General features: G+C 63.1%; 56 protein-coding genes and 1 tRNA gene (2 of these 57 cut by a window edge). 30 read left to right on the forward strand and 27 right to left on the reverse strand.

Annotated features, from left to right (window positions below):
* Positions 1–196: the final stretch of a DUF485 domain-containing protein gene (locus NO876_RS12725; RefSeq protein ID WP_256422040.1), read on the forward strand. The gene continues 233 nt to the left of window position 1, outside the view; only the last 196 of its 429 coding nucleotides appear in the window; the start codon falls outside the window, past its left edge; the stop codon is at positions 194–196.
* Here NO876_RS12725 and NO876_RS12730 read toward each other — a convergent pair.
* From NO876_RS12730 to NO876_RS12740, 3 genes are all read right to left on the reverse strand, one after another.
* On the reverse strand, positions 98–1237 hold the full coding sequence (locus NO876_RS12730; RefSeq protein WP_256422041.1) for a site-2 protease family protein: 1140 nt from the start codon (positions 1235–1237) through the stop codon (positions 98–100). The genes NO876_RS12725 and NO876_RS12730 overlap by 99 nt on opposite strands.
* Positions 1238–1463: 226 nt before the next feature.
* Complete coding sequence (locus NO876_RS12735; protein ID WP_256422042.1) at positions 1464–1733, reverse strand: DUF7123 family protein; 270 nt, start codon at positions 1731–1733, stop codon at positions 1464–1466.
* 416 nt (positions 1734–2149) lie between these two features.
* Positions 2150–2962, reverse strand: a complete 813-nt coding sequence (locus NO876_RS12740) for a molybdopterin synthase (RefSeq protein ID WP_256422043.1) — start codon at positions 2960–2962, stop codon at positions 2150–2152.
* Between the two features lie 140 nt (positions 2963–3102).
* Between NO876_RS12740 and pyrH the strand changes: the two genes are divergently transcribed.
* The 5 genes from pyrH to NO876_RS12765 all read left to right on the forward strand — a co-directional run bounded on the left by pyrH (position 3103) and on the right by NO876_RS12765 (position 9527).
* Positions 3103–3822 (forward strand): UMP kinase, encoded by a 720-nt coding sequence (pyrH, locus tag NO876_RS12745; protein ID WP_256422044.1) that lies wholly within the window; start codon positions 3103–3105, stop codon positions 3820–3822.
* A 3-nt stretch (positions 3823–3825) separates the two neighbouring features.
* A complete protein-coding gene (gene lysS / locus NO876_RS12750; RefSeq protein WP_256422045.1) occupies positions 3826–5523 on the forward strand; it encodes a lysine--tRNA ligase in 1698 nt (565 codons plus the stop codon).
* A 214-nt stretch (positions 5524–5737) separates the two neighbouring features.
* Positions 5738–7558 carry a site-2 protease family protein gene (locus NO876_RS12755; protein ID WP_256422046.1) on the forward strand — a complete coding sequence of 607 codons (1821 nt, stop codon included), beginning with the start codon at positions 5738–5740 and terminating at the stop codon, positions 7556–7558.
* A 69-nt stretch (positions 7559–7627) separates the two neighbouring features.
* Positions 7628–7864 carry a hypothetical protein gene (locus tag NO876_RS12760; protein ID WP_256422047.1) on the forward strand — a complete coding sequence of 79 codons (237 nt, stop codon included), beginning with the start codon at positions 7628–7630 and terminating at the stop codon, positions 7862–7864.
* 100 nt (positions 7865–7964) lie between these two features.
* Complete coding sequence (locus NO876_RS12765; protein WP_256422048.1) at positions 7965–9527, forward strand: heme-binding protein; 1563 nt, start codon at positions 7965–7967, stop codon at positions 9525–9527.
* A gap of 98 nt (positions 9528–9625) precedes the next feature.
* On the opposite strand, the gene NO876_RS12770 is transcribed toward NO876_RS12765, so the two are convergent.
* From NO876_RS12770 to NO876_RS12805, 8 genes are all read right to left on the reverse strand, one after another.
* Positions 9626–9958, reverse strand: a complete 333-nt coding sequence (locus NO876_RS12770) for an SHOCT domain-containing protein (protein ID WP_256422049.1) — start codon at positions 9956–9958, stop codon at positions 9626–9628.
* Positions 9959–10161: 203 nt separating this feature from the next.
* Entirely contained in the window at positions 10162–10353 is a 192-nt protein-coding gene (locus NO876_RS12775) for a hypothetical protein (RefSeq protein ID WP_256422050.1), read from the reverse strand.
* Between the two features lies 1 nt (position 10354).
* Positions 10355–11437, reverse strand: coding sequence for an aldo/keto reductase (locus NO876_RS12780; RefSeq protein ID WP_256422051.1), 1083 nt, complete (start codon positions 11435–11437; stop codon positions 10355–10357).
* Positions 11438–11585: 148 nt separating this feature from the next.
* Complete coding sequence (locus NO876_RS12785; RefSeq protein ID WP_256422052.1) at positions 11586–12977, reverse strand: FAD-binding oxidoreductase; 1392 nt, start codon at positions 12975–12977, stop codon at positions 11586–11588.
* Between the two features lie 278 nt (positions 12978–13255).
* Complete coding sequence (gene pepF, locus NO876_RS12790) at positions 13256–15055, reverse strand: oligoendopeptidase F (RefSeq protein ID WP_256422053.1); 1800 nt, start codon at positions 15053–15055, stop codon at positions 13256–13258.
* A gap of 98 nt (positions 15056–15153) precedes the next feature.
* A complete protein-coding gene (locus NO876_RS12795) occupies positions 15154–15582 on the reverse strand; it encodes a DUF7112 family protein (protein ID WP_256422054.1) in 429 nt (142 codons plus the stop codon).
* A 6-nt stretch (positions 15583–15588) separates the two neighbouring features.
* Positions 15589–16023, reverse strand: coding sequence for a 30S ribosomal protein S6e (locus tag NO876_RS12800; protein ID WP_256422055.1), 435 nt, complete (start codon positions 16021–16023; stop codon positions 15589–15591).
* Positions 16024–16142: 119 nt separating this feature from the next.
* Entirely contained in the window at positions 16143–17246 is a 1104-nt protein-coding gene (locus NO876_RS12805; protein WP_256422056.1) for an aminopeptidase, read from the reverse strand.
* Positions 17247–17306: 60 nt separating this feature from the next.
* On the opposite strand from NO876_RS12805, the gene NO876_RS12810 reads away from it, so the two are divergent.
* From NO876_RS12810 to NO876_RS12830, 5 genes are all read left to right on the forward strand, one after another.
* Entirely contained in the window at positions 17307–18194 is an 888-nt protein-coding gene (locus NO876_RS12810; protein WP_256422057.1) for an ATP-grasp domain-containing protein, read from the forward strand.
* Between the two features lie 79 nt (positions 18195–18273).
* Positions 18274–19176 (forward strand): phosphogluconate dehydrogenase (NAD(+)-dependent, decarboxylating), encoded by a 903-nt coding sequence (gene gnd, locus NO876_RS12815; RefSeq protein ID WP_256422058.1) that lies wholly within the window; start codon positions 18274–18276, stop codon positions 19174–19176.
* A 254-nt stretch (positions 19177–19430) separates the two neighbouring features.
* The gene (locus NO876_RS12820; protein WP_256422059.1) at positions 19431–20018 is read left to right on the forward strand and encodes a 2Fe-2S iron-sulfur cluster-binding protein; all 588 of its coding nucleotides are present in this window, start codon (positions 19431–19433) and stop codon (positions 20016–20018) included.
* A 70-nt stretch (positions 20019–20088) separates the two neighbouring features.
* Positions 20089–20161, forward strand: a tRNA-Arg gene (locus tag NO876_RS12825).
* Between the two features lie 149 nt (positions 20162–20310).
* Positions 20311–20760, forward strand: coding sequence for a DUF6653 family protein (locus tag NO876_RS12830; RefSeq protein ID WP_256422060.1), 450 nt, complete (start codon positions 20311–20313; stop codon positions 20758–20760).
* A 7-nt stretch (positions 20761–20767) separates the two neighbouring features.
* Here the strand turns inward: NO876_RS12830 and NO876_RS12835 are convergent, their stop codons facing one another.
* The 5 genes from NO876_RS12835 to NO876_RS12855 form a co-directional block, all read right to left on the reverse strand.
* Positions 20768–23653, reverse strand: coding sequence for a PAS domain S-box protein (locus NO876_RS12835; RefSeq protein WP_256422061.1), 2886 nt, complete (start codon positions 23651–23653; stop codon positions 20768–20770).
* 141 nt (positions 23654–23794) lie between these two features.
* Entirely contained in the window at positions 23795–25408 is a 1614-nt protein-coding gene (locus tag NO876_RS12840; RefSeq protein WP_256422062.1) for a hypothetical protein, read from the reverse strand.
* Between the two features lie 106 nt (positions 25409–25514).
* Positions 25515–25727 (reverse strand): hypothetical protein, encoded by a 213-nt coding sequence (locus NO876_RS12845; protein WP_256422063.1) that lies wholly within the window; start codon positions 25725–25727, stop codon positions 25515–25517.
* A 110-nt stretch (positions 25728–25837) separates the two neighbouring features.
* Positions 25838–26677 (reverse strand): DUF8054 domain-containing protein, encoded by an 840-nt coding sequence (locus NO876_RS12850; protein ID WP_256422064.1) that lies wholly within the window; start codon positions 26675–26677, stop codon positions 25838–25840.
* 22 nt (positions 26678–26699) lie between these two features.
* Positions 26700–27371 carry an HAD hydrolase family protein gene (locus NO876_RS12855; RefSeq protein ID WP_256422065.1) on the reverse strand — a complete coding sequence of 224 codons (672 nt, stop codon included), beginning with the start codon at positions 27369–27371 and terminating at the stop codon, positions 26700–26702.
* A 505-nt stretch (positions 27372–27876) separates the two neighbouring features.
* Here NO876_RS12855 and phnD point away from each other — a divergent pair.
* The 9 genes from phnD (at position 27877) to NO876_RS12900 (ending at position 37855) form a co-directional block, all read left to right on the forward strand.
* Complete coding sequence (gene phnD / locus NO876_RS12860; RefSeq protein ID WP_345780756.1) at positions 27877–29094, forward strand: phosphate/phosphite/phosphonate ABC transporter substrate-binding protein; 1218 nt, start codon at positions 27877–27879, stop codon at positions 29092–29094.
* A gap of 50 nt (positions 29095–29144) precedes the next feature.
* Positions 29145–29975: a phosphonate ABC transporter ATP-binding protein gene (phnC, locus tag NO876_RS12865; protein ID WP_256422067.1), complete on the forward strand. Its 831-nt coding sequence runs from the start codon at positions 29145–29147 to the stop codon at positions 29973–29975.
* A 2-nt stretch (positions 29976–29977) separates the two neighbouring features.
* Positions 29978–30790: a phosphonate ABC transporter, permease protein PhnE gene (gene phnE / locus NO876_RS12870; RefSeq protein ID WP_256422068.1), complete on the forward strand. Its 813-nt coding sequence runs from the start codon at positions 29978–29980 to the stop codon at positions 30788–30790.
* Complete coding sequence (gene phnE / locus NO876_RS12875) at positions 30787–31578, forward strand: phosphonate ABC transporter, permease protein PhnE (RefSeq protein WP_256422069.1); 792 nt, start codon at positions 30787–30789, stop codon at positions 31576–31578. Before phnE (NO876_RS12870) ends, phnE (NO876_RS12875) begins: the two co-directional genes overlap by 4 nt.
* Before the next feature lie 1028 nt (positions 31579–32606).
* Entirely contained in the window at positions 32607–34028 is a 1422-nt protein-coding gene (locus tag NO876_RS12880; protein ID WP_390278818.1) for an ABC transporter substrate-binding protein, read from the forward strand.
* A gap of 22 nt (positions 34029–34050) precedes the next feature.
* A complete protein-coding gene (locus NO876_RS12885) occupies positions 34051–34941 on the forward strand; it encodes a carbohydrate ABC transporter permease (protein WP_256422071.1) in 891 nt (296 codons plus the stop codon).
* A gap of 100 nt (positions 34942–35041) precedes the next feature.
* Complete coding sequence (locus NO876_RS12890; protein WP_256422072.1) at positions 35042–35911, forward strand: carbohydrate ABC transporter permease; 870 nt, start codon at positions 35042–35044, stop codon at positions 35909–35911.
* A 6-nt stretch (positions 35912–35917) separates the two neighbouring features.
* Positions 35918–37057: an ABC transporter ATP-binding protein gene (locus tag NO876_RS12895; RefSeq protein WP_256422073.1), complete on the forward strand. Its 1140-nt coding sequence runs from the start codon at positions 35918–35920 to the stop codon at positions 37055–37057.
* Positions 37058–37156: 99 nt separating this feature from the next.
* Entirely contained in the window at positions 37157–37855 is a 699-nt protein-coding gene (locus tag NO876_RS12900; RefSeq protein WP_256422074.1) for a glycerophosphodiester phosphodiesterase, read from the forward strand.
* 30 nt (positions 37856–37885) lie between these two features.
* Here NO876_RS12900 and NO876_RS12905 read toward each other — a convergent pair whose 3' ends face one another.
* Complete coding sequence (locus NO876_RS12905) at positions 37886–39154, reverse strand: MgtC/SapB family protein (RefSeq protein ID WP_256422075.1); 1269 nt, start codon at positions 39152–39154, stop codon at positions 37886–37888.
* 172 nt (positions 39155–39326) lie between these two features.
* Between NO876_RS12905 and NO876_RS12910 the strand changes: the two genes are divergently transcribed.
* Positions 39327–40511, forward strand: a complete 1185-nt coding sequence (locus NO876_RS12910; protein WP_256422076.1) for an ABC transporter substrate-binding protein — start codon at positions 39327–39329, stop codon at positions 40509–40511.
* An 84-nt stretch (positions 40512–40595) separates the two neighbouring features.
* Positions 40596–40847: a DUF7542 family protein gene (locus tag NO876_RS12915; protein ID WP_256422077.1), complete on the forward strand. Its 252-nt coding sequence runs from the start codon at positions 40596–40598 to the stop codon at positions 40845–40847.
* A gap of 51 nt (positions 40848–40898) precedes the next feature.
* Here the strand turns inward: NO876_RS12915 and NO876_RS12920 are convergent, their stop codons facing one another.
* Complete coding sequence (locus NO876_RS12920; protein ID WP_256422078.1) at positions 40899–41690, reverse strand: DUF7260 family protein; 792 nt, start codon at positions 41688–41690, stop codon at positions 40899–40901.
* Positions 41691–41892: 202 nt separating this feature from the next.
* On the opposite strand from NO876_RS12920, the gene NO876_RS12925 reads away from it, so the two are divergent.
* The gene (locus NO876_RS12925; protein WP_256422079.1) at positions 41893–42930 is read left to right on the forward strand and encodes a zinc-dependent alcohol dehydrogenase family protein; all 1038 of its coding nucleotides are present in this window, start codon (positions 41893–41895) and stop codon (positions 42928–42930) included.
* A gap of 11 nt (positions 42931–42941) precedes the next feature.
* Here the strand turns inward: NO876_RS12925 and NO876_RS12930 are convergent, their stop codons facing one another.
* From NO876_RS12930 to NO876_RS12940, 3 genes are all read right to left on the reverse strand, one after another.
* Positions 42942–43556 (reverse strand): VOC family protein, encoded by a 615-nt coding sequence (locus NO876_RS12930; RefSeq protein WP_256422080.1) that lies wholly within the window; start codon positions 43554–43556, stop codon positions 42942–42944.
* A gap of 100 nt (positions 43557–43656) precedes the next feature.
* Positions 43657–43806, reverse strand: coding sequence for an HVO_2142 family zinc finger protein (locus NO876_RS12935; protein WP_256422081.1), 150 nt, complete (start codon positions 43804–43806; stop codon positions 43657–43659).
* Positions 43807–44048: 242 nt separating this feature from the next.
* Complete coding sequence (locus NO876_RS12940; RefSeq protein WP_256422082.1) at positions 44049–44855, reverse strand: hypothetical protein; 807 nt, start codon at positions 44853–44855, stop codon at positions 44049–44051.
* 222 nt (positions 44856–45077) lie between these two features.
* Between NO876_RS12940 and NO876_RS12945 the strand changes: the two genes are divergently transcribed.
* Together NO876_RS12945 and NO876_RS12950 are read left to right on the forward strand one after the other, a co-directional pair.
* Positions 45078–46046 carry a DUF5995 family protein gene (locus tag NO876_RS12945; RefSeq protein ID WP_390278826.1) on the forward strand — a complete coding sequence of 323 codons (969 nt, stop codon included), beginning with the start codon at positions 45078–45080 and terminating at the stop codon, positions 46044–46046.
* Positions 46047–46119: 73 nt separating this feature from the next.
* Positions 46120–47418, forward strand: coding sequence for a tyrosine-type recombinase/integrase (locus tag NO876_RS12950; protein ID WP_256422084.1), 1299 nt, complete (start codon positions 46120–46122; stop codon positions 47416–47418).
* A 781-nt stretch (positions 47419–48199) separates the two neighbouring features.
* Here NO876_RS12950 and NO876_RS12955 read toward each other — a convergent pair.
* The 6 genes from NO876_RS12955 to NO876_RS12980 all read right to left on the reverse strand — a co-directional run bounded on the left by NO876_RS12955 (position 48200) and on the right by NO876_RS12980 (position 53501).
* Complete coding sequence (locus tag NO876_RS12955; protein WP_256422085.1) at positions 48200–48922, reverse strand: hypothetical protein; 723 nt, start codon at positions 48920–48922, stop codon at positions 48200–48202.
* A gap of 4 nt (positions 48923–48926) precedes the next feature.
* Positions 48927–50078, reverse strand: a complete 1152-nt coding sequence (locus NO876_RS12960) for a hypothetical protein (RefSeq protein WP_256422086.1) — start codon at positions 50076–50078, stop codon at positions 48927–48929.
* 6 nt (positions 50079–50084) lie between these two features.
* Positions 50085–51191, reverse strand: coding sequence for a hypothetical protein (locus NO876_RS12965; protein ID WP_256422087.1), 1107 nt, complete (start codon positions 51189–51191; stop codon positions 50085–50087).
* Positions 51192–51577: 386 nt separating this feature from the next.
* On the reverse strand, positions 51578–52054 hold the full coding sequence (locus NO876_RS12970) for a toxin-antitoxin system TumE family protein (protein WP_256422088.1): 477 nt from the start codon (positions 52052–52054) through the stop codon (positions 51578–51580).
* Between the two features lie 3 nt (positions 52055–52057).
* Complete coding sequence (locus NO876_RS12975; protein ID WP_345780759.1) at positions 52058–52648, reverse strand: DUF7342 family protein; 591 nt, start codon at positions 52646–52648, stop codon at positions 52058–52060.
* A 130-nt stretch (positions 52649–52778) separates the two neighbouring features.
* Entirely contained in the window at positions 52779–53501 is a 723-nt protein-coding gene (locus NO876_RS12980) for a DUF8102 family protein (RefSeq protein ID WP_256422090.1), read from the reverse strand.
* 308 nt (positions 53502–53809) lie between these two features.
* Here NO876_RS12980 and NO876_RS12985 point away from each other — a divergent pair, with 308 nt between their 5' ends.
* From NO876_RS12985 to NO876_RS13005, 5 genes are all read left to right on the forward strand, one after another.
* Positions 53810–53995 (forward strand): hypothetical protein, encoded by a 186-nt coding sequence (locus tag NO876_RS12985; protein ID WP_256422091.1) that lies wholly within the window; start codon positions 53810–53812, stop codon positions 53993–53995.
* Positions 53996–54472: 477 nt separating this feature from the next.
* Positions 54473–55153: a tyrosine-type recombinase/integrase gene (locus tag NO876_RS12990; RefSeq protein ID WP_256422092.1), complete on the forward strand. Its 681-nt coding sequence runs from the start codon at positions 54473–54475 to the stop codon at positions 55151–55153.
* 527 nt (positions 55154–55680) lie between these two features.
* Entirely contained in the window at positions 55681–56058 is a 378-nt protein-coding gene (locus tag NO876_RS18065) for a MarR family transcriptional regulator (protein WP_345780757.1), read from the forward strand.
* A complete protein-coding gene (locus NO876_RS13000; RefSeq protein WP_256422093.1) occupies positions 56051–56578 on the forward strand; it encodes a hypothetical protein in 528 nt (175 codons plus the stop codon). The genes NO876_RS18065 and NO876_RS13000 overlap by 8 nt, the downstream gene beginning before the upstream one ends.
* Positions 56579–56795: 217 nt before the next feature.
* Positions 56796–57671, forward strand: the start of a protein-coding gene (locus tag NO876_RS13005) for a minichromosome maintenance protein MCM (protein ID WP_256422094.1). 1155 nt of this gene lie beyond the right edge of the window; the window shows 876 of its 2031 coding nt (coding positions 1–876); it begins with the start codon at positions 56796–56798; its stop codon lies beyond the right edge, outside the window.

A 57671-nucleotide genomic window follows, 5' to 3' on the forward strand; every position in this document is an offset into this window, starting at 1 on the left:
TCGCGGCATCGACATCGCCGGTGTGTCTCGACTGGACGGCGACAGCAGCGTCCCGCGGCGCAGTAGTGGCGAGCGCGAGCACCCGGACGAGCCCCGCTCAGACGGACATCACTTCGACCGGGACGAGCAGGAAACAGAGCGCGCCGAGCGCGAACGTCGCGATCCCGACGGCGATTCGGACGGATCCGAGCGGTGAGTCGTCGACGGGGTTCGCCGGCCCCTTGAACGCGACCACCGCCGAGAGCAGTCCCCAGAAGCCCCACAGGCCGACCGACTCGTTCAGCCCGTAGCCGAGCACGTAATGGAGGTAGGCGGCGAGACCGAACAGCACGGCGGGGACGACCGCCGCGATGCGTTCCTGGGACTCGCCCACCATCGCCCGGAGGATGTGTCCGCCGTCGAGTTGGCCGACCGGGAGGAGGTTCAACACGGTGAAGAACATCCCCACCCAGCCCCCGATGATCACCGGATTGACTGCGACGGCGGGTTCGGAGTACTCGGTCGGCCGCCCCAGGACCCCCGCGATGAGGTCCAGAAGCGGCGGGTTGTTGAAGACGATCACCTGTCCCGTTCCCTGAATCGCCCACTCGGGAACCGTGATCGGCGGGAGCGAGAGGCCGATCGCGGTGACGACGACCGTCGCTGCCAACCCCGCGAGCGGCCCCGCGACGCCGATGTCGAACAGCGCCCTCCGGTCGGGCATCTGCCCGCGCATCCGGATGACCGCGCCGAGCGTCCCGAACGGGAAGATGAACGGGAGCACGTACGGCAGCGACACGTCGACGCCGTGGTATCGGCCCATCGCGTAGTGGCCGAGTTCGTGCGTCGCGAGGACGCCGAGCACGGCCGCGGTGAAGGGCCAGGCCTGTAGCACGACCAGCGGGTTAGCGAGCAGTTCCGAGAGCGGCGTGTAGTACCAGGTCAGCGATCCGACGAGGAGCGTCGAGACGACCGTCGCGAGGAACAGCCCGAGGTTCTTCCAGGGGATTCCGTCGATGCCCTGGCTGACGGGGCGAGCGATCACGACGTCCTCGCGGCCGCCCCGCGTGCTCGCGACCTGTATCTCGTAGCCCGCCTCGCGGAACGCTCCCCACACCTCCCGCACCAGCATCCGCTCGGGTACCAACGACTCGCCGTAAAAGAGCAACCGGTCGTCGTCGCGGCGGGTCTCGCGGAGGTGAAAGACCGACTGCAGGGCCTCGATCGGCGGTTCGGCCGCCGAGTCCGGGGAATCCATCGGAACACCGTACGAGATACGACCGGATAAACGCCACGACGGGGGAACGACGGGACCCCGCGCAGGCTTCGGTCGGACCAATGCCGATAGAGAGACGGCGAGCGGAGTGACGATGTCGAGAAACGAGGGGCTATACGAGAAATCTCCGGCAGAAGGGGGAATTCTCAGGGCGGTGCGAAGACGGTACACCGCGTCGGGATCGTTCGGGCGGCGATACAGGACGCGCTCAGGCCGTGTCCTGTGCGGGTTCGATCCGCCACGTGGTCGCACTCGTGTACGACCACTTCTCGACGGTCAGCTCGGAAGCGGAGTCGCTGAGTTTCACCATCAGCGCGCCGATCTCTTTCGGGGAGAGGCCGACCTCGTCGGCGATGAACTTCGATTTGAAGTACATCTCGCCGTCCTGCGCCTTCGTGAGCAGGTACGACTTCAGCCGCTCCTCTTTGGACATCTCGTCGCTGGCGGACTCGGTGGAGGGTGTCGCGGTTGCGCTCATCTATGTCACCTCGATCCTGCCTTGTCGTCGGGAGAGTATATAAACGGAGGAACGTTAGGGGGAATTCGGCTCTATTTACTCGTCGTAGACCGTTTAACCGATACTTCAGTGGCGAGGGAAATTCTTTTAGAAATTTTATAACCGTCTCTAAGTGTTTATTTCTAAGTATTATATATTGAGTTAAAAACCCGAGGACCGGCGGTTATTCGGGCGTTTTGCACCCCGAGATGAAGCAACAATCGCCGTGAAACCGACGGCGCGCGGTCGTCGCATCGTCCGAGAATTCTCGCTCAGGGACGTACGTCCGACAGTGTCAGTGGTGGTCGAGCGGCGGTAGACCGCAAACGTTGCGACAGTTCGTCGACCGAGGCGACAGTTCGTCGACCGAGGCGACAGTTCGTCGACCGAGGTCGTGGTCACTGTCGGTCGTGGACCCAGAAGTCCTCTTCGACCGTCGTCTCGCGTTTGAAGATCGGGACCTCGTCCTTCAGGCGGTCGATCCCGTCGGAGACCGTCTCGAAGGCCTCGTCGCGGTGGCCGGCGAGGACGACGACGAAGACGATGTCCTCGCCCGCTTCGAGCGTGCCGGTCCGGTGAAAGAGCGCGACCTCCTGGACGCCCTCCCGCTCCATCAGTTCCGATTCGATGGTCCGCAGTCGGTCGTCGGCGACGCCCTCGTACTTCTCGAAGGTGAGTTCGAGCGTCTCGGAGTCGTCCGGGTCGTCTCTGGCTCGTACGCGCCCCGTGAACGTCGCGATGGCCCCCGCGCGTTCGGCCCGCGGCGATTCCTTGACCCGTTCGACGAGCGTCTCGAGCGTCACGTGGGGAGTCGCGTCCGCGAGCGCGTCCAGCGCGTCTTCGGTGTCGACATCGCCGACGGAGTCGGCCTCGATGACGATCTCTTCCGCCTCCGTGCCGTCGAGCGAGACAGTCGGGACGTCTGCCTCGGGGTATCCGACGAGCAGCGCGTGGTCGTACGTCGCCGCGAGGTCGTCGAGCACGTCGTCGAGGTCGCGGCCGTCGCCGGTGGCGGCCCACGCTCCGTCCTCGCCGAGTTCGTACGCGGCGTCGACGCCCTCGACTCGCTCCGATCCGCTCGGCAGCGTACCGTCCGCCGAGAGGTCTTCTTCGGGGTGCCGTTCGACGAGCGCGACCTTCCCGTCCAGATGCGGACTCATTCGCTCACAGAGCGTTCGCGCCTCCGGACCGACGACTCCGAGCAGTTGCATACCCGAAATCGGGGCGTCGATCGGCTTGATACTTACTGTCGGCTGGGACGGATCCGACGCCATCGGCTGAGGTTTCTCTGCATATCGCGGTCGTACTCGGTTGACAACCCTTAAGCCCGGTTCGCGGCAACGACGGAGCAATGAGAGTCGTCGTTTCTATCGGCGGGAGCGTGCTCGCTCCCGACCTCGACGCCGAACGCGTCGAGGGTCACGCAGCGGTCGTCGAGACGCTCGCCGACGAGGGATGCGAGATCGGGGCCGTCGTCGGCGGCGGGGGCGTCGCCCGCGACTACATCGAGACCGCCCGCGATCTGGGCGCGAACGAGGTCCAGTTGGACCAGATCGGGATCGACGTGACCCGAATCAACGCCCGCCTGCTCATCGCCGCGCTCGGGCCGCGAGTCGACCCGAAAGTCGCCCACGACTACGAGGACGCCGGCGACGCGATCCGGCGGGGCGACGTCTCGGTGATGGGCGGCGTGATGCCCGGCCAGACGACCGACGCGGTCGCGGCGGCGCTCGCCGAGTACGTCGGTGCCGACCTGCTCGTCTACGCGACGAGCGTCGACGGCGTCTACAGCGCCGATCCGGGCACCGACGCCGACGCCGAGAAGTACGACCGCCTGACCGGCAGCGAACTCGTCGACGTGATCGCGCCGATGAGCCGCGACGCGGGGGCGTCCGCGCCGGTCGACCTCCTCGCGGCGAAACTGATCGAGCGCGCTGGGATGCGGACGATCGTCCTCGACGGTACCGATCCCCAACGGATCGAGGACGCCGTGCTCCGCGGCGAGCACGACGGCACCGACGTGGTCCCCACCGCCGCCGAGGGCGAACCGACCTACTGGGTACAGGGATAAGCGATGACCGAGGAATCCGATCCCGACGACGGCGCGAACGCTGGTGCTCTCGATGTCGAGACGGATATCGATGCCGATGCAGAGAGCGACGGTTCCGGCGAACCGCGCCGCGCGTTCTGGGCCGACGAGGTCGCAGACGAGATCGAGGCGCGCGATCCGGAGGAACCGATCGTGATCAAAGGCGGCGTCTCCCCCTCCGGGGTCGCCCACCTCGGGAACTTCAACGAGATTATGCGCGGGTACTTCGTCGCCGAAGTCCTCCGCGAGCGCGGCCACGAGGTCCGGCAGGTCTTCACGAGCGACGATCGGGATCCCCTTCGGAAACTGCCCCGAAAGCTCGCGGACGTCGACGGGAAGATCGTCGGCCTCGGCGACGTCGACGCGGGTGCGCTCGGACGGAACCTGGGGAGACCGTACACGGACATCCCCGATCCGTTCGGCGAGTCCGAGTCGTACGCGGCGCACTTCGCCGCGCTGCTGAAGGCCGACGCCGACCGACTCGACGTTCCGGTCGAGATGCTCTCGAACACCGAGATGTACGAGGCGGGCGAGTTCGACGAGGTCGTCGCGCACGTCCTCGAACGCGCCGACGTCGCCCGCGAAGTCCTCTCGGGGTACCAGTCGAAGATCGACGAGGACTACGTCCCGTTCAACCCGATCTGTGGGGACTGCGGGAAGATCACCGAGACGGTCACCTCGGTCGACGTCGACGCGGGCACCGTCGAGTACGTCTGTACGGACATGACCGTCGGCGACGAGACGATCGAGGGCTGCGGTCACGAGGGGACGGCGACCTTCCGCGAGGGGAAGCTCCCCTGGCGCTTCGAGTGGCCCGCGCAGTGGCAGATCCTCGGCGTCGACTTCGAGCCGTTCGGCAAGGACCACGCCGAGGGGTCGTGGCCCTCCGGCGCGGACATCGCCCGAAACGTCCTCGAGATCGAACCCCCGGTGCCGATGGTCTACGAGTGGTTCACGCTCAACGGCGAGGCGCTCTCCTCTTCGGCGGGTAACATCGTCACCGTCGCGGAGATGCTGGAACTCCTCGAGCCCGAGGTCCTCCGGTACTTCTTCGCGCTGAACCCGCGGAAGGCGCGGGACTTCGACGTCTCCCGGCTGGATCAGTTCGTCGACGACTTCGATCGCTTCGAGCGGGCGTACTTCGGCGGCGTCGACGACGAGTCGCTGACGGCGTTCGCCGAGCGGGCGTACCCGTTCGTGGTCGACGAGATCCGGGAAGATCGCATCCGCCTGCCGTACACGTTCGCGGCCGTCCTCGGGATGACCGACAATCGGGACCTCCGGATCGAGATGGCCCGAAACGAGGGGTACTTCGACGACGACACCCCCGAGTGGGCGATCGAGGAGGCCCTCGAACGGGTCGATCGAGCGCGGGCGTGGGCCGAGCGCGAGGACAACGAGTACAACTACCGCATCCAGGAGAGCCTCCCGGACGTCGATCTCGACGACGACGTGGAAGCCGCGCTCGACGAACTCGCGGACTTCGTCGAAACGGGTCAGGACGGCGAAGAGATCCAGGGCGAGATGTACGAGACCGCCCGCCGACACGACGTCGAGGTCGGCGACTTCTTCGAGGCGGGCTACCTGCTCTTCTTCGATCAGCCGCAGGGGCCCAGACTGGGCGAGTTCCTCGGCGAACTCGACACGGAGTTCGTGGTCGCCAGACTGCGGCGCAAATCGTAACGGGAGAATCGCGGAGGCGGTGCGTCGCGGTCGCGGAGGCGGTGCGGAGCCACCAGCAGTCGAACCGCGAGCGAGGCCGGAGGTCGAGCGAGCGGCTCTTTTTTCCCACCAGGTTTTTTGCGGGGGTTCGAGGCCGCGCTTCGCGCGGCCGAGGACCCCCGATAAAAAAGGTGGTTAGGAACACCTTTTGGCGTTCGTCCCTTTCGTCCCCACGATGAACACGCTTCTGTGGGTGCTCGTCGGCCTCGCCGCGTATTCGGCGGCCGCGCTCTTCCTCTCCCGGCGCGGACTGCTGCCCTCTTCGGTGCGCATCCAGGGACCGTTCACGACCGTGCACACGAAACGGGGGCGGGACTTCATCGACTGGATCGCGACGCCGAAGCGCTTCTGGCGCGCGTGGACCAACCTCGGCGTCGGCGCGACGCTCGTGATTATGGCGGGGATGTTCCTCTTCCTCCTGGTGCAGGGCATCGCCATCGCCCGGAACCCGCCCGCGCCCTCCTCGGTGAACCAGCCGCAGAACTTCCTCGTGATCCCGGGCGTCAACGACTTCCTGCCGCTGTCTGTGGCCCCGGAGATCGTCTTCGGCCTGCTCGTCGGCCTCGTCGTTCACGAGGGCGGCCACGGGATCCTCTGCCGCGTCGAGGGGATCGACATCGACTCGATGGGTGTCTTCCTCTTCACGATCATCCCCCTCGGGGCGTTCGTCCAGCCGGACGAGGAGAGTCAGCGCGAGGCGAGTCGCGGCGGCCGCACCCGAATGTTCGCTGCCGGCGTGACGAACAACTTCTTCGTGACGTTTCTCGCCTTCCTGCTCCTCTTCGGCCCGGTGATCGGGAGCATCGGCGTCGCCTCCGGGATGGCCGTTCAGGGGGCCTACGACGGTTCGCCCGCGGCCGCTGCGGGCATCGAGCAGGGCGATCGGATCACCGCCGTCGGCGGCGTCCCCGTCGGGAACGAGAGTTCGCTGGACTCGGCGCTGCTCGAAAGCGACGACCGGACCGTCGCGGTCGAACTCGACGCAGGTGAGAGCGCCGCCGACAGGGAGTCCAGAACCGTCGACGTCGAGCGCTCGCTGGTCGTCACCGGCACCGTCGCGGGCAACCCCGCGAACGTCAGTGTCGAGGGGAGCGACGAACCGGTCGCGGTCACGGCCGTGAACGGATCGACCGTCTACACGCGGGCCGGATTCGGCGAGGCCGTCGGCGAGGAGCGGTACGCGGAACTCGAAACCGATCGCGGGACGGTCACGATCCCCGTCGGCGCGTACCTCACGCGAGTGGCGGCGGACGGTCCCTTGGCGCAATCTGGCGCGCCGACAGCGCCGGGCGTGATCGTGACCGCAATCGACGGCCAGCGGATCGTCTCCTCGACGGAACTGACCCGGGCACTCGACGGGACCGAACCCGGCGAGACGGTGACGGTCGAACTCTACCACGACGGCCAGATCCAGACGCGCGAGGTGACGCTCAGCGAGAACCCGCAGGACGGCAGCGGCTTCCTCGGCGTCAACATCTTCCCGGGGACGAGCGGCCTCCTGCTGACTGACTTCGGGACGCAGTCGTATCCCGCCGGGACGTACATCGAACTGCTCGGCGGCGACGGCGGTCCCGACGCGTCCGGACTCTCCGGAGCGGTCGCCGATTCACCGCTGGCGACCGTCTACGTCTCGCTCGTGCTTCCGCTCGCCTCCTTGGTGCTCGGAATCCCGAACTTCCCGGGATTCACGGCGAACGTCTTCAACTTCTACAGCGTCGGCGGACCGCTCGGCTTCCTCGGGACGGGCGTGTTCCTCCTCGCGAACGTCTCTTTCTGGATGGCGTGGATCAACCTCCAGTTGGGACTGTTCAACTGTATCCCCGGCTACCCGCTCGACGGCGGTCGGATCCTCCGGACGAGCGTGGAGGCGGTGGTCTCGCGGCTGCCCATCGACGATCGCAACCGGGTCGTCAGCACCATCACGACCGGCGTCGGCGTGACGATGCTGCTGTCGCTCCTGCTCTTGATCTTCGGCCCGACGCTCCTCGGTGGGTGAAGAGGCGACGGCGGTCCTGGACGGGTCGTCCCACAGATACTTGCCGTCGCGGTCACGACTTCGGCGGCGATGACCGATTCCGATCTACGGCGATCCGTCCGTCGGAGCGCCGCCGTCCTGCTGGTCCCGCTCTCCCTCCTGCTTATCCAGATCGAGGTCGTCACGAGGAACCTTCCGGGCGTCGTCGAATCGTCACTCCCCGGGATCTCTCGTGGCATCGGCCTCGTGTTGCTGATCGTCGCTCTCCTGTACCTCCTCGTGAGCGGGGCGAGACAGCTCTACAGGGCGGCGGATACGCCATTCTAACGCGGGCGAATCGGGCGAAGAACCAAACGGACCGACGGACGCTCCCGGAATCTGGGAACGACTCGCAACGTCCATACGGGTGGCGTTCTAACCCGGATCTATGCCAGAGGCCCCACCAACCGACGAGGGCTGGTTCGTGCTGCACGACTTCCGTACCGTCGACTGGGACGCGTGGCGGGACGCACCCGAACGCGAACGCGAGCGCGCGATCGCGGAGGGCACGGAGTACCTCCGACGCCACGAAGAGATCGCCGATTCTGACGAGGGCGACTCGGCGGTCTTCTCGGTGCTCGGCCACAAGGCCGACTTACTGGTCGTCCACTTCCGACCGACGCTCGACGACCTCTCGCGCGCCGAGCGGCAGTTCGAGGGGACCGCGCTCGCGGCCTTCACCGAACAGCCGACCTCGTACGTCTCCGTGACGGAGATTTCGGGCTACACCAGTCCCGATTACTTCGAGGACCCCGAATCGGCCGACGCGGGCCTGCGACGCTACATGGAGGGCAAAAAGAAGCCGGAGATGCCCGAGGACGAGTACGTCTCCTTCTACCCGATGTCGAAGCGCCGCGGCGAGGAGCACAACTGGTACGACCTCTCGTTCGAGGACCGCGCCGAGATGATGGCGACGCACGCCGAGACGGGGAAGGAGTACGCCGGGAAGATCGAGCAGGTCATCGCCTCCTCGGTCGGGTTCGACGACTACGAGTGGGGCGTGACGCTGTTCTCCGACGACCCGACCCACATCAAGGACATCGTCTACGATATGCGGTTCGACGAGGTCTCCTCGAAGTACGGCGAGTTCGGCCAGTTCTACGTCGGTCGTCGGTTCCCGCCGAACGACCTCGGCGCGTACCTCGAAGGCGCGGCCGTGCCGACGAGCGAACACGGCGACGAAGCGGGACAGGCCCACGGCGGTCATCCGCACGGCGACACCGACGCCCACGGGGAGGCCCACGGCCACGCGCACGGCGACGGCGAGGCCCACGGCGGGTCGGGCGGTCACGGGGGGGCACACGGCGGTGGCAGCGCTCACGGCGATTCCCCTCACGGCGACGACGAAGCCGGAGACGCCGACAGCGACGACAGCATCCGCGAGGAACTGGCGGATCTGGACATCTACGCCGGAAAGCCGCACGGCGAGGACGTCTACGCCACGGTCCTGTACTCGGAGGCCGACACCGACGAACTGTTCGAGGAGGTCGACGGCCTCCGGGGCAACTTCGATCACTACGATACGCACGTGAAGACGGCGGTCTACGAGGCCCAAAACGGAAGTCGAAGCGCCGTCGTGAGCATCTGGGACACCCAGTCGGCCGCGGAAACAGCCGCGGGCTTCCTCTCGGAACTGCCGGGCATCGTCTCCCGCGCCGGCGAGGAGTCCGGCTTCGGGACGATGGGGATGTTCTACACCGTCAAACCCGAGCACCACGGGGACTTCGTCGACACGTTCGGGACCGTTGGCGACCTCCTCGACGAGATGGAGGGCCACCAGGAGACGGACCTGATGATGAACGTCGAAGACGAGAACGACATGTTCATCTCCAGCCAGTGGGACGCCCGCGAGGACGCGATGGAGTTCTTCCGCTCCGAGGAGTTCAGCGAGACGGTCCAGTGGGGTCGCGACGTGCTCGCCGACCGGCCGCGACACGTCTTCTTGGCGTAGGCGCGAGAGTCGCGCCTCTCCGACGCGTCTGACGCGCTTGCGACTGCAGCGTCAGACGCCGCCCAGTGCGTCGGTTTCGAAGCGAAACGAAGGGGTCGCTACCGCTCGCGTTCGACCGACCGGGTGACGTCGTCGCCAAGCGTCACAGAAGTCGATCCCTTCCCGGAGCGGTCCTCCGTTTCGACGAGCGCCTCGAGGCGACGCTCGAACTCCGCGTGGTCGATTTCTCCCTCCGCGTACCGCGTCCGGAGTCGCTGGATCGGGCGTTCGTCAACAGCGTCGTCGGACTCCCTCCTTCCGAGGAACCCGGTCGAACCGGTTTCGGTCGTCCCCGTCGCGTCGATCCCCTCGGCTGCGCTGCCACCGCTCGATTCGGCCGACTGCCGGCGGTACCGTCCGACGGCGAACAGGACGCCGTACCAGAGCAGCATCGTCGCCGGAGCGACGACCAGAAACGCCGTGACCGGGTTGGCGGCGGTGAACAGCGACAGCAGGGCGAGCCAGACGCCGACGACGATTCCGAGCAGGGGAGGGCTCCGCGCGACGGCGGAAACGTACCCGGAGAGTCGTCTTCCGAGTCGGTGGAGGGCCGTCGTACCTCGGGATCTGTCGGCCGAGAGAAAAGTCGTTTCGGTCAGTCCGACCGATAGCGTCGGTACGCGAGGGCCCCGAAGACACCGGTCAGGAGCGTCAGCGCGTCCCACGGCGAGGGATCGACGTCACGCGCGTCGGCGTCGCGCCTGACCCACGCGGTCAACGCCACGTGGGCGACTGCGGTGAGTGCGACGAACGCAGTCGTGCGCGAGATCGACGTGTCGGACGGCACGTCAGTCCGACGACGCGGAGTTCCGCGGCCCCGCCGTCGCCCGCTTGTCGATCCCGGCGGCGCGGATGTCCTCGCCGCCGACCGAGGAGCGGAGTTCGTCCATCCCGTCGTCGCGGTCGATGCCGAAGTTGTCCTCGTAGAGGTCGGCGACGCGCGCCATCTCCTCGTCGGAGAGCTTCGGGACCTCCGAGGCCGCGGCCCACTCGGTGATGTCCTCCTTCGTGTGGAACGTCGGCGTCACGCTCGCGACCGCCTCGTGGCTGAGGAGGTACGCGATGGCGGCCTGGCCCATCGTGCGCTCGCCGTCCCGTTCGAGGAAGCGAAGCGTCTCGAGTTTCTCCCAGCCCGTCTCGTACCACGCGTCGGGGCGGAAGCCGCGGTGGTCGTCGAGGTCGTGGCCCGTCTCGGGCGTGACCTGCTCGTTCAGGAGGCCCGAGGAGTGCGGGACGCGCGGGATCAGACTGGTCGACGAGCCCGTCCGCTCGATGGTGTCGAGGAAGTGGTTGCCGACCTCCTGCTCGAAGAGGTTCCAAACCAGTTGGACGGAGTCGAACTCCTCCTCGATGGCCATATCGCCCTCGGCGAGCCAGCCGATCGAGGGCCCGAGCGCCCAGCCGATCGATCTGACGAGCCCCTCCTCTTTGAGTTCGTCCAGCGCTTCCAACACATCCTCGTCGACCTCGTCGACGTTCGCGTTGTGGAGTTGGAGGACGTCGACGTACTCCATCCCCAGTCGGTCGAGGCTCTTCTCGGTCGCCGAGCGGACCCACTCGCCGGTGATCTCCTTCGGCAGTTCGCCGTGGCCCGCCTGGGGGTGGTTGTAGAAGTCGTAGCCGATCTTCGTGGCGACGGTGACGTCGTCTCGGTGTCCGTCGAGCGCCTCGCCGAGCAACTCCTCGCTGTCGCCGTGGCCGTAGACGTCGCCGGTGTCGAAGTAGGTGATCCCCTCGTCGATGGCGTGGCGGATCAGTTCGATCGAGTCCTCGCGCGTCCGGTCGCCCCACCAGTCGGTGCCGACGACCCACGCGCCGAAGCCGACCTCGCTCACTTCGACGTCGGAATCGCCCAGCGTCTGGAAGTTCATACCCGAACGTTGGGCGGCGATTTATTTAGAGTGTCGCCTGCTCCCGCGGGTCGGGAACGTCGGGACCGAGACCTCCGGACGACCGCACGTTCGTCGATCGGACGCATTCATCGGTCGCACTCGTTCGTCGATCGGACTCGCTCGTCGATCACCCGCGCTCGTACGCGAACAACCCGTCCGGATCGTACGTCTCGCGAACCTCCCGCAGTCGCTCGGCGTTCGCCGCGTACACGTCCTCGGCGTCGGGCGCTCGTCCGCCGGCGAAGTTCGGGAGCGTCCCGGGGATCGACGTCCGCTCGCGGAACCGACGACAGGTCTCGCGGACCCACTCGACGTTGTCCGTCGTCGCCGTCGGGTCGTCCCACGCGGCCTCGACGTTCACGACGACGTCGGCGTCGCGTCCGGCGAGCGGGGTCTCCGACTCGGGGGTCCTGCCGACCGCCCCGTGCATCGGCCAGACGACGATCGTCGACAGCTCCGAGGGCGCGGCCGCGGCGGCCGTTCGGAGTTCGCCGATGGCGTCGTCGTCGAGCTCGGCCAGCGGCACCGACTTCCAGTAGTACCGGCGGCCGACCGGGAAGTCCCCGTCCATCATCGACTGGAGATCGGTGTAGGCCATCGTCTCGAACGACTCGGCGAACGCGTCGGGGTGACCGCGGAACGTCTCGAACTCCCGCCGGCCGACGGCCGGGTCGCCCGCGTGGACGCCGGCGACGACGAGCGCGAGGTCGCCGTGGCGGTCTGCCGGGAACTCGGCGATCGCTGGAACGCTCGCGAAGTACGGGAACACGCAGGACTCGTCGGGTGCGTCCCGCTGGTAGCGGCGGTATTCGCGGAGCGCGTCGTCGGCGACCGCAACGGGGAGCCACGACTCGAAGTAGGGGACGTCGTGATCGAGCGGGTGCAGGTCGAACTCGAAGGCGGTGACGACGCCGGGCGTACCGCCGCCACGGGCCGCCCAGAACAAGTCCGCGTGGCGCTCGGCGTCGGCCGTCACGCGTTCACCGCTCCCGGTGACGACCTCGATTTCGCGGAGGTTGTCCGCGGTGAACCCGTGTTTCGGCGAGAGGTAGCCCGTGCCGCCGCCGAGCGTGAGACCCGCGACGCCGGTGTCGGCGTACACGCCGCCGGGCGTCGCCAGGCCGAACGACTGCGTGGTGCGGTCGACCGTTCCCCAGGTCGCCCCCGGTCCGACGCGCGCGGTTCCCTTCTCGGGATCGACGCGCACCCACTCCATCCGCGAGCAGTCGACGACGAGGCCACCCGAGACGACAGAAGCGCCGGAGACGCTGTGACCACCGCTTCTGACCGCGATTTCGAGGTCGTGCTCGCGGGCGAAGCCGACCGCGACCCGCACGTCGTCGACGGATTCGCAGTAGGTGATCGCCGCCGGATATTCGTTTACCATCCCGTTCCAGACCCGCCGCGCCTCGTCGTAGACGTCGTCCGACGGGGCCACGACGTCGCCGCCGAACCGTTCGGAGAGACCCCCGAGCGGGAGGCCGTCCGCGACCCGCCGAGCGTCCCGGTTCGCGTCCATACGACTACCAAGCGGTCACGTCGTTTACCGATTGGGGCGACGGCACTGAGATTTATATACGAACGCGGGGCCAGAGGCCCCGTGACGTAGGAGTAGTTCCGCGTCGGGCAGCGGGTGTTCGGCACGTCGACGCGGGAAGCGGCGACGACGCGGTCGCCCTCGCAGGAGCCGACGGCGCCGGTGAGGACGTCGTCGTGGGGAGTCGAGGGCGTCGCCATCGTCGCGAGCGGGGTGCCGACTGTTCGCCAACCCGTCGGATGGCGCGAGGAGCGCCGTCTTCACTCCGCCGAGAGCAACTCGTCCATCCGGTCGAGGTACTCGTCGTAGACGGAGATGGCGGACTCGATCGGTTCCGAGGAGGTCATATCGACGCCGGCGGCCTCGAGGACGTCGATCGGGTACTCCGAGCCGCCGAGCGCCAGCGCCTCGCGGTAGGCCGTCGCGGCGTCATCGCCCTCTTCCAGGATCTGCTCGACGATCGCGACGGCGGCGGAGATGCCCGTCGCGTACTGGTAGACGTAGTAGTTGTAGTAGAAGTGGGGGATCCGCATCCACTCGCGGTCGATTCGGTCGTCGAGTTCGGCCGGCGCGTAAAACTCCGACTTCAGGCCGCGGTACTCCTCGTCGAACCGGTCGGGGGTGAGCGCGCCGTCGGCCTCCGCGATCTCGTGGATCCGGAGCTCGAAGTCCGCGAACATCGCCTGTCGGAACAGCGTCTGCCGGAAGCGTTCGAGGTACTCGTCGAGCACGTGCATCCGGAGTTCGTCGTCCTCGACGGTCTCGAGGAGGTGATGCGTCAGGAGCGTCTCGTTGACCGTCGAAGCCACCTCCGCGACGAAGATTGTGTAGTCCGCGTAGTGCCAGGGCTGTGCGTCTTTCGCGAGCTCGGAGTGCAGCGAGTGTCCGAGTTCGTGTGCCAGCGTGAACATCGAGGCGATGTCGTCCTGGTAGTTCATCAGGACGAACGGCTGGGTGTCGTAGGTGCCCGCGGAGAACGCCCCCGAGCGCTTGCCGCGGTTCTCGTAGACGTCGACCCAGCGCGATTCCAACCCCTCGGCGACGCGCTCCTGGTAGGCCTCGCCGAGCGGTGCGACCGAGTCCACGATGAACTCCGTCGCCTCCTCGTAACTGACGTCCAGTCCCTCGTTGCCGGTCATCGACATATACAGGTCCCACATCCGAAGGTCGTCGACGCCGAGCGCCTCCCGTTTCAACTCGGCGTGTCGGTGGAGGCTGTCGAGGTTCTCGTGCACCGTCTCGATCAGCGTGTCGTACACCTCGTCCGGGACGTTGGGGCCGTCGAGCGCCGCCTCTCGTGCGGTCTCGTAGCGCCGCGCGCGGGCGTACTTGACGTCCTTGCGGACGCTGCTCTTCAGCGAGGTCCCCACGGTGTTGCGGACCTCCCCCCACTCGTCGTAGAACCCCTCGTAGACCTCCCGCCGGAACGCGCGGTCGGGGTGCTTCTGGAGCTTCGTGAAGTTCCCCTGCGTGATCTCCACGGGCTCGCCGTCGGGGTGCTCGACCGTCGGGAACGTCATATCTGCGTTCGAGAGCATCCCGAAGATGTCGGAGGACGCGCCCGCGACCTCGCCGAGTTCAGCCAGCAGTTCCTCGATCTCCGCCGATCGGGTGTGGGGTTTCGTCCGCAGGACGTCGTCGAAGTAGTGCTCGTACTCGGCGAGTGCGGGTTCTCGATCGACGAACGACTCGACGTCGGACTCGTCGAGCCGCTGGAGCTCCGGTTCGAGGAAGCTCACCGCCGACTGCGTCGCCGAAGAGAGGGATTCGGCCTTCGCGCTCATCGCCTGATACTCCTGGTTCCGCGTGTCCTCGGCGCTCCGCAGGTTGGCGTAACTGACGACCTTCGAGACCTCGCGGAGGAGTTCCTCCCGCAGTTCGAGCAGTTCCAGAAGCGTCTCTGGGCTCTCGGCCGCCCGTCCCTCGTAGGCCCGCAGGTCGTCGACGCGGTCCGTGACCGATTCGTAGGCCGCCTCCCAGGCGTCGTCGTCCGGGTAGATGCTCGTGAGGTCCCACTTGTCCTCGGTATCTATCTCGCTCCGTTCGGGAACCCGACTCATACCGGGGAAAGCGGTGGCGTCGTGGTAAGACTTACTCACCCGGCGGAACCCGCGTCCGTGAGGGGACTCGAACGGCAGACAAGCGGCGGTCGTCCGGGTTACTCCCGAAGCGAGGAGGCGATATCGCGGAGCGACTGGTCCGGACGCGCGGGGACGTCGTAGACGACTCGTTCGCCGGGTTCGCGGAGGCCGTAACAGAACCCCGGATCGAGTTCGTCGAGTTCGACCGCGTCGCCGGGGTCACGGTCGTGATCGGCACACCACGCAACGAGTCGGTTCTCGCCCTCTCGCGGCTCGCGCGCCAGGCGCTCGTTGTCGTACGCGCCGCGGACGAGCAGGCCCGTCGAATCGGAAACGACTCGCGCGTGGGTGGTTGCGCCGTCGAGAAGCAGTCGGACGATGTCGCCTTCGTCGACGGAGGCGTCGTCGGGGAGGCGGAGACACGGGCGCCTGGTGCCGCCGCTGCGTGCGATGGTGGCCCGCAGTCCCGTCACCGAGGCGTGATCGCTCGGGATCCGTTCGGACACGAGCGGTTACTCGTCGTCGGCGTCGGCTTCCTCGTCGTCCTCGGCGTCGGCTTCCTCGTCGTCGGCTTCTTCAGCTTCGTCCTCGTCGTCGCCGATCGTCCCGTCGACGACCGCGGCGTTCACCTGAGCGGTCTCGTCGGAGAGCTGTCGGCCGCGCACGGTGACTCGCTTCCGCTCGCCGTCGCGGGACGGTTTGTACCCCACGCCGCCTTCGAGGAGGAGTTCCTTCAGATTCGAGCCGGCGACGTCTTTGCGCATCGGTCGGCCCGCCTCGTCGGAGCCGCCGGTGAGTTCCAGCGTGTGTCCGTCGAGACCGACGGCACCGCCGTCGACCTCGTCGCCGAGTTCGCGACCGATGAATCGGTTCGCGTCCTGTCCGTCGACCTCGAACTGCTCTGTGTGTCCGGTCTCGTCGGAGACGACGACCTTGAATTCAGCCATAGACGGGAGGAGACGGCCGCCGATAAAAAGTACGTCGAAAGCGACTCCCGCTCGAACGGCGTCGCAGGCGGACGACCGGGACATTCGAGACGCGAGCGACAGCGACGCTCGGAGCCCGGTCAGTCGGCGGATTCGAACCCGTCCTCCCAGCGGAACCGCCCGTTGCGCTGGACGACTTCGCCGTCGATTTCGAGCCGGGAATCCTCGCTCACGTCGGTGATGAGGTCGACGTGGACGGCCGAGTCGTTTCCCGATTCGCCGTCGGGCAGACAGGCGTCGTAGGCCCGCCCGAACGCGAGGTGGACGGTGTCGCCCATCTTCTCGTCGAAGAGGATGTTGTCGGTGATCCGATCGATCCCGCGGTTCATTCCGATACCGAGTTCCCCGAGTCGACGCGCCCCCTCGTCGGTATCCAGCAGATCCGAGAGGGTGTCTTCGCCCGCGGCGGCGCTGAAGTCGACGACTCGGCCAGCCTCGAACCGGAGCCACACGTCGCGGACGCGGGCACCGGAGATGGTCATCGGGACGTCGAAGACGACCTCGCCCTCCGTATCGTACGGCGCGGTGAACACCTCTCCGGAGGGGAGGTTGTGGGAGTCGTAGGCGACGGAGGCCGCGGAGTTGACCGCGGTTCGGCCCTCGATCGACATCGTCAGGTCCGTATCGGCGCTCACCAGTCTCACCTCGCTCCCGTCGTCGAGAACCGACTTCAACTGTGCCATCTCCTCGGCGAGGGACTCCCAGTCGCGGAGGATCGCACCGTAGGCGAACTCTCGATAGGCCTCGTAGGACATCCCGGCCTGCTGAGCGAGCGAGCGCGTCGGGTGGACGGTCGACACCCAGTCGGTCTCCATTCGCGCCTCCTTGATCGGCTGTCTCGCCCGCGCGGCGGCCTGTCGCGTCTCACCGTCGACGTCCGCGGTCGCGAACGTGTTGCGGCCGCCGCCGAGAAAGAGGACGGCGTCGGCGTTCTCGTACAGCGCGAGTTCGTGGCCGGGTGCCTCGTCGAACTCGCCCGCGTGTGCGCGGAGGTACGCGCGGGAAACCTCGTCGGAGGCGTACGTGGTGACGACGTTCGCACCGCGTTCGCCCAGCGCCTCGGCGACGGCGACGGCGAGGTCGTGCGCGCCTTCGGCGACGCTGACGACGACGTCGTCGCCCGATTCGATGCGCGCGCTCCAGTCGACGAGCGTCTCGGCGTGCTCGCGGATGCGTTGATCCATACGTCCCCTCCGTCGCCGCGGTCAAAAACGCTTATCGCCCGACGCGGCCGAGCGGCGAGCGTGACGTCCATCGCGCTGGCGACCGCCGCCGACCTGCCCGACCTCGTCGACGACGACGCGTCGTTTGTGACTGCCCTCCGGGACCGCGGTGCGACCGCGACCCCGGTCGTCTGGTCCGACGAGTCGGTCGCGTGGGACGACTTCGACGCGGTCCTCGTCAGGTCGGTCTGGGACTACTACCGCCGGCCCGACGAGTTCGCGGCGTGGGTCGATCGCGTCGACGCGGCGTCGCCGACGGTGCTGAACGCGCCCGGGACGCTGCAGTGGAACCGACACAAGTTCTATTTGCGGGACCTGGAAGACCGCGGCGTCGACACGCTCCCGACGGAGTACGTCGAACGAGGAGCAGCGATAGCCCTTCCAGACATCTTCGCCCGGCGGAGCTGGGACGAACTCGTCGTCAAGCCCGCCGTGAGTGCGGGCGCGTTCGAGACGCGGCGGATCGGGCGCGAGGACGCCGCGGACGAACAGCCGTGGTTCGACGGCCTCGCCGCCGACCGCGACGTCCTCGTCCAGGAGTTCGCCGACGGCATCACGGCGGGCGAGTGGTCGCTCGTGTTCTTCGATGGGAGCTACAGCCACGCCGTCGTCAAGCGCCCCGAGGCGGGCGACTTCCGAGTCCAGGAGGACCACGGCGGCAGCGTCGCGGCCGAGAGGCCGACCGAGTCGCTCCGGAAGCGAGCGCGCGAGGTGGTCGACGCCGTGACGGCCGAGCGGGGCGGCGACGTACCGCTGTACGCCCGCGTCGACGGGATCGAGCGGGACGGCGGTGGAGACGGGGTCGGGTTCCAACTGCTCGAAGTCGAACTCATCGAACCGGAGCTGTTCTTCCGGGTCGACGCCGACGCCGGCGGACGGCTTGCAGACGCCCTGCTCGACCGTCTGTAGTCGTCGGTTTCGTCGGCGGGGTATCGGCTCCCCTCCCGAAACCGCAACCACTACCACCTCCCGAAGAGCAGCCGTTGGTATGCAACTGGGCGTCATCGGCCTCGGCCGGATGGGACAGATCGTCGTCGATCGCGTGCTCGACGCGGGGCACGACGTCGTAGCGTTCGACCTCGACGCGGAGGCGGTCGCGACCGCCGCCGACGCGGGGGCGACGCCGGCGGAGGACTTAGACGACCTCACCGACCGCCTCGGCGAGGAGAAGCGAATATGGCTGATGGTCCCTGCCGGCGAGGCCGTCGACGCGACGCTGGACGAACTCGAACCGCGTCTCACCGCCGACGACGTCGTCGTCGACGGCGGTAACTCCAACTTCCACGACTCGGTCCGGCGGGCCGAGTCGACGGTCGCCGCGTACCTCGACTGCGGCACCTCCGGCGGTCCCGCTGGAGCCGAACTCGGCTTCTCGCTGATGATCGGCGGCCCCGAGTGGGCTTACGAAGCGATGGCGCCCGTCTTCGACGCCGTCGCCACGGGGCCGGCGGGCCACGACCGGATGGGTCCGAGCGGATCCGGCCACTACGTGAAGATGGTCCACAACGGCGTCGAGTACGCGCTGATGCAGGCCTACGGCGAGGGCTTCGAGCTGCTCGCGAACGGCCGCTACGACCTCGATCTGGAAGCGGTCGCCCGCACGTGGAACAACGGCGCTGTCATCCGCTCGTGGCTGCTCGAACTCTGCGAGGAGGCGTTCCGTGAGGAGGGCAACGACCTCGGCGACGTCGCCGACCACGTGTCGGGCGGTTCGACCGGCACTTGGACCGTCCAAGAGGCGCTCGAACAGGAGGTTCCGGTGCCGCTCATCTACCAGGCGCTCGCGGAGCGCTTCGGCAGCCGTGCCGACGACGGCCGCTTCGGTCGTCGGCTGGCGAACCGCCTGCGCTACGGCTTCGGCCGTCACGAGGTCCAGCGGCGCGAGGAGTAGACGGACCTCGTCGGCGGCGATTACTGAACAACCGCAACGGGCGGGACTGGAAGGGGCCGCGAGGCTCGGCGAGCGAGACGACGCAAGCACCGGAGCGAACGGAGTGAGCGAGGAGCACAGCGAGTCGCAGCCGTCGAGCCTCGCGGGGGCTTCCGAAGTCGTCCCGATCCAACCAGTCGGCGCAGTTTCACGGAGAGATCCGTATCGCCGAGGCAATCACAATTTCCTTAACCCCCGACTCCGTAGCCGCCGATATGGTCGAAATCAACCTCGTGGGGCTGGGTCTCGGGGTGACCCTGACGCTCCTCGCGGTGTCGCTGCACTACGCGCGTGGCACCGGGTGGTCCCCCACCGGAGACATCTCCCAGGAGGTGCTCGAACAGCGGGCGAGCGCCGTGCCGGAGACCGACTTCCCCGAACCGATGAACCGCTCCATCGGCGGCGGTGCCGCTCCCGCGGGGGCGGTCGCCGGCGGCGAGGAGGGCGCAGAACTCGAAGAGGGCGGCGAGACCGACGAGTCGAGTCCCGCCGACATCCCCGAGGACGAGATCGAGTACTTCGAGGTCGAGTTCGTCAAGCAGGGCGAGACGATCGAACTCGCGAACAACGAGACGGTACTCGAACAGGGCGAAGAGGAGGGCTGGGATCTCCCGTACGCCTGCCGGCAGGGGCAGTGCGTTTCCTGTGCCGGGCAGATCACCTCCGGCGGCAACTCCGAGGACTACGTCGTCCACGACAATCAACAGATGCTCGACGACGGTGAACTCGACGAGGGCTACACGCTCACCTGCGTCGCCTACCCCCGCGCGGACTTCACGATCGAGACGGGCGAAGCGCCCTGAGACCATCGGTTTTTCGACGTTCCTTCCCGTTCACAACGGTTAAATCACCGGCAGGTCTACCTCGGTCCGAGGGCCCGTAGCTCAGTGGACAGAGTCCCTGGTTCCGGACCAGGATGTCGCGGGTTCAAATCCCGTCGGGTCCGTTCGGCCTCGCTTCGCTCGTCCTCACTCCCCCGACGACCTCCCACTCGCCCGGCTCGTGGGAGTCCCGTCGGGTCCGTTCGATCTTCGGCGTCACGCCAGTCCCGGTCAATGCGGGAACGTATATGTCCTCTCGAAACCGATTTTGGGTATGTCCCTCCGAAAGCGGGGCGAAACGGCGCTCTGGAGTCGCCACTCGAATCCGAAAAGCGGTTGGACGCGCGTCCCCACCGGCCCGATTCTCGTCTACGCGCTCTATCGTCGCGACTGGCGACTGCTGCTCGCCGCGCTCGTCTGGACGGTCCTCAATCCGGTCCTGTTCGGTCCGCCGGAGACCGACGACGCGTGGATGACCCGGGCGGTCCTGGCGGAGCAGTGGTGGATCCGCGAGGAGGAGCGCTCGACCGTCGGCCTCGACTACCCGAACGTCTGCAACGCCGTCGGCGCGCTCGGCTTCTGCTACGCGCTGTACGCCGCGTATCGACGGCGGCCCGTCGGGGCCGCCGTCGGGACCGTCGCCTCGATCGGGCTGAAGTTCTGGTGGCTTCGCGTGCTGGTCGGACGGTACGACGCTGCAACGGAAGCGGCCGAGCGGCGATGAGGGCTGATCACCGCCCGAACTCGACGCCCCGGATCTCGAACCGCGCACCGCCCTCCGAGCCCTCGGTGAGACTGATCTCCCACCCGTGTTCCTCGACGACGCGCTCGACGATGTTCAGCCCGAACCCCGTCCCCTCGTCGGCGGTCGAGTAGCCCATCTCGAACACGTCCGGGCGGCTGTCGGGCGGGATTCCCGGCCCGTCGTCTTCGACGTAAAACCCGTCGTCGAGTTCGCCGACGACGACCGTCACGTCCTCGCCGCCGTGTTCGACGGCGTTCCGGAACAGGTTCTCGAAGAGTTGCTGCAGGCGGCTGCGGTCGCCGCTGATCGTTCGCTCGATCCCGGAGCGAAGCGTCGCGTCCGCGGTCGCGACGTTCTTCCAGCAGGTCCCGAGGAACCGGTCTAGCTCGACCGACTCGCGCTCGATCACGCTGGTCCCGTTGCGCGCGAGCGTGAGCAGATCGTTGATCAGGGTATTCATTCGGTCGTGCATCCGCTCGACGGCTTCGAGGTGTTCGCTGTCGCACTCCTCGCGGGCGAGTTGGAGTCGCCCCTCCGCGACGTTGAGCGGGTTGCGGAGGTCGTGGCTGACGACAGACGCGAATTCGGCCATCTGCTGCTCGCGCTGCTTGCGGTCGGAGATGTCGCGAGCGATGCTCAGTACCGCCCTCTCAGCCTGGTACGTGATCAGACTGGAGTTGATTTCGACGGGTATCCGCTCGCCGTCGGCCGTCTCGTGAGCGGTCTCGAAGACCTGCATCCCGTCCTCCGGCATATCTTCGATGAGCGCCGTGATCTCGCCGTCTTCGAGCCCGACGTCGATGTCGTGGGGTCGCATCGAGAGCAGTTCCGATCGCGAGTAGCCGAGGGTCTCCACCGCCGCGTCGTTGACAGCGTGGAACCGTTCGTCGAGGCCGATAACCCACGCCGAGTCGTTCATCCCGTTGAAGAGCTCCGAGGCGTCCTCGCGGGCCCGCTGGAGTTGCCGCTCGCGCTCCCGCTGCTCGGTGACGTCCTGGACGGCACCGCGGAGCGTCACGACGTCGCCGTCTTCGACCGTCGGCACGCCCTGCACGCGGAGCCAGCGGGTCTCGTCGGTCGAGCCGCGGCACCGGACCTCGACGTCGAAGGGATCGCCGCTATCGAGCGCCGTCTCGACGGCGTCGGCGACGATCTGACGATCCGCCTCGTGGTAGGCGTCGAGGGCGACCTCCAGGGAGAGGTCCGTGTCGCGATCGACGCCGAACAGCTCGTAGAGCTGGTCGGTCCAGAACACCTCCATCGTGTCGGGGTCGAGTTCCCAACCGCCCACGTCGGCGATGCGCTCGGTCCGTTCGAGCAGTTCGCGCATCCGCTCGAACTCGCGCTCGCGAGCGCGCCGGTCGGTGATGTCGCGGGTCACGCCGACGACGCCCTCGACGGAGCCGTCCGCGACGAGCGGAGTGAGCCGGTACTCGAGCACGCCGGGACCGTACTCGGCGATCGGCGTTTCGATCTCGCCGCGGAGTTCCTCGCGGTCGCCGTCGAGGAGATCGCGGTACGGATCGCCGTCCGCCTCGTCTCTGATCGTTTCGATCAGCGTGCTCGGCTCGCCTTCGAGCGCGTCCGGGGTCGTCCCGTAGAGTTCGGCCATCCGCTCGTTCACGAGGTCGAAGCGACCCTCCTCGTCGTAGATGCAGGCGGCCTCCTGCATCATGTTGACCATCTGTTCGTAGCGCCGGAGCGCCCGTTCTCGCGCCTTCCGCCGGCTGATGTCCCGAGAGATGACGATGAACCGACCCTCCCCGTCGTCGGTGGGGAGTCGAGTGAGGTGAACCTTCACCGGGAAGCGCTCGCCGTCGGCGCGTCTGAACGCCGTCTCGACCTCGTGGCGCTCGCCGACGTCCATTCCGTCCCAGGTTTCGCGGAGTTCCTCGGGGTCGCTCTCCTGGTCGACGTCCCACACCTTCTGTCCGATCAGTTCTCCCCGGGATCGATCGAACGCCTCACAGAACCGCCGGTTCACGTCGGTGATCGTCCCCTCGTCGGTGTGGACGTCGATCATATCCGGCGAGTTCTCGAACAGCGCTTCGAGACGGGCCGTGGTCCGCTCGAGCCGCTCTTCGCGCTCCTTTCGCTCGGTGACGTCGGTGATGAACCCCTCGAGTGCGACCACCGACTCGTCGCGGCGAACGCTGCGTCCCCGTTCCCACACCCACCTGATCGCGCCGTCGTCGGTGACGATCCGGTAGGTGGCCTCGAACGTGCCGTCGCCCGCGAGCGCGTCCTGGACGGTCTCCCACACCTGCTCGCGGTCGTCGGGGTGGACGACGTCCTCGCCCCACTGTACCTCGTTGCGTTCTAGCTCGACGGCCGCGTAGCCGGAGAGCGCCTCGACTTCGCCCTCGACGGTCTCCATCGGCCACGCGGGCGCGTTCCGACAGCGATAGACCATCCCCGGGAGGTTGTCGATGAGCGTCTCCAGGCGACGGGTCCGTTCGGTCAGGAGTCGGTGTGACTGGTGCGCGTCGACGGCGTTGACGATCCGGTTCGCGAGCAGTTCGTACTGTTCGGACCCCGTCCCCTTCTGGAGGTAGTCGGTCACGCCGGCGGAGATGGCGTCGCTGGCGACCTCCTCGGACCCTTTTCCCGTATAGAGGATGAACGGCAGTTCCGGGTAGTCCTCGCGGACGGCTTCGAGGAATTCGATGCCGTCGGGTCCCGGCATATCGTAGTCCGAGACGAGACAGTCGACGTCGTGGTCGGCGAGGACGTCCAGTCCCGCGTCCGCGTCGCGCGCGGCTCGAACCGCGATCCGGGCGTCGACGCGTTCGAGGAACGTCGCCGTCAACTCCGTGAAATCCGGGTCGTCGTCGACGTGGAGGACGTCGATCGTATCGGGCGTGTCGGTCATACCTGCATGCTCGTTGGGACAGCCTCGCACGGGGGAAACTTAAGCGGTCGTCATCGTGCGGGGGGCGAACTGACCGGGGCGACGCCAGCGGACCTCACGAAGCGAGAGACTGCCGGACCGCGTTCACTTCAGAGCGGATTCTCAGAGATCGTGCCGCCGAACGAGCGCCAGCGCGACGCTCCCGAGGGAGGCCGCACCGGCGAGCAGTCGCAACTGGAAGCGGACCGGATTCGTCGCGATTTGAGAGGTGAGGGCCGCGAGGACCGCGACTGCGATCAGGAACCAGACGAGGGCGTAGCTTCGGCCCTCGACGTCGCGGTCCTCGTATCTGGACACGTAGGGGAGAAGCGTCGGGAACGCGGTGATGAACCCCAGGACGACCGGGAGGTTCAGCGCTGCGAAAATCGCCCCCACCGACGGCGATCCGCTCGCGGTCGCGACGGTGATCGCTCGGGACAGGAACCACACCGACACGGTCTCGACGTACAGGCCGACGGCGATCCAGAGGTTCTCGTGCGTCAGCGGCTGCGGCTCCCGCGAGCGGTTGGCGACCCACCAGCCGAGGCCGAGAACCAGCGGCCAGCAGAGCGCGAACGCGTACTCGACCGGCGACGTACCCGGAGCGGAGACGGCGAAGACGTACGCGGCCGACGCGAGGACCGCGAACAGCGGCAGCGCGACGAACCCGGCGGGGCGCGCGATCGGCGCGCCCTCGGTCGTCTCTCGACCCTCCCAGGCGTCGAGGAAGTGCGGCAGTCGCTGGAGTTCGCGGACCCACAGCCAGAGGAAGAACGTCCCGGCGAACCCCAGCATCGCGACCAGCCCCGAGAGCCCCCAGACCGTCACCCACGCGTCGAGGCCGAGTTCGAGGATCGATCCACCGAGGAGCGCGAGAGACGGTCTCGCCATCTGCGATCCCAGCGTCACGGCGAAGAAGAGGTACCCCGTCGCGACGAACGCGCCGAGCACGACGAACGTCGTCAGAAAGAGCCCCTGGACGCTCCGGGAGACGTTCTCCAGCGAATCGAGCAGATATCGCTCGAGGTCGAACTCGACGTCCAGCACCTGTCCCCGACTCGGCCCGATCGTCAGCCGGGGCGAGACGGCCGCGACGACGGCCCAGCCGAGAAAGAGCAGGTCCGGGAGGGGGTACGCGTAGACGAACAGTTGCGAGATGACGCCCGAGAGAAACACCGGGAAGGTCAGGAGGATGCCGACGGCGGCGAGGTACGCCACGCGCCCGGCGACGCCGACGAGTCCCTCGCGGGCGAAATCCGCCCGAAGCTCCTCTGAGACGTCGCGGTGGGGCGAGACGAGTTGAAGGACCTCGACGCCGTTCCCTTCCGGGTCGAACAACGACCACCCGCGGACCCGGCTCAGATACCACAGCATCGCGGCCGCGCTCGCGATCATCAGCACGGCGATGCCGGCCGTGAGTCGAACGCCCTCGACGTACTCGAAGAGGAGTCCGGCGCTCACCGCCGACGCGGTGAAGACCGCTCGGAACCCGCGCGCCTCGGATTGCAGCCAGTCGAGGTACGTGTACACGAGCGGCGTGAACGTGTAGAAGACCGTCGCGAACAGCAGCCAGGTCGTCGCCGCGGCGACGGACTCCGGACCGACAGTACCTCCGAGGAGCGAGACGAGCGGGACGAGAACGTCTTCGGGGAGTCGAGCCAACAGGTCGGAGACCGCCGCGCCGCCGATCCAGACGTTCGGCGAACGCAGGGCCGACGAACCGAACCCGGGAGCCATCGCCCTGGCGTTGACCGGTCAGGGCCATCAATTTTGACTCACAGGAACGAGCGCTCCGGGAGCGGGAGACGACGTCACGACGCCGGCGAGAGACGGCGACGGACCGCTATTCGAGGTAGCCGAGCTCTTCGAGTCGGGATTCGAGGTCCTCGTCGAGTTCGACCGCCGACAGCGTGTCGCTGAGCTGTTCGTTGCGAACGCGGACGACGTCGAGCAGTTGCATCGCCGTGCGGAGTTTGTAGTGGACCTCCTCGTCGTCCGTCTGTTCGATGGCGCTTTCCAGAAGCGATTTGATCGTCTCCGAGGTGTCGGAAGTCATCAGTGTCGGTTCGGAACCGGTGGGGTAAAAGTGACGCTCATCGACACAAGAATTCGTCCCAATCGCACGCTCGAACGACGGCGGGTGCCCGGGGACCGAGCACACGGAGTTCACCGAAACTCGTAGAAAACGACGCCGCACGTCTCACACGCCAGGACGTTCGAACGATCGTCCGTGGTTCCGGAGAGCGTGTGCCCGCAACAGTCCTCCGGCGTGGTCTCGACGACGTCGGCGTCGCAGATCGGGCAGGTCTCGAGGAACGCACAGAGAGCGTGCGCGGCCAGGCCTCGGATTTCGGGCCGAAGGTCGGTTTCGGCGAGCGCGCGGGCCGCGGCGACCTCCGCGACCGCGACCGGTCGGCGGAGCCACGTCGTCGACCCGTCGACGCCGGTGACGACGAGGAACGTCTCCGAGCCGGTCCGCTCGACGCGCGCCGACTCGACGCGGGCCAACGCGTCGCGGACGGCGTCGACGAGTCGATCGTCCGAGTCCGCCGCGAGCGCGTCCATCTCGCGCCGCCACGCCGACGCGAACGCCTCGGTCGGTTCGAGGTGTTCGCCATCGACGTCGACGACGCCGACCGCGACGAGTTCGCGGAGGACGTCGTCCCCGTCGACACCGTCAGTCCCGTTGCCGTCGGCCCCATCGAGGTCACCGAGCGTCTCCGAGGGGGCAGTGTGCGCGAAGTAGTCGCCCGGGAGCCGCGCCACGAGACGCGGCGCGAACCGGGGCGTGTACGGGATCAGATAGCCGCGGAACCAGATCGCGACGAGGCCGACGAACGCGACGAGCGCGGGAGCCACTAGCGCGACGCCGTCGGCGAGCGGGGTGGCCACCAGCGCGACGACGCCGGTGAGCACGGCCAGGACGACCACGTTGACCACCGTGCAGGGCCAACAGCGGCCGTCGCCGGTGTGTTCGGGCCGACGGAGTCGGGGGAGTGCGGTCATCGATCGGCGGGCAGGACCGCCCTCATTTCTCCGATACCTCCGCAAGCGCTTCGAGCACGCCGTCGGCGAAGGAGCCCTCGGTCCTGACGTCCGCCCGCGAAGCGGCGGTCTCGTCGGCGTTGGCGACGGCGTAGGAGCGGCCGACGGCGTCGAACAGTTCCGCGTCGTTCGCCGAGTCGCCGATCGCGACGAACTCCTCGGGGTCTCGGTCCAGCAGTTCGCAGGCGCGGCGCAGGCCGGTCGCTTTGCTCACCGACGACGACTTGACGTGGTATGCGTACCCGGAATCGACGATGGTCTGTCCGTACTCGGTCGCGAGATCGTCGAGGAGTTCCAGCGGCACCGACCGCGTCACCGAGAGCTCCGTCTCCCGCCAGCGGTTGTGCATATCAGGTTCGGGCCAGCCCGGTGGATATCCTGCTTCGCGGAGGCGTCCGGCGACCTCTCGCGCCGCCGTCGAATCACCCGCGACGGTGAGGTCGCCGTCGACGAGGATGACGCCGCCGTTCTCGGCGATCACCCGTTCGGGGATCCCCAGGAACGTACAGAGCGCGACGGGGTAGGCGAACGATTTCCCGGTCGCTAAGACGACCGGCTCCTCCCACTCCCGGAGCGGGCCGAACAGGCGCTCGTCGATCCCGCCCGCCGACCTCGTCATCGTGCCGTCGATGTCGATTGCGATCGGGCGGCTCATCGGTTTCCGATGGGAAGCGAAGCGCATCGTGGTCGTTCGAGCGTGCGATGCGCCGTCGACCCCACAGTCGAGCGTGCCCGCCGCCCCACGAAATCGGAGGGCGTCGTCGGGATTCGAGACGTCCCGTACGTGGGCGTGATCTGACGGGGGTGCATCGGTCGCGTGGAATGTCGAATCGGTTTCCTGGGGGTCCGAGGAATGCGTCTCCCCCGGACGAACTCGTTCGGACTCATTCTGCTGTGGGCGGTGTACGAGGCCCAGTACCGATAAAGACGGCGACGGGCGGGCGTCGGCATCCGCCGGTGATCGTGCTGGATGGGGCCGCGGTATCGGAGCAACGATCGACCACCAGCCCGCCGCTGTACCCCGTTACGGCCTCGGGTCGACGACGGCGGTGGATCGTTCCTTCCGAGGGCGATCATCGTCTTTGGTGACATTTTTATTTTCACTCCAGGTGTAGATAGTAACCAAAGAGTTAAGTTTTTTCACTATCGATTCTCGCACTATGCGTCAGGTGGATCGACGAAAGTTTGTCAGTGGCATTGGTGCTGCGACGCTCGCGGGCGTCGCGGGATGTAGCAGCGGCGGAAGCGGCGGCGACTCGGGCGGAGATTCCGGAGGCAGCGGCGACAGCGGCGGGGATTCGAGCGGTGACTCCGGCGGCGACGGCGACGACGGCGGTTCCGACGCGCCGGCTCACACCGACCCCTCGACGTATCCGGAGTTCGACCCCTCGAGCCCCGAGTTCCCGCAGCTGACCAGCACGCTGCTCGACGCCGGCTTCGAGACCGGCGCGATGTCGGATCTAGAGCGGATGCAGGAGAATCCCCGGGACGAACCGCGCTACGGACAGCCGGTGGCCGAGACTCCCGACGACGAGAGCGAGTGGCTCGACCCCGACACCCTCGAGTTCTCGCTGACGCCGACGGAAGACCCGACGGTCTACGAGGAAACGCTCCGCCCGCTGCTGGACAACATCGAAGAGGAGACCGGTAAGACAGTCAACTACGCCTCACTGGACTCCTACGCCGCGCAGGTCGAGGCGATGCGTTCCGAGCGGCTTCACCTGGCCGGCTTCTCGACGGGTGCGGTCCCGTACGCGGTGAACATCGCCGACGCGGTGCCGTTCAGCGTGCAGATCGACGGCAGCGGCGAGAACGGCTCGTTCGGCTACCGCCTCTGGCTGATCACGCAGGTCGACAACCCCGACATCGGCTCGCTCGAGGACCTCAAGGGCGAGCCGATGCAGAACGTCGCTCACGCCGACCCCTCGTCGAACTCCGGGAACCTCGCGCCGCGCGCGCTGTTCGCCAACGAGGGCGTCGTCCCCGAGGAGGACTACGAAGTCAGCTACTCCGGCGGTCACCAGCAGAGCTCCCTCGGCGTCGCCAACGACGACTACGAGGCCGCGCCGGTCTGTTCGACCTGTATCGCCCGCGTCATTCGCGACGATCAGATTGATCCGACCCAGCTCAAGTGCATCTGGGCCTCCGATCCGTTCCCGACGACGGCGTTCTCGTACGTCAACACGCTCCACCCGGACATCCAGGAGGGCGTCCGGAAGGCGTTCATCGATTACGACTACCAGGGCACCTCGATCGCCGAGGAGTTCGAAGGCCGGGGTACCTGGGTCGAAATCGACTACGCGACCGTGTGGGACATCATCCTCCAAATCCAGGAATCGCTCGACGTCGAGTACGAGACGGGCAACCTCTCGGAGTAATCGGCGGTTCTCCCCGCTCACTCGTTTAGTCCAACAACATTATCGTAGATATGCTCTCAGTAACTGACTTACAGAAGACGTACCCTTCGGGTGACGAGGCCCTCAAAGGCGTCTCGCTCGACGTGACAGGTAGCGAGACGGTAGCGATGATCGGCCCCAGCGGAGCCGGGAAGAGTACGTTCATTCGATGCGTGAACCGACTCACTGAACCGACCGGCGGGAGCGTCGAACTCGACGGGCTCGAAATAACGGGGCTCTCGGGCAAAGAGCTCCGGAACGCACGCCGCGATATGGGGATGATCTTCCAGGAGTACAACCTCATCGAGCGGCTCACCGTCATGGAGAACGTCCTCTCCGGACGACTCGGATACGTGAGCACCTGGGACGCGTTCCGGCGGAAGTTCGCCGGCGACGACATCGAACGCGCGTACGAGGTCCTAGACCGCGTCGGACTCGGAGGCCACGAGAACAACCGGGCCGACGAACTCTCCGGCGGGCAGCGTCAGCGCGTCGGCATCGCGCGGGCGATCCTCCAGCGGCCGAAGATCCTGCTCGTCGACGAACCGACGAGCAGCCTCGACCCCGAGTCCTCGCGGGCGGTGATGGACCTCCTCACAGAGATCGCCGCCGAAGACGACATCCCGGTGTTGATCAACATCCACGAGGTCGACCTCGCAGAGGAGTACGCCGGCCGAATCGTCGGACTGCGCGACGGTCAGAAGGTCTTCGAGGGAGGACCGGACGATCTCGACGAGACCGCCCGCGGCCAGATCTACCGCGGCGAGGAAATTCCGGAGGGTGCGGGCCCGACAGGGAAGGTAGCGGAGGCCGGGACCCCCGGAGAGTCCTCGCAGGAAGAAGGTCAAATCAGGCGGGGCTAGCTATGGCGACAGAACAACCGGAACAGCGGACGTGGAGGCGCCCGACGGCGTTCTACAACCACTACGTGAAGTGGGCGGTCTACGTGGTCATCACGGTGTTCCTGCTGTGGAGCGCCTGGAATATGCGGATCTCACCGGCCCGGATAATGGACGGCTGGAACGCCGCCGTCGGGCTGGTCGAAGGAATGGTCCCGCCGGAGTACACCACGCAGTTCAAGAACGAACTGCTGATCGAGGGACTCGTCGAGAGCCTCGCGATGTCGGTCATCGCGACGATCGTCGGCGTCATCATCTCGATCCCGGTGGCGTTCATGGCCGCCGAGAACATCGCACCGAAGCCGGTGTACTGGACCGGCAGAGGGATCATCACGGTCTCGCGGTCGTTCCACGAACTCATCATCGCGATCATCGCCGTCAAGGCGGTCGGGATCGGCGCGCTCGCCGGCGTGATCGCGCTCTCGTACAAGACGGTCGGCTTCTTCGCGAAACTGCTCGCCGAGGAGATCGAAGACATCGACAGCGGACAGATGGAAGCGACCGAGGCCACCGGCGCGAACCGCGTGCAGACGATGCTCTTCGGGGTCATCCCCCAGGTGATGCCGCGGATCATCGGGCTGACGATCTACCGCTGGGACATCAACATCCGCCACAGCACGATCGTCGGTATCGTCGGCGCCGGCGGCATCGGCGCGACGCTGCTGAACTCCTTCGACCAGTACGACTACGACTTCTTCCTGACGATCATCATCGCGATCATCGCGATCGTCATGGTCGGTGAGCTGATCAGTACGTACATCAGGGGGCGGATACAATGACAGACTACCAGACCTGGGAGCGGCGGACGCCGAGACAGCGGATCGGCCGGTACATCCTGATGCTGATCGTACTGGTCGCGGCCGCGGTATCCTGGCAACTGTTGCAGATCAACTACAGCTACCTCGGGACCGCTCCGACGGAGTTCATGGACCTGATCAACCGGATGTACCCGCCGAACGTCGGGTACACCGGCGAGATCATCTCGCCGATGATCGAGACGATCCACATCGCGATTCTCGGAACGGCGCTGGCGGTCCTGATGTCGATTCCGGTCGCGCTGATCGGCGCGGAGAACACGACGCCGAACCGGTTCACGTTCGTCCTGGGGAAGTTCATAATCTCCGCCTCGCGGTCGGTGAACGTGATCATCTGGGCGCTGGTCTTCGTCATCATCTTCGGATCGGGCGCGCTGGCGGGGACGCTCGCCATCGCGGTCCGCTCGATCGGTTTCTGTTCGAAACTGATCGCGGAGGCCATCGAGGAGATCGACCCCGGTCAGGTCGAAGCGATCCAGGCGACGGGCGCGAACTCGATCGAGGCCGCGATCTACGGCATCGTTCCGCAGGTCAAGCCCGCCCTCATCGGCGTCTCCACCTACCGGTGGGACATCAACGTCCGCGCCTCGACGATCATCGGCTTCGTCGGCGCCGGCGGCATCGGCGTCGAACTGAACACGTCGATCAACTTCTTCGCGTGGCAGCAGGTCCTCACGATCCTCTTGGCGATCCTCATCATCGTCGTCTTCAGCGAGGTCGTCTCGGCGTACCTGCGCCGGAAGGTCCGCTGAGCCGCGTTCCTCCGTTTCGGTCCAGCGCACGTGCCTCGTCGGGTCGGTTTTGATAACGGGGTATGCACGACCCAGCCGCGAGATGCCTCACAGACGTACGGCCGACAGAACCAATCACGTGACCGCGCGCCGTCGTGGGATCGGTCGCGTACACGCTTCCGACGGCGACGCGGAGAATTCGAACCCCGAAACGCTGGAGATCCGAGACCGCTCGATCGCACCGGAACGCCGAGTCGGTACTCCGACTGTCGCGGTGGCTCCCCGATATCGGGCACTACCCGGATGGCGACGACGCGATCGGGCCCCGAACCGTTCCAAATCTAATCAGATCCGTGTCAGTATGTGGATCGGGGAGTCCCAGGTGAAGAGACGAATCGCTCCGCGCTCGAAGATCTCACTCGCTGGCGGTACCGAAGTGTATCGCTGGATCAGGCACCACGTGCTGTCGGCGGTCTATTTCAGGGGTTTCGGACCCTAACATCGACGAATTCCCAACAGGCGCACGATCGGCGATGCGCGGTGATCGGAGAGACGGGACAGTCGTTGAATTGCCTCGGTCCGCTCCGACGTGGCTGTTGTCTCCCGGTTCGAACGTAGGCCGACTATATAGAACAAATTGTGCCGTTCGGAGCGTGAAATTCGCGTATTGTTCGATATGTCGAAACGGGGGAGCAACGGCCGCCGGGGATGACTCGCCAGAGGCGGTGAATATTTCCTTTAAACCTCGATTTCAACGGGTATGGAGACATCAGTGGCGAACAATGGAATCGAGATGCCGAGTTGAGTTTCGTATATCGAAATTCATCGCACACTCTTTTAATATTGTCTGCTACTGTGAGATATATTTTCATAGTGGGACCGGGACTGAGACGGTCCGAAAGACCGGAATAACGTCTAGCTGCGCGATGTCCGGTTCGGAGAGGAGTAAAAGAACGTGAATCGGGGGAGCCGATACACCGGACACCTACGGATATATATAGAAAATACCAAGGATTATAAGGGTAAACAATAACATAAGTCGAGTGGAAATGATGACAGAAAGAACCAGGCGAACGTTCATCAAAGGTGCGGGCGCAGCGACCGTCGCGGGGCTCGCTGGGTGTTCGAGTCAGGACGGGAGCGGTGATTCCGGCGGCGATTCCGGCGGCGACTCCGGGGGCGATTCCGGGGACTCGAACGGGACGACGACGGGATCGGGCCAGGGCGAATCGGTCACGATCCAGTTCTGGCACGCGATGGGCGGTGACCTCGCACAGCGCATCGACGACATCGTTGACAGTTTCGAAGAGCAGAGCGACGGCATCACCGTCGAAACGACGTCGCGGAACAGCTACCGGGACAACCTCAACGCGACGACCTCGGCGGTGAGCTCCGGAAACCCGCCGGCGCTCTCGCAGCTCTTCGAGATCGGGACGCAGTTGGCGATCGACAGCCAGGCGTTCGTCCCGGTCGAGGACATCATTCCGAGCGACCGGATCAACTACGACAACTTCCTCGATCCGGTGTTGGACTTCTATCGGGTGGACGGGAAGCTGAACTCGATGCCGTTCAACTCCAGTAACGCGATTATGATGTACAACCGGGACGCCTTCGAGGAGGCCGGGCTGGATCCGGACTCTCCACCCACGACGTACCAGGGCGTCACGGACGCCGCGAACACCCTCACCAGCGAGGGCGTCGTCGAGCAGGGAATGACGTTCCCGAACCACTCGTGGTTCGTCGAGTCGTGGTTCGGGCACCAGGACACGACGCTCGTCAACAACGACAACGGACGGAGCGGGCGCGCGACGGAGTCGAACCTCGACAGCGAGGCCGCCCAGAACATCTTCGAGTGGTGGGTCGACCTCTACGAGCAGGACCAGTACCTCAATCCCGGAATCGAGGCGTGGGGCGAGGCCCAGCAGGCCTTCCTGACCCAGGAGACGGGGATGATCATCTACTCGACGTCGAGCATCGCGCCGATGAAGCAGGGCGCCGCCGACAACGGGTTCGAACTCGACACGGCGTACCTGCCCGCGCCCGGTGGCGACCGGGCAGGAATCCCCATCGGCGGGGCGTCGCTGTGGGTCCCGCAGGGCCTCTCGGACGCCCAGCAGCAGGCCGCCGCGGAGTTGCTGCTCTTCATGACGCAGCCGGAGCAGCAGGCGCAGTGGCACACCGGAACCGGCTACTTCCCGGTTCGCGAGGAGTCGATCACGCAACTCGAAGACGACGGGTTCTACGAGGAGAACCCGGCGTTCCGGACGGCCATCGACCAGCTCAACGAGACCGAGAGCACGCCGGCGACGAGCGGGGCCCTGATGGGACCGTTCCCGGAGGTCCGCACCATCATCGAAGAGGGCTACGTGAGTATGATCCAGGACGACGGACCGAGCGTCTCCGACGGCCTCTCGGAGATCAAAAGCGACGTCGACAGCGCGCTGCAGAGCTACAACGACCGGGTCTCGTAATCGACTCACTCCCACTGACAGAATGCCCGAATTCACTAAACCGTACGAATCGCGGTGGCAGGCGTTTCTGCTGCTGCTTCCGACGTTCGCGGTCCTGATCGCGTTCCTGTACTACCCGGGAGTCGAGACCTTCCGGTTGAGTCTCCAGCAGACGATTCTCCTGGGCACCCGAAAGACGTTCGTGGGGCTCGAGAACTACGCGACGCTCGCGACGTCCTCGGCGTACCACTGGAGCTTCGCGATCTCGGTCGCCTTCGCCGCGGTCGTCGTCGTCGGAACGCTCGTGGCATCGCTGTTCGTCGCGTACCTCCTCTTCCAGGTCGACGTCGGTTCGTCGACGTACCTGATCGCGGCGATCTGGCCGTATGCGCTGCCGACGGCCGTCGCCGCGTCGGTGCTCTTGTTCCTGCTGCATCCGTCCCTGGGGATCATCACCTACGTGCTGGAGAGCCTCACCGGGACCTCGCTAGATTGGTTCACGAACGGCCCGCAGGCGTTCGCGATCGTCGCCGTCGTCGCCATCTGGAAGCAGTTGGGATACAACATCATCTTCATGGTCGCGTCGCTGAACAACATTCCCGAGACGCTGACCGAGTCGGCCAAGCTGGACGGCGTCGGTCACCTGAAGATGCTGTATCGGGTGTACGTACCTCTGATGTCCCCGACGCTCGTCTTCCTCGTGGTCATGAACACGATCTACGCGTTCTTCCAGACGTTCCCGCTCGTCGACCTGATGACGAGCGGCGGACCGAACGAGGCCACGAACCTGCTGATCTTCAAACTGTACCGCGACGCGTTCGAGTTCAGCAACCTCGGGCTCGCGTCCGCGGAATCGGTCGTCCTGTTCGCCATCGTGGCGATACTGATGTACGTCCAGTTGCGGCTGTCGGAGAGCTACACTACCTATGCGTGATACGATGTGTGAAACCCCACAGTTGAACCGACGGCGCGAGCGTCGATCGCCACGGAGCGTCGGCTCCTCGCCGACGAGCAGTTCGAGCGAGGTGTGACAGATGGCGACACGCTCAACGTCCGAGTCGACGCTCGCCCGGTTGCTACCCGGAGACATCGACGCCGAGCAGGCGCTCGTCCACGGCGGCCTCGTGGTGTCGATTTTCCTGATGGGCCTGCCGCTGCTCCTGGCGCTGATCATGAGCACCCAGAACACCACCGAGGTGTATCAGATCACCAACGTCGGAATCGGGAGCCAGGGACTCTCGAACTACGAAACGGTGCTCGGGGAGTACAACTTCGGACAGTACATGATCAACTCGGTCGTGATGTCGGTGATCATCGTCGTCGGGAAGGTGACGCTGTCTCTCTTCGCGGCGCTCGCGCTCGTCTACTACCGATTCCCCTACGAGCGCGCCGTGTTCATGTTCATCCTGCTCACGCTCCTGTTGCCGGTCCCGGTCCGGATCGTGCCGCTGTTCGACCTGATGGCACGGCTCGGCTGGGGGAACACGCTGATGGCGATCACCGGCCCGTACATCGCGAGTGCGACGGCGGTGTTCCTGTTCCGACAGCACTTCATGTCGATTCCCGCCTCGCTGGTCGAGAACGCACACCTCGACGGCGTCGGGCCGCTGAAGTTCCTCTGGGAGGTGCTGATACCGATGTCGAGAGGGATGATCGCCGGCGTCTCGGTGATCACCTTCATCTACGCGTGGAACCAGTACCTGTGGCCGCTCATCATTATGAGCGATCAGAGCAAGCAGGTGGTGCAGGTCGGCCTCCGGTTCCTCCAGGCGGCCTCGCAGTCGGGGCTCACGCGCTGGGGAATCATTATGGCCGGCGCAGTGATCGCGCTCCTGCCGCCGCTCGCCGTGCTCATCGTGATGCACCGGCCGCTTCTCAAGACACTCGCGATCCAACAGAAGTGATACACTATGTCTGACATTCACATCGACGGTCTGACGAAAGAGTTCGACGACGTAACGGCGGTCGACGACATCTCCTTCGACGTCGACAGCGGCGAGTTCCTCGTCCTCGTCGGTCCCTCGGGGTGCGGTAAATCGACCACACTTCGGATGATCGCCGGACTCGAAGACATCACGAGCGGCGAACTCCGAATCGGCGAACGCCGCGTGAACGAACTGGCACCGAAAGAGCGCAACATCGCGATGGTGTTCCAGAACTACGCGCTCTACCCGCACATGACGAGCGCAGAGAACATGAAGTTCGGGATGAAGTCCGTCAGCGACTACACGAGCGAGGAGATAAACGAACGCGTCAGGAAGGCCGCCGACATCCTCGACATTCCGGAACTCCTCGACCGCAAGCCCAGCGAACTGTCGGGCGGAGAGCGACAGCGGGTCGCCATCGGACGGGCGATCGTCCGCGAACCCGACGTGTTCCTCCTGGACGAGCCGCTGAGCAACCTCGACGCGAAGCTCCGGGTGCAGATGCGCGCGGAGCTCTTACAGCTCCACCGGGAACTCGACGCCACGACGGTGTACGTGACTCACGATCAGACCGAGGCGATGACGCTCGGCGATCGGGTGGCGGTCCTGAACGACGGGCAGATCGAGCAGGTGGACCCGCCGCAGATGCTCTATGACTTCCCCGATACGCGGTTCGTCGCGGAGTTCATCGGCAGCCCCGCGATGAACATCGTGCCGATCGACCTCGCCTTCGGGGACGGCGCCGTCGCGCATCACGAGAGCTTCGAGCTGTCGCTGCCGAACCCGGAGCTGTTCACCGAGCGACCGGACTCGGCGTACTTCGGCGTCCGTCCCGAGGACGTCTCGCTCGTCGACAACGTCGCGGGCGATCCCGAGACGTTCGAGGCCGAAGTGAGCGTCACCGAACCGCTCGGGGAGTCGCTCTTAGTTCACTGTCTGCTCGGCGGCGACGAACTCCACGTGAAAGCGGAGGCGCGGACCGAACTCGACGCCGGCGACACCGTCGAACTCTGCGTCGACGAGGAGCGGCTGCACGTGTTCGACGACGCCGGCGACGCGATCTATCACTCCTCCCCGCGCGGAGAGACGGTGTCCGACGCCGCCGAGACGCAGGTCGAACCCTAATGAGCGGTGTCGTCGAAACCGTCGACGACACGCCGGTGTCGTCGCGGCAGTCGTCACCGCGCGAGCGCCCAGCGGGGAGTTCACCGGAGAGGGTCTGAAGTGCGCCCGATCGCCCACCGAGGCTGTCTGGCGCAGTATCCGGAGAACACCCTCGAAGCGTTTCGACGCTCCGCGGCGGTCGTGGAGATGATCGAGACCGACGTCCAGCGCTGCGCGTCGGGCGAACTGGTCGTCTTCCACGACGAGACGCTCGATCGAGTCACCGACGTTACCGGCGAGGTTGCGTCGACGCCGCTGTCGGCACTCAAGGAGGCCTCGGTCCTCGGCACTGACGAATCGATCCCCCTCCTGACGGAGGTGTTCGAGGCCGTTCCGCCGAGCGTCGGGCTGAATCTCGAACTGAAGGGGCTGGACGTCGCGGCCGACGCCGTCGAGATCGCCGGCCGGTACGACCACGAGGTGATCGTCTCCTCGTTCCGACCGGACGAGGTCGCGGACGCCCGCGACGCCGGTGCGGCGGCGGTCGCGTACCTGGTCTACGCCGACGCCGACGCGACCGACGAGTTCGACACGGCCGAGGCGCTCGACGTCGCCGACGAGTTGGGCTGTTCGTACGTCCATCCGCACGTTCACCTCTGTCTCGACACCGAAATCGTCGAGCGCGCTCACGCCAGAGGGTTCGGCGTCAACGCTTGGACCGCCGAGGGAAGCGACACGATCGCGGAGTTACGCGCTCGGAACGTCGACGGCGTCGTGATCGACGACTGCGGGCTCGCAGACGAGTGTCGAGACGAGTAGCGCGGGGGGCCGCTCTCTTCTCCGGTCGCGTTAGAGAATCTGGACGGCGACGACGCCGACGAGGCCCAGCAGCGAGAGGTACGCCGAGCGGGTCGTGACGGGAACGAGCAGGTTCCGGTTGATGCCCACGGCGAGCCACACCTTGACGAAGATGCTCGCGAGTGTGCCGGCCAGGACGCCCTGAGCCGCCACAGCGGGCGTAATCTGACCAGTACTCGCCAGCGAGACGGCCGTCGTAGTCGTCGTCCCGCTGGAGAGCAATCCGCTGAGGAAACTGGTGAGGAGGAAGCCGGCGGTCCCGAACATCTGTTGCGCTCCCGCCGTGATCACGAGGACGAGGAGGAACAGCCCGCCGAACGTCAGCGCGTTGGCGCTGCTGAACGGCGAGTCGAGATCGAGTTCCATATCGCCGGTCCAGTTGCGCTCGTAGCCGGTCAGCGCGACGCCGCCGACGGCGATCAGCCCGAGCGGGAGGCCGACGCTGAACGCGGACTGCGGGACGAAGGCGACGACGATGATGAGGTTCCGAACGGCCATCGCGGCGTCGGCGACGAGGATCGTCGCCACCGCGAGGTCGAGGATCCCCGAGTTGGTCTTCGCCCGGTTCGCGATTTCGCCGATGACGGCCGTCGAGTTGACGAGACCGCCGAAGAACCCCGTGATGAGCATCCCGCGGCTCCCGTAGCGCTGCATGATCGCGTAGTTCACGAACCCGATCGCGCTGACCGCGATCACCAAGAGCCAGATGAGTTGCGGGTCGATCGCGTCCCACGGCCCGTACGTCCCCGTCGGCAAGAGCGGGTAGACGACGAAGGCGATGATGGCGAACTCGGCGGCTCCGCGGACCTCCTGGTGTGAGAGGCGGTTCGCGAACTGGTGGAGCTCCCGCCGCAGGACCAGCAGGAACGACGACGTGATCGCGATGACGACCCCGACCAGGAGGTAGTCCATCCCGACGAGCACGCCGACGACGTAGGCGACGAGCAACGACGTCGACGTCGTCAGCGCGAGCCCGCCGCCGTCCTCGTCGGGACTGTCGCGCGCGTCGATGAGGAGCCCGCGAGCACCGAGCAGGATGCCCTGGACGAGAACCAGCACCCCACCGAGCGCCAGCAGGACCGTCTCTCCGAGCGTCGCGGCCGCCGCGCCGACGAGGCTGGTGAGCGTGAAGGTCCGAATCCCCGCGGACTTGTTCGACCACTCCCGCTCGAGTCCGAGCAGCATACCCAGCGCCCCCGCGATGAAGAGGTTGAGCACGTCCGCGTTGATCGGGACGGTCTCCGGGCCGAGCTGCAGCATCGTCAGATTCCCCCCGTGACCGTCCGCCAAAATAAAAGGAACATATGAGTATATACCAGTATTTTCTCTATTTAGGCTATATAGCCACGTCGCTTAGTTCTTTCGCAGCGAACCGGATTAGGCCCGCCTAAACTTCGAAAGGGACCTGAGTATTTAGGGTGGCCTAAATCGTATGTCGAGAGACGCTGACGACGGGATCACGCGACGAGAGATCGTCCGGTACGGCGCAGCGATCACCGGTGCTGGCCTCTTCGCCGGATGTACCGGCGGATCGGACGGCGGAGCGGGCGCATCGAGTACCACGTCGGCAGAGGCGACTGCCGTAGAAAGCACGACCGAAGCGACGGCGTCGGCGGAGCCGTCGTACACCGTCGCCATCGAACCCGTGGGGGAGGTCGCTTTCGAATCGGTACCGGAGACCTGGGTCGCTAACAACGGAAGCTGGGCGGATATGGGGATCGCGCTCGGGCTGGAGCCGCCGAAGGGCGTCTGGCTCCCGAGCCGGTACCACACGCGCTACTACGACGAGATTCCGGGTGTGAGCGTCGACGGCGACACCATCCAACAGCTCTGGGGCGACGGCGGCGTCGGCAAAGAGCAGTTCTACGAACTCGACGCCGGCGTCCACGTGTTCGACCCGAACTTCCTGCGTAACCGCGGCGAGTGGTCGGAAGACGACGTCGATGAACTGACGACTCAAATCGGGCCGGTCTTCGGGAACAGCATCTTCGGGCGGACCTATCCGTGGCACGACGACTATCGGTACTACACCCTCTACGAGGCGTTCGAGAGGCTCTCACAGGTGTTCCAGCGAACCGATCGGTTCGAGGCGTTCGCGGCGCTCCACGGGGAGTTCCAGACGAACCTGCGGTCGGCCGTCTCCGAAGCGGGCGAGCGACCCTCCGCAGCGGTCGTCTGGGCGGGCGGCGACCAACCGGAGTCGTTCTATCCCTACGTGCAGAACGAGGGAACGAGCTTCAAGCACCTCGAAGACCTCGAAGTGGGAGATTCCCTCGCGAACACGAGCGTCAAGGACTTTCTCAGTAACCGGGGTGCGATCGACTACGAGACGCTGCTGGACGTCGATCCCGAGGTGCTGCTCGTCCGGGGGCAGGAGGCGAAGACGGCCGAGGAGTTCCGTGACACGGTGGTCTCGTTTATGGAATCGCACGACGTCGCGAGCGAACTCACCGCGGTCGCGAACGGTGACGTCTACCGGGCGGGGCCGCTGTATCAGGGGCCGATCACGAACCTCGTCGTTACCGAGCGACTTGCGAGGACGCTGTACGGCGTCGAGGAGGAGCTGTTCGACCGACAGCGCGTCAGCGACATCGTGGCCGGTTCGTTCGAGGCGTAGGCTTTCGGGCGAGCCTCGGAGCTGTCGGACCGAAGCCTCGAGAAACCGCGCTGTTCAATGTGTTCCAGCGGGTAGAGACAACCAATGGCCGAAAAGCGCGCGACGGTGACCTGCCCCGAGTGCGGACAGCGGGAGACGTTCGACAAGCTCGCGCGGGCACGGGCGTTCATCGAGACCCACCGGTCCGAGACGGGACACGAGGCGACGTGGGAATTGCACCGACTCTCGCCGGGTGTCGAGCGCGCCGGGGACGACGCCGGCGTCTGCGGTCGGCCGGAGTGTACGACCGAAGATTCGCCGCTCTATCTCGGCGACGACGCGAACGTCTGCGACTGAGGGAGAGTGCCGCCCTGAGGCGTCGATACGGTCCCGTATCCACGCCGCACGCTACTCCGTGGCGAGCGCAGCGTCGAGCAGATCCCGCCGCCGTCGACACTCGCGGACGGCTCGCGCGAGTCCATCGAGCGCTGGATAGGTCGTGTCGCGATCGCCGAAGAGGTACTCCACGACCGCGTCGTGACCGATGCCCGCCTTCACGTCCGAGGACGTCACGGCGTCCAGAGTCGACTGTCGCGCTCGGATCGCGTCGTCGAGGTCGGCCTCCAGCGCGGTCGTCTGACGGCGACGCGCCCACAGTTCCGCGTCTTCACACAGCAGGCGGTCGGACTTGTCGACCGACGGGAGCGACGCTTCGACCCGCTTCAGCACCCCGATCGCATCGTCGAGCGACTCCAGTTCCCGTGCCAATACCCGGAGCATCACCCGGCCCTCGGCGAGGCGCTGGTCGACGGAATCGAGGACCGCCCGCCGGAGCGGCTCGGTGAATCGGTTGCCGCCGCCCTCGGTGGCGAGCGCGACGGCGACCTCCCCACTCAACTCCGCTGCGATAGCGGCGTGCACACCGCCGGAAGCGTCGTCGACGTGCGGCAACACCGACTCCTCGAAGGCCGCGCGAACCCGACGACACCCGCCGGTAGTCGTCGGCGCGCTCGCTGTCCACCCGACGGAGGACGGTCCGGTCGTCGCACCGGTATCGCCGAGATCAGCCGTCTCCGTCTCGGCGACCGTGCGACGGAATCGCTCGAACCCGCGCTGTTGTCGCTCGGTTCGTCGCCGCTCGTCGCGGGCGGTTCGACGGGCCGCGGTCAGCTCGGAAACGGCGTCGCCGACGTCCGGCACGGTCGTTCACCTCCGTACCGCTTCGAGTTCGGGCCGACGACCCCGCCCGATCGATCCGATCGACCGCGGGACGGAAGGGCGTTCCTGGGCACGCTTTTCGGTCCGCCTAAATCCTAATAACGGTTGCGCTCGGAGCGGGCGAAGGAGGGCCGCAGACCGATCTGATCCGCGGACTTTTCTTCGCGCCGGACGCAGTGGCAGTATGCGCGCAGCAGTCTTTCACGGTCCCCGAGACGTTCGCGTCGAAGACGTTCCCGAACCGGAACTCGACGCCCCCACGGACGCCGTCGTCCGCGTGACCCACACCGCGGTCTGCGGGTCGGACCTGTGGTTCTACCGGGGCGACAGCGACCGCGACGCGGGGTCGAAGGTCGGCCACGAGCCGATGGGGATCGTCGAGGCCGTCGGCGACGACGTCCGCTCCGTGGAACCGGGCGACCGCGTGCTCGCGCCGTTCAAGATCAGCTGCGGCTCCTGTGAGTTCTGTCGGAAGGGGCTACACACCTCATGTGTGAACGGTGACGGCTGGGGCGGCGACAACGGGGGCGCGCAGGGCGAGAAGGTCCGCTGCCCGCACGCCGACGGGACGCTCGTCCGTATCCCTGATCGCTACGCCGACGACGAGGACGCCCTCCGCTCGCTGTTGCCACTCACTGACGTGATGGGCACGGGCCACCACGCCGCGGTGAGCGCGGGCGTCGAGGAAGGAGACACCTGCGTCGTCGTCGGCGACGGGGCGGTCGGCCTCTGCGGCGTGCTCGCTGCGCGCCGTCTCGGTGCGGAGCGGATCGTCGCCGTCGGCCACCACGAGGACCGACTCGAACTGGCTGAAGAGTTCGGCGCGACCGACGTCGTCGCCGCGCGCGGTGAGGAAGCGGTCGAACAGGTCCACCAGGTGACGAACGGCGGCGCGAACCACGTGATGGAGTGCGTCGGCGCCGCGTCGTCGATGGAGACGGCCGTGGCGGTCTGCCGGCCCGGCGGCACCGTCGGCTACGTCGGCGTCCCCCACGGCCTCGACGGGGGCCTGGACCTCTTCTCGTTCTTCGGCGACAACGTGACGCTCCGCGGCGGCGTCGCGCCCGTGCGCGCCTACGCAGAGGAGTTGATGGCGGACGTCCTGCAGGGAACGCTCGACCCCTCGCCGGTGTTCACGAAGACCGTGGACTTAGAGAACGTCGCCGAGGGCTACCGCGCGATGGACGAGCGCGAGGCGATCAAGGTGCTCGTCGAGGTCTGAAGGGTTTCTATTCACTCCACGCCGCCGACGCCCGAGGCCGCGTCGGGCAGGTCGTAGGGATCGGCGTCGAGACCGAGCGCTTCGAGCGCGGCCGCGAGGTGTTCGTCCTTCGCGTACTCCGCGCCGTCTTCGACGCGTAGCTCCTGGGCCTTCGCGAGCACCTCGCCGCGGCGGTCGTCAGGGATGTCGTACTTGTCGGTCGAGAGTTCGATCACGAGGCCGTTGTTGTCGTGGGTATAGAGAGAGAAGAAGATGCCCCGGTCGAAGACGTTGTAGTTGCGGCCGTCGTCGTCGAGCGCCGCCGCGACGTCCTCGAAGTCCTCCGGCGCGATGCTGAAACAGAGGTGATGGACGGAGCCGGTGCCGCCGCGCTGGGGACCGCGGTTCGATTCGCGGTCGCCGACGAACACCGTCAGGATTCGGCCGTCGCCCGTGTCGAAGAACAGGTGCGTCTGAGAGGGGTCGTCGAGGTTCGGCTGCCTGAGCACCAGCGGCATCCCGAGCAGGTCGCGATAGAACGCGAGAGTGTCCTCCTCGTTGCTCCCCCAGATGGTGATGTGGTCGGTCCCGGTCGTCTGAAACGGACTGTCCGGTCGTTCCGCGGTGACTGGCGGGTCGTCGCTCATACCCGCCGTAGAACGGCCACCGGCATAAGTGCCGGAGTGACACCGATGTCACTTGCGGTGCATCGATCCGTTCCGATCCCGGAGACGGTTCCCTCTCCGGCTACTGGCCGACGAACGTGTCCCGGCGGTACCGACACTGCTCACAGAAGAACTGGGCGTAGCCGGCCGGCTGGACGCCGGTGAACGACATCTCTTCCCCGCAGTCGGGACACCACTTCTCGTCGACGCTCGACGGCCGCTGAATCGACATATCTCCACGGAGTGTGTGACCGTATATCAATCTGCCGAATATGTAATGATCGATGAATGTCGAATCGGTGAGAAGACGGGACGTCGTCGTTCCTGAAGGGGCGTCGTCTCGCACCGACGACTCGACGACGCGATGTCGCGATCGCCGGTGCGCGATCACAGTGGCGTTCGTACGTCTTCGCGCGCTCCCCGGTGCGGGCTCGAACGAGCGATGGTACGGACGCTACGATACGACGGTCCGTATCAGTACCGCGAGGGGAGGTACGCGAAGCCGATCATAAAGACCGCCGTGAGGAACGAGACGATGCTAATTCCCCACAACCCGTTGATGTGGGTCTGGAAACGGTCGATGTCGTCGATCTGGCTGTTGTAGTTCTCGAAGTTCTGTGTCAGTTGCATCGTCGAATCGTCGGGGAAGTGCGCGAGGTACGTCTGATCTCCCAGCGTGACGTTGGCCTCGTCGCCGACGCTTATGGCGTTCGTCCGCGGACCGGTCCAGGACAACTGCACGGCGTCCGCCGTCACGGAATCGACGGTGGTCGCGTTGCCCTCGTACTGGATCGTCTCTCCCTCGGCGTACGACTGCGTCTCGGGTTCCGGGAAGTACTCCGCGGCCGGAACGAGTTCCGAGTCGTTGAGCACGACGTATCGGGTGCCGTTCTGCTCGACCGTTTCCTCACTGGCGTCCGGGTCGTCCAGAAGGATCGCCGTCTCGTTGATCTCTTCGCGGAGCGTGAACTCGGTGGGTTCGTCGCCGTCAGCGACGAGCACTCGCCACTCCTCGCCGTCGACGGTCTGCGTGGAGTCGTTTTCCCAAGTGACGGTGTACTCTGCAGACTCCTCGGTGTACTGCAGTTCACCGCTGCCGTCGGAGACGCTCGAAACCGTGTAGGTCTGGTCTCCGACCTGGAACTGGTCACCCTGTGCGAGTTCGTACTCGGGGTTGTCGAACTCGACGGTCGGTGTCTGCGCGGTCGCGATGAGCGAGTACGAAGCCGCACCGATAACGATGAAGAGTGCGACGTAGATCGCCGCGGCGCGTCGTTGCATATCTCCGGATTTGATCACGTGGCGTATAACGGTTACCGTTTTCTCGAACGTTCGTGGCGAGACTCGGCCCCACGCTCGAGTGTCCGATCTCAGGTCGGCAGGTCTTCACGGCGTTTTGAGGCGAAAACCGCTACGACGGTCGTAGAAGGAATCCGACGAGACAAACCACTATATTCACCGGAAGGGAATCGGAGACCAGCGTCCGCCGGGTCGCGACTGTCAATGATCACTATTCACAACGGAATTCCGACGGCGGCAGAGTTACGCGCGTTTGCTCTGAAATATCGACGATCCGGCCCGGATCCTCGAACCACCGCCCGTCGGTTGGCTTCGATCGAGGCCAACGAGGAGGTCCTAGAGATACTATCGGAACCGTTCACGTCGGTCGAGGATACCCACGACCGGCTGGTGCGGACGGAACAGTCCTTTCGCGAGCGCAGCGACCGCCGATCGGTGTTTCTCACGGTGTACACGCGAATGACCGCGGCCGTTCGGTCGGGCATCCGGTCTGGACGCTTCGCTAACGAGGAGTGGGCGAGAAGATACCTAGTCGCGTTCGCGAACTACTATCGACGGGCGCTCCTCGCGTTCGAGCGCCGCGACTTCGAGGCTGTCCCCGCCCCGTGGCGAATCGGATTCACGGCGTCGGTCCGGGGCGATTCCTTGATCGCACAGGACGCGCTGTCGGGCATCAACGCGCACATCAACTACGATCTCACGTACACTCTCGACGACGTGGGGATCGACCCGGATCGCGACGCGAAGCGGGCGGACCACGATCAGATCAACGAGGTCCTGAACCGGCTCATCGATACCGTTCAGGATGTCCTGGTGGATGTGTACTCCGCCGTCGGAATCTCCCAAATCGACGATCTGCTCGGCCAGCTCGACGAGCAACTCGCATTTCTCGGACTCACGCGGAGTCGGCAATTCGCCTGGCGGAACGCCGTGTTACTCGCTGACCTACCGTGGCAAGCGATCGAGAGATACGTCGACTGGCGGACGCAAACCGTCGCGACCGGGATCGCGCAGTTCGTCCTCGCTCCCCGGACGACTTCTGCGACGTACGACCCACTTCGGAGCGCCGAAGCCGACCACCGGACAGTCGCCGCGTTTCACGAGGCGTTCGAAGACCGAGTCCCCGAACGACTGCTCGGTAATGCAACTCGGCTCGACCACGTCAGAGAATAAAACGAATTGTAAAGCCAAGGGCCGGCTTTAGGGCTAAGGGTTAAAGCCCAGCAAATAAAGAATATAAACAGAGATGGGGACACGAGATCAAATCGAGAACCTGCAAAAACGAATCAAGAAACGTTCAGGTCTGGCCGATGAGCCCCCCGAAGACGAAGACGCACCAACTATCTCCGAGGACGATGCCGAGGTCCTCCTCGAGTTCAGCCGGCAACTCGACCTGCTCAGTTCGAAGTATACTGACTACAGGCATCTCAAACTTCTCCGTCACTGCGTCATTATGGCGGAGCAGGTCGGTGGGCTCGCCGAGGCGCTCGAAAGTCGAGACGCCGCCGAGGAAGTCGTCGTATGGATCAACAGAGAGCGTGGTGTCCCCGAATACAGTGAAGAGACCAACCAAGACTATCGAGTTGCTCTCCGGATCTTCGGGAAGCGAACTCTCAAGTTGGCTGATGATGAGGTTCCGGACTCACTAGCGTGGGTTCCAACAGGTACGAGCAATTCCTACGACCCCTCTCCCAGTCGGTCCAATATGTTAGACTGGAAGGAAGCGAAGAGGATGGCCATCGAGGGGACAACCAATCACCGCGACAAGGCCCTCATCACAGTGGCTCACGAACTCGGACCGCGGGGAGAAGAAATGCACGGGGTCCGGATGAAGCAAGTGAATGACGCGGATCACGGGATCCAGATCAGTCTCGATGGGAAGCAGGGGGAACATTCGGTCACGCTAATCAACAGCGTCCCCTACTTACAGCAGTGGCTCAGCGAACATCCTGCTCCAGACGATGACGAGGCATACCTCTGGTGTAACCTGGACGATCCCCACGATAACGCGAGCTATCAGACGTTCCTCGGTCGGTTCAAAGAGGCAGGACGTCGAGTCGAGATGGACAAGCCCGTCACGCCTACGAACTTCCGAAAGTCGAACACGTACTGGCTCGCCAAACAGGGCGCAAATGAGTCATTCATCAACGAGCGTCAGGGCAGAAAGGCGACTTCTGACCACGCTCGACGGTATATCGCAGAGTTCGGACCGGAAAACGAGAACAATCAGTACGCGGAACTTCAGGGGCTCGAAGTACAAACAGCGAAGACGGAAGATCGGACTCCGCTCACGTGCCCTCGGTGTGATAAGCAGACCCCACGTGACGAACCGTTCTGCGTCTGGTGTCACCAAGCGATGGAGCCCGAGGCGGTACAGGAACTCGAAGAGCGAGAGGATGAACAGCGGCGAAAGCTACTCCGGATTGCCCAAGATAATCCGGAACTCCTCCAAACACTTGAAGAGATGGAACCGCTGATTGAAGCACTTGGTGGTGATGCAGAACTGATCGATGCAGCAGCGAGCTTTACCGAAGCAGTCGAGTGAGACGAGGAGGATTGAGATCGGCTTCCGGTTCCTGTTGGCCGGAATGGATCTATTGTAGAATAGTTCACAGACCTCCAGTGTGATCAGTCAATAACAGAATCATGGACGACTCCCGAGGTCACGAGCCGTTCCCAGTACTCCCGGATACCGACGAGTACGAGACTCTCAGTTTCCTTGTGCGCAATCAGGGTGAGCGGTTCACTCCCTCCGGAATCGCTGTACACGCGGACGTCAGCGAAGCAAGTGCGCCTGAAACCTTGCATAATCTCCTCGAAAAGAATCTCGTCGAACACGAACAGGGAGATTACTACGTTAACTCAGATCGTGCAGAAGATATCAAATCTCGACTTGAGTCGGTAGACGCCGCTAAACGCCTACATAAGACTGCTCCCGACGACGATATGTACGCAGTAACTGATTGGGTAAAGAAATTGAATTCCTCTTGAGAGAGAGTTATACTGCTCTATTGAAAATGGAAGACAGCGTCGGGTTTCTGCGAATTTAGCTGTGAAGACCAAGTATATTTCATTATGAAATTGGGGAAATGTATTTGGATAGGATTATCTCGCCAGTGAGCAGAAGAATAGATTGGAAATCAAAATCATCCTCCGCTCAAGGGACAGAAAAACTCAGCTCAAAATCCATCAATCCCGCCGCTGTACCGCATTTTCAATAGAGCAAGTTATACAACAGTTCCAACACCCCATTCCCCGCTATGTGTGCTCAGTACGGAGCTGAGCTATAGATGTTATGTGCCGGGTAGGGGATACCGCTCAATGCACTAAGGCTCATTTGAGTTTGAATCCTCTCCCTCATCATCCTCTTCTTCCTCGCCATTATCCTCGGACTCGTAGCCCTTCATCCAGAGGTAGTATGCGATATACCCTACGGTCGCTGAGACAGCAATGAAAGATCCGGCCTTGATCTCGACTATACGTGAATGGGAAGGAGAGATGATGAGCAGCAATCCCAGAGACATCTCGGTCAAACCGACAACGAGTAGAGCGAAAGACTTCCTCAGTCGCGTGGACTTGTCCTCCAAAATACCCCAGTTGCTGTTGACTGTCTTGGCATAGTTGGTAACTATGATAGAATCATACTCATCAGCCTCTAACTCACTCTTGATCAGAGACTCAGCAGTATCGGTCGAAGGCCCGAACCCGATCTTGATCCCCAGCATCACAATAATCGCATAGACAAGAGACGCGAACAAGGCAACTATCCCGACCAGGACCGGTGGAGTATCTATCAGGGCGATACTAGGCGTCGAATCTGAGGTACGCAGCAGGATCGAGAGACCTGTGAGATAAATCCCGATGAGTGCGATATTCGCTCTGATAGCCTTCCAGGCCTTATCCTCGAAGTTTGAGACCGACTGAAACTGGTCGGCCACCATCGACTGATACCTATTCGCCAAATCACGCTTAGAACTGAGAGCTTGTTCTCCTCCTCCAGATGCCTCCCCGTTCTTTCCCTTCTGTTTCTTCTCCTCAATCCCCGACATAGATTCAGTACTCGCCTTTCTCCGGCTCAGTCAGGTCGCTCGTGATAGTAGTCTGTGTAGAATCATCACGAACATCTGACCGAACAGATGTATCGGTGTCAACAGCGTTTTCGCAGTACCATTCTGCAAAGATATGCGCTAAGTCAGCTAGATCAGAGCGACGGGTGACAACGTCTTTGTGGTCTCTGCGTTTGTCCTGGAGGTTCCGGAACTTAACCCGGTACTCGTCGTCAGATACCTGTTCAGCAGCCTCAACACCCACGAGATACTCCAGTGTAGAACGGATCCACTCTTCCCGAACTCCGTTGCCAGGAATGTATTTTCGGTTGAGCATCGCATAGAGTTCGTCAATCGTAATTTTGAACTCGATAATTCGGCGAGGGTTCTTACCCTGCCAGATGACCTGCTCGGTGTCATCAAGACAGTTGAAGAAGACGTTGTGCCAGAGATAACAGGCGAAGTAGAGTTCAGAGAGTTCCTTGTTACAGAGAACGCCCGTTGATTTCTTGTCGTCGAAGAATCCAGGCGGCGAGTCGATGGTTTCGAAGCCACCGTCCGCTATGGAAAGACGGGTGCTGATCTGCTTACGTTCTGGGAGCACATCGTCTCGGAAGTTCTGATTAACCTTCGACAGTCGTCCAAACTCGTATTTCGGATTCGTGTTTTGATCGACGTAATCGTAGCTGAGCAGTACTAAATTTGAGTCGAACTGAATATCTCCCTTGGACAGGAAGTTCTGGACCCTGTGTTCCGCCGTCTGAGCATTCTGATTGCTGATGAGTAAGGCGATATCATATTTTTCGGGTATCTTGGATTCTGACCCGTTGACCCGGAACGAGTAGCCCTGGTCATAACCAGAGATATCCTCTAAAAACTCCTTCAGATCTTCTTCGCCTCGGGGAAGATTATGGTAAACATCGAATAGGATGCCGTAGTCTTCATCGAAATAGGCTGTGAAGGTCGGAGTCAGCTCTGACCCGTTGTACTGGATACTTTCCTCGGGAAAGCGATCAAAGCTGAAGTCTCGGAACTCAGAGCTATATTGGTCAACAAGGAACTCTTCCCAGGCAGAAACGACATCGACGTATCTGTCGTATCTCTCAAATCTATCGAAAGTTTGGTCAACGCACTGTACGAAACTATCTGACTCTGTCACGGGTGGTTATGCTGCTGAGAAGTAGTCGTCGAAATCGCGTTCCTGCTTCTCCTCGGCTTTGATTTCTCCCTCAAGGAATCCTTTGTTAATCTGGTCGCAGATCCTGCTCAGGGACTTTTTCGAGGCGTTGAATCCAGGGATAATCGAGATATCACTATCCGATGTGAGGTAAACATCCACGCTGGTTCCGTCGTCAAAATCGAGGACAGATGCGTGCATATACGGATTGTCGTGGTAGACCGTAACAGAGGTGCGTTTTATCCCCTTTAATGCTTTTATCAGCCGCTTATTCTCCTCGACACCGGTTATCGAGCCTTCTTCGTACTGGATTTTGATTGGGTCTGTATCTCGGGATCCGTACTCCCTGTCGCGGTCTTGGAAGAGTTCTCCTTTGTCAGAAATGAAGGAGGCTAAGCTGTTCAGCAAGACGTTGAAGTAGAGGTCGCTGGACCCACTGATGTAACGAGTCGCTCCGTTTCGAGACACAAAGAATTGGAACCTCGTTCCCGCATTATGAACGGTGAGTTCGATTTTATCGACGTAGAGATCGTTGGTAGAAGCCTCGTTGAAGACTTCGTAGAATGGCTTGTCCTCGTGATATTCAATCTGTGTGTCCTCTCCGGTCGACTTAAGAACCGCTTTTTTCACCACGAGATTTCCGTTCACACGGTTGTCGAAGTTCTGGATAAGGTGACGGAGATCTTCGCTGGACAGGAAAGATCCAGTAATCTCTGAAGGCAGAGTCTCGATGTAACGGGTGAGTGCTTTGTCGAAGAAATCCTTGTCAGAGACTGCGAAAATGGTGTATAACATCTCCTCGGAGTGGCTTACGATGAAGAAGTTGTCCTTGAACTGTCGAGACCCTCCTTCGTACGACTCGCCTTCGATCTCTCTGATCAGGCGGCCGCTCGTGAAAACCTCCTGATCCTCGATTGAAACACTATATTCCTCTAATAGGTATTCGTCGAAGATCTCCTTCGGAGTACGCTCCGAGATAACAGTTAAGGCCCGGACAGGTTCTTCACGGTCCTCTATAAGCTCCTCAATATATGCACGGAAGGAAGTCTCCGTCTCGTGTTCCGCGAAGTCGTAAAGAGTGCCTGTCCGTTCCATTTTTCAGTGTGTATTTTGTCGGGAATACGTTTACAGGTCCGTGTCTTCTTCCAGCCTGATTATTATTCTTTTCCTTGAGACTTGCTACTAGCGGTGGCGACTCCTCGTATTCTATGCTACTCACCATCACGACTTATAAGCTGGCAAAGAATGGTGATAGGGAGTGATAGAATTGTTGGCACACGGATCAGCTTACCCCCAACTCGCTCAATGTAGGGGTACTTACTGAGCGGGCGATTCATCTCCGAGGATTCTGAAAACAACCGCCGGGTGAACGGTTCTCTGACACTCTCTGGAAGGTGATTGCCGAATCCAATGAAACGGTGGCTCCGGTATCATCTCGTGCTCCGCATAATTTCTGTGATGTCGTGCCATCGCTTTCTGTCTCAGGGTGGATTGCTTCCAGCGTTTAGCGGTGAATACGAGTCTGTGGGATAGGCGACTCGCCAGAGTTTGAGAACGGCGCGAGTGACCAACTCTTCGAGGGACTGCGTGATACAGGAGTCTTCGACGTCAGCAGGATTTGAACTCGCATCTGGCGGCGGATGGTAATGTTCTGTCCCAGAGACGTGGAGATAGTCCCCGCCGTGGGGATGGTTTCCCCAGCGAAGAGTCACGTCCGCGGTATCCGTATAATGGAACTTGTAATCGTCCTGCGTCGTCCACTGGACATCGATCCGAGCTCCGTCGGCGTCACAGAGCCCGTCGTCGAGAGAGACTTCGAGTACTGATGGATTGAGATAGTCGTCGAGACGGGCTGTCGCAAGTGGTTCCCTCTCTTCGATGATATCGCGGATTGAAAGCAGTGCTGGGCGATCAATTGCCCCGCGGGGGGTATGATCTTCTTCCTGTGAGTCCGCCATATCTCATGCGGGGACGCTATCGTCTGTGGAGCGACGATCACCGTCGACGAACTGCTCGGCGTTCCCGATCGAAAGGGCCGCGTTCGCGAACGCAAGGCTTCGTCGGAGCGTCTTCCACTCACGGATCGTCTCCATATCGGGTTCGTCCGGCGTGGAATCAGACGCAGCGAGTGCTTGGTTCGTCTGGTCGACAGCCAGTTCTTCCGGTGACTCGACGCCGAACTTAGACTGATATTCTGCGAGTTGCTCGCGCATCTCCTGAATCTGCGAGACGAGTTCGTCAGTCGAGACGTGCTCGAGGATGTCCGCAGCTTGCTCGACGACTAGCGACTCAGGAGAGCGGCGATACAGCGTCCCGCCGTGCTCGCCAGTCTCCGTCTCGACGAATCCCTCCTCTGCGAGTGTATTCAGATGTTTGCGGGCAGTTTTTGCAGCAGTTCGTGCGTCTTCAGCAACTGTATCAGCTGAGACAGGACTGTACGTGTGAGCAATGACGTGGCGGATGCGCTCATAGGGCGTCGTTTCAGCCTCCCAGTCGTCCCCGACTGCCTCATTGATGTCCGCAAATTCCACTGGTGGATCTCGATCGTCGATATAGACACGAAGCAGGCGAGGGTGTATAGTCCTTCGGCACAATTGTAATTTACTCTATCATCCCTCACATAGGTTAAAAATCAGATTCTCTGGAGAGGGGTACAGACAGAGTACTGTGGGGTGACTCTCGCTACTGTTGAAGATGGAATTCAGATAGGCTAACATTTGCTTTCCGCTTTCGCGAATAGAGACGCTGTCCAATCGAAGCAATAGCATTTGCATAATAATCTCCCCCCGCTACGTCTTTTGAAATGTAATAATCAGGTGTGCCTTCTCTGGCTTGATGTATGTCGTTTTTCTCCCCGACATCGTCGTAATCAATCTGTTTGGTAAATTCTTCCGGGCTTGGCAGTTCCCAGAGTGGCACATTCGACGCCAATAATACTGCTTCCGGGGCCTGTCCAAATTCTTTCTTCCCATCCCGAATTCCTCGCCTTGTTGCTCGATGGAATTCCAGTGCCTGATGAGCTACCGCTTCAGGAGAGGCCAGATCTGCATCAATTTGGGATAATCCAATGTACGAAAGAGCAACCATATTGCGAACGCACTCCACTGCGTGATTGCCTTCCCACTCTTCTGGATCTTTGTTAGCATTCATCACGTTATCGATGTCAGTTGGATCACGAGTACTACTGCCCTCAGAATGTCTCAGTTCCTCAAAGGCCATCTGTAGTTGATCCCGATCCCAGTGATTCATCAACAGAGAGAAGTCTTCCATTGCTGCTTTGAAATGCTCTCGTATCTCTCGTTTACGTTGTGACCGTGTTGATTGGTGGTCGTAGTCAGTCTCGCCTAGTATCCAGTTTTTATCGGCTGTTCGTAGAAACCCGTTAGGTTCGTCTGATTGTTCCATACTCTCCTCTGTAAGAGGATACGTTAAAATAGATTTCTTAACCCGTACTCAGGACCCTCAGAATACCTTTCTCGAATTTCGACTAACTACACTAATAAAAGATCCTTCTAACGGTAGAGGACCGTCTGTGAATTAGTCTGTTTGGGGGTAATCAGGTCCATTGTGTCTACACTCTTTCGTTCTGCTATGCAGTCGTCGAAAAAGCCAGACTCGTCAGGGAAGTCAAGCAGGCATTGCCACTACTTCCCGCAGTCAGGCAAGACAAACCTGCAATCGATAGATGAACTGCTTGTCGTGGGGTGATTCTGATGGATGAACTTGATCCCGATCACTATGTGAACAACAACTCTGACCAGCTCGCCTACGTCATCAAACACAGCAACGACCAGTTCGTCCGGAGTCTCTGTCTTGCTGCCCTTGTCGAGTATGGAAACGAGGGGGACGTTAGTGAAGTGAGGAAGCAGTTGGAGCAGGTTGAAAAAGAGCGTAGTTGAATATGCCCTTCAGAAATATAAAATACCATATGTATATCCATACAGATAGGGATACTAGATATTTCAAATCATCTATAAAACTCCGTTCCGAATCACGAGATCAGGTTTTTCTGTCGATAGCCACCTCTCCAAAACCGCAGTACGCAGATGGATTCATATATAAAGAGGATTTTGTAGACGATTTCCACGAGTTCTACAAAAAGCCACCGCCCGCGGATTGAAACACCTGATATCAGGGATTTCAGCTGGTGAAATCTTGTGTACGGGATCAGATCCAGCAAAAGAGTGTAGACGGGTTTTGGCCCGGTATTCGACTAACAATAAGAAAACAAAGAATAACAGAAATATGGTAATTTGGCGTAGGAAGCTGGTGGATGAAGGCAAAGTGGGGATGTCCACATCACGTGAGACAGACCAAGAGAACAACCTGCAAGGCTGCGATATTGAATCCCTCAAGCGGATGGACGAGGTTAGCCAATGACGGGTCGAGGCTTCAAGCCACTGAGCCTTGATGAGATCCAGGTCTTCGAGGCGGCAGCGAAAGACGCAACCAACCCGATCCGAACGCTAACTGCTCGTCTCCTACTGCATACAGGGATGCGTAATGGTGAGTTCAATCATATGCGTCCCTGGTGGGTCCTCGAGAAAAATGGAAAATACCGAATCGACATTCCGCGACGAGAGGACTGTGTCGGCGGTGCCGGCCCAGCAGGATTCGGCAATCAGAATCACTTCAACTTGAACGACAGGGGGGAGCCTTGCTCGAAGTGCCGAAACAAATCACATCGTGAGGACAATCGGTGGACCTGCAAGACTCGGTCCTCTGACCGAACCATCCCCATTAACAGCAAGCAAGAGGATCTGGTTGACCTCCTCAAGTGGTGGAAGAACGGCTACGACTATATGCCGCTTTCACACCGCTCGGTCAACTACCATCTCAAACAGCTCGCTGATGCGGCTGGTCTAAATCGGAAGGTAACGGCCCACGACCTTCGGCATACACATGGCACGATGCTAGCTCGAATGGACTGGACTGCGGTTCAGATAATGGACCGGCTCGGTCACGGATCTATCCAGATGCCCCGGAAGTACATCACGTATACCGCGCAGGCATCGCGTGACCTAGTCGAAAAGAAATACAACCTAGACAGTCTATGAATGGCGATCCGCTCACGCAAGAGCAGACAATTACGTTTCAGAAGGCGGCGAAAAGCGGAGATTTCGTCGACCGGTTGCTAGGGGTATTGCTCCATACCGGTTTGACTGCGACAGAGTTCACGCATATGCATGACAACTGGCTAGATCCGCTTCCAGAGTCAATTGAAGCGTGTGAGGATACCGTCCCGATAATTCGGATCCCATCGGAAGCAACCTGTCGTAAACTCAAGCTGGGAGTGAATTTGGAAATTCATCAGCGGACAGGCCGGTGTGGATACTGTAAGGATATTGGGTACGAGAAGTGGTTCCCTGGACAGCCAGATAGCGATTGTCGCGTTCGGAACGTCCCAGTACCCGATGAAGATACGGCACGAACGCTATACTGGTGGTTTTCGAGGTATAGTTCGACGCCGATCAGCGTGAACAGTCTCAAAAATCGGCTATCGAAGTTGGCGGAACGGGCTGGTCTAGGGCGAAATATCACACCCCGAGATATGCGAGCAACATATGGGACGAATCTCGTCCGGATGGAATTCTCTTCAAGAGAGGTTGCAGAACTAATGGGGTTATCTACTCACCTACTGACTCGCGAATTCTTCGAAGCAGCAGGTAGGCCCGTCGACTGGCCCGAAAACAAATCTGATTCGACGATCTTGGCGGCTATCGCCGAAAATGAGCCAGTGATAAAAACAGAGATCGGTGGATTAGTTGGTATTCACAAAAGCGCGGGAACGAAACGCGCGAGCGACCTTATTGATCGAGGCTTGGTAGTCAAGGTTGGAGAACGGCAGGGCAAAGTTGAGCGTCTAACAACATACGGAGTTAACCCAGAGATGCTCGAGGAAGAAGGGTTCGACGAACTCGTAGATCGCTGCTCCAGCGATGGAGAGAAGAGTTATGAGTAGCGAAACGCCGTCCCTCACAGAATTAGAAGGGCAGTTGAAAGCGCTTCAGCAGGGGCACAATAATGCCTGGGACGCAATTGAAGACCTGCAAGATCAGATGCAGGAGATAAGAGCGGAGCAACGTCGCATACAGGAGGGTCAGACTGATCTTCAGGCCTCGATAGAGCAGATCGACACGAGAACAGATCTTCTCCGGCTCGTCGAGAGTAGCGATGAGATGAGTGGAAAGCAACGATCAGTCGCATTGATCCAACATCTCCGACGAGCGGCAATGCGAGAACGCGAGCGCGGTCGCACAGCGAAGGCGTCGCTCAACCGAGAAGAAGCCGAGCGCGCACTACAGTATCCAGCTATTGACCGGACAACGGTTTACACCGATATGGATCGCGCAGAGCGTCTCGTCGGAGATAGAGACGTTCTCTGGTATGAGAGCAACTCGAGTGGACGTAGTCGGCTGAAGCTGAATCTTGAGGCCGGTGACCTCCCTACAGAAGTCGTCGGGCAACACGGAGGTCGATGACTGTGGAAGCTCCACAACAGTTGTCGAAGAGGAAGCCCCCTCCGTGATCTACTTGGAGTCCGTGCGTTCCCTCTATCCGGTGTAATTGCGGGATAGAGCGGGTTTGAATGAAGTGTCGATTAGTCGTTAGTACGCTAAAGACAGCTCGCTCCGCTCGCTCCGTTCCGGAGACCACACTCCTGGAACGGTGTTGTGGAGCGTCCACAGATCAAGAACGATGCCCATCACACAAGAGCTCACGGACGAACTGATACAATTCCTCCGAGATTACTACTGGGAGGAAATTGGAACACTCGCCATACGCTTCCCTCGCGATCAGAAGTCGTTGTATGTCGACTACGGAGATGTGTATCGATTTGACCCAGATGTCGCGAAGGATCTACGTGAGCAACCGGAGCGTATGCTCGAATGCTTTAACGAAGCGCTTCGATATTGTGATCTTCCTGTCGACGTCGACCTCACAGGCGCGCACGTACGTATCCATAATCTCCCCGACTCACTGGATGTCGAACAAGTCTCACGACATCGGAATATCGGGACAATGCTGGATATTCGCGGGCAAGTCCAGAAGGTAAGTGCAGTAAAACCCCGAATCCAGACCGCTGTCTTCGAATGCCAACGCTGTGGAACCCAAACAGAGATCCCACAAGTTGGCGACCAGTTAGCAGAGCCTCACGAGTGTTCAGGATGTGAACGACAAGGGCCATTCGTGCTGGTTGATACAGCAAGCGAGTGGGTTGACCACCAGTATGCTCGTATACAACAACCGCCAGAACGAACCAATGGCGGAGAAGGGGAAACGATCGACGTCCACCTTGAGGATGATCTGATCCGAGAATTCGAGGCAGGTGATCGAATTACCCTGACTGGCGTACTGGATATCGAAACTGCGACTGAGAAACAGTCACGGTCGTTTGACACGACTGTCGACGCTCAGGCGGTCGTTCGTGAGGAGAGCGATTATGAAGACATCGACGTCGAAAACTACCACGAGGAGATCGCTGCCATCGCGAGTGGCGAGAAAGGCGATCCGTACGAATTACTTGTCGATTCGATCAATCCAGAGCACAAAGGAGACGAGGATATCAAACTC

Origin of the sequence: Halobellus rarus (genome assembly GCF_024494595.1) — an archaeon.
In the GTDB taxonomy this organism is placed as follows: domain Archaea; phylum Halobacteriota; class Halobacteria; order Halobacteriales; family Haloferacaceae; genus Haloquadratum; species Haloquadratum rarum.

Bases quoted from the DNA above. Each gene is read 5' to 3' on its own strand.
- NO876_RS12730 (WP_256422041.1), bottom strand. From the start codon at position 1,237: ATGGATTCCCCGGACTCGGCGGCCGAACCGCCGATCGAGGCCCTGCAG.
- NO876_RS12735 (WP_256422042.1), bottom strand. From the start codon at position 1,733: ATGAGCGCAACCGCGACACCCTCCACCGAGTCCGCCAGCGACGAGATG.
- NO876_RS12740 (WP_256422043.1), bottom strand. From the start codon at position 2,962: ATGCAACTGCTCGGAGTCGTCGGTCCGGAGGCGCGAACGCTCTGTGAG.
- pyrH (WP_256422044.1), top strand. From the start codon at position 3,103: ATGAGAGTCGTCGTTTCTATCGGCGGGAGCGTGCTCGCTCCCGACCTC.
- lysS (WP_256422045.1), top strand. From the start codon at position 3,826: ATGACCGAGGAATCCGATCCCGACGACGGCGCGAACGCTGGTGCTCTC.
- NO876_RS12755 (WP_256422046.1), top strand. From the start codon at position 5,738: ATGAACACGCTTCTGTGGGTGCTCGTCGGCCTCGCCGCGTATTCGGCG.
- NO876_RS12760 (WP_256422047.1), top strand. From the start codon at position 7,628: ATGACCGATTCCGATCTACGGCGATCCGTCCGTCGGAGCGCCGCCGTC.
- NO876_RS12765 (WP_256422048.1), top strand. From the start codon at position 7,965: ATGCCAGAGGCCCCACCAACCGACGAGGGCTGGTTCGTGCTGCACGAC.
- NO876_RS12770 (WP_256422049.1), bottom strand. From the start codon at position 9,958: ATGCTGCTCTGGTACGGCGTCCTGTTCGCCGTCGGACGGTACCGCCGG.
- NO876_RS12780 (WP_256422051.1), bottom strand. From the start codon at position 11,437: ATGAACTTCCAGACGCTGGGCGATTCCGACGTCGAAGTGAGCGAGGTC.
- NO876_RS12785 (WP_256422052.1), bottom strand. From the start codon at position 12,977: ATGGACGCGAACCGGGACGCTCGGCGGGTCGCGGACGGCCTCCCGCTC.
- pepF (WP_256422053.1), bottom strand. From the start codon at position 15,055: ATGAGTCGGGTTCCCGAACGGAGCGAGATAGATACCGAGGACAAGTGG.
- NO876_RS12800 (WP_256422055.1), bottom strand. From the start codon at position 16,023: ATGGCTGAATTCAAGGTCGTCGTCTCCGACGAGACCGGACACACAGAG.
- NO876_RS12805 (WP_256422056.1), bottom strand. From the start codon at position 17,246: ATGGATCAACGCATCCGCGAGCACGCCGAGACGCTCGTCGACTGGAGC.
- gnd (WP_256422058.1), top strand. From the start codon at position 18,274: ATGCAACTGGGCGTCATCGGCCTCGGCCGGATGGGACAGATCGTCGTC.
- NO876_RS12820 (WP_256422059.1), top strand. From the start codon at position 19,431: ATGGTCGAAATCAACCTCGTGGGGCTGGGTCTCGGGGTGACCCTGACG.
- NO876_RS12830 (WP_256422060.1), top strand. From the start codon at position 20,311: ATGTCCCTCCGAAAGCGGGGCGAAACGGCGCTCTGGAGTCGCCACTCG.
- NO876_RS12835 (WP_256422061.1), bottom strand. From the start codon at position 23,653: ATGACCGACACGCCCGATACGATCGACGTCCTCCACGTCGACGACGAC.
- NO876_RS12840 (WP_256422062.1), bottom strand. From the start codon at position 25,408: ATGGCTCCCGGGTTCGGTTCGTCGGCCCTGCGTTCGCCGAACGTCTGG.
- NO876_RS12845 (WP_256422063.1), bottom strand. From the start codon at position 25,727: ATGACTTCCGACACCTCGGAGACGATCAAATCGCTTCTGGAAAGCGCC.
- NO876_RS12850 (WP_256422064.1), bottom strand. From the start codon at position 26,677: ATGACCGCACTCCCCCGACTCCGTCGGCCCGAACACACCGGCGACGGC.
- NO876_RS12855 (WP_256422065.1), bottom strand. From the start codon at position 27,371: ATGAGCCGCCCGATCGCAATCGACATCGACGGCACGATGACGAGGTCG.
- phnD (WP_345780756.1), top strand. From the start codon at position 27,877: ATGCGTCAGGTGGATCGACGAAAGTTTGTCAGTGGCATTGGTGCTGCG.
- phnC (WP_256422067.1), top strand. From the start codon at position 29,145: ATGCTCTCAGTAACTGACTTACAGAAGACGTACCCTTCGGGTGACGAG.
- phnE (WP_256422068.1), top strand. From the start codon at position 29,978: ATGGCGACAGAACAACCGGAACAGCGGACGTGGAGGCGCCCGACGGCG.
- phnE (WP_256422069.1), top strand. From the start codon at position 30,787: ATGACAGACTACCAGACCTGGGAGCGGCGGACGCCGAGACAGCGGATC.
- NO876_RS12880 (WP_390278818.1), top strand. From the start codon at position 32,607: ATGATGACAGAAAGAACCAGGCGAACGTTCATCAAAGGTGCGGGCGCA.
- NO876_RS12885 (WP_256422071.1), top strand. From the start codon at position 34,051: ATGCCCGAATTCACTAAACCGTACGAATCGCGGTGGCAGGCGTTTCTG.
- NO876_RS12890 (WP_256422072.1), top strand. From the start codon at position 35,042: ATGGCGACACGCTCAACGTCCGAGTCGACGCTCGCCCGGTTGCTACCC.
- NO876_RS12895 (WP_256422073.1), top strand. From the start codon at position 35,918: ATGTCTGACATTCACATCGACGGTCTGACGAAAGAGTTCGACGACGTA.
- NO876_RS12905 (WP_256422075.1), bottom strand. From the start codon at position 39,154: ATGCTGCAGCTCGGCCCGGAGACCGTCCCGATCAACGCGGACGTGCTC.
- NO876_RS12910 (WP_256422076.1), top strand. From the start codon at position 39,327: ATGTCGAGAGACGCTGACGACGGGATCACGCGACGAGAGATCGTCCGG.
- NO876_RS12915 (WP_256422077.1), top strand. From the start codon at position 40,596: ATGGCCGAAAAGCGCGCGACGGTGACCTGCCCCGAGTGCGGACAGCGG.
- NO876_RS12925 (WP_256422079.1), top strand. From the start codon at position 41,893: ATGCGCGCAGCAGTCTTTCACGGTCCCCGAGACGTTCGCGTCGAAGAC.
- NO876_RS12930 (WP_256422080.1), bottom strand. From the start codon at position 43,556: ATGAGCGACGACCCGCCAGTCACCGCGGAACGACCGGACAGTCCGTTT.
- NO876_RS12935 (WP_256422081.1), bottom strand. From the start codon at position 43,806: ATGTCGATTCAGCGGCCGTCGAGCGTCGACGAGAAGTGGTGTCCCGAC.
- NO876_RS12940 (WP_256422082.1), bottom strand. From the start codon at position 44,855: ATGCAACGACGCGCCGCGGCGATCTACGTCGCACTCTTCATCGTTATC.
- NO876_RS12945 (WP_390278826.1), top strand. From the start codon at position 45,078: ATGATCACTATTCACAACGGAATTCCGACGGCGGCAGAGTTACGCGCG.
- NO876_RS12950 (WP_256422084.1), top strand. From the start codon at position 46,120: ATGGGGACACGAGATCAAATCGAGAACCTGCAAAAACGAATCAAGAAA.
- NO876_RS12955 (WP_256422085.1), bottom strand. From the start codon at position 48,922: ATGTCGGGGATTGAGGAGAAGAAACAGAAGGGAAAGAACGGGGAGGCA.
- NO876_RS12965 (WP_256422087.1), bottom strand. From the start codon at position 51,191: ATGGAACGGACAGGCACTCTTTACGACTTCGCGGAACACGAGACGGAG.
- NO876_RS12970 (WP_256422088.1), bottom strand. From the start codon at position 52,054: ATGGCGGACTCACAGGAAGAAGATCATACCCCCCGCGGGGCAATTGAT.
- NO876_RS12980 (WP_256422090.1), bottom strand. From the start codon at position 53,501: ATGGAACAATCAGACGAACCTAACGGGTTTCTACGAACAGCCGATAAA.
- NO876_RS12985 (WP_256422091.1), top strand. From the start codon at position 53,810: ATGGATGAACTTGATCCCGATCACTATGTGAACAACAACTCTGACCAG.
- NO876_RS12990 (WP_256422092.1), top strand. From the start codon at position 54,473: ATGACGGGTCGAGGCTTCAAGCCACTGAGCCTTGATGAGATCCAGGTC.
- NO876_RS18065 (WP_345780757.1), top strand. From the start codon at position 55,681: ATGGAATTCTCTTCAAGAGAGGTTGCAGAACTAATGGGGTTATCTACT.
- NO876_RS13000 (WP_256422093.1), top strand. From the start codon at position 56,051: ATGAGTAGCGAAACGCCGTCCCTCACAGAATTAGAAGGGCAGTTGAAA.